48 protein-coding genes and 1 pseudogene (1 of these 49 cut by a window edge) are annotated in these 57,032 nt (G+C 73.3%); 29 read left to right on the forward strand and 20 right to left on the reverse strand.

Annotation, left to right across the window (positions count from 1 at the left end; all coding sequences use genetic code 11):
- The 9 genes from ACGFQ9_RS32160 to ACGFQ9_RS32200 form a co-directional block, all read left to right on the forward strand.
- The coding region (locus tag ACGFQ9_RS32160) for a HAMP domain-containing protein (protein ID WP_393578752.1) at positions 1-3,712 on the forward strand (3,712 nt) is incomplete at its 5' end.
- A gap of 182 nt (positions 3,713-3,894) precedes the next feature.
- Entirely contained in the window at positions 3,895-4,572 is a 678-nt protein-coding gene (locus ACGFQ9_RS32165) for a response regulator (RefSeq protein WP_393578754.1), read from the forward strand.
- 176 nt (positions 4,573-4,748) lie between these two features.
- Positions 4,749-7,589 (forward strand): DNA translocase FtsK, encoded by a 2,841-nt coding sequence (locus ACGFQ9_RS32170; RefSeq protein ID WP_393578755.1) that lies wholly within the window; start codon positions 4,749-4,751, stop codon positions 7,587-7,589.
- A gap of 77 nt (positions 7,590-7,666) precedes the next feature.
- Positions 7,667-9,850, forward strand: coding sequence for a SpoIIE family protein phosphatase (locus ACGFQ9_RS32175; RefSeq protein WP_393578757.1), 2,184 nt, complete (start codon positions 7,667-7,669; stop codon positions 9,848-9,850).
- Positions 9,851-10,154: 304 nt separating this feature from the next.
- Positions 10,155-11,060, forward strand: coding sequence for a helix-turn-helix domain-containing protein (locus tag ACGFQ9_RS32180; protein WP_393578759.1), 906 nt, complete (start codon positions 10,155-10,157; stop codon positions 11,058-11,060).
- 115 nt (positions 11,061-11,175) lie between these two features.
- The gene (rimO, locus tag ACGFQ9_RS32185) at positions 11,176-12,672 is read left to right on the forward strand and encodes a 30S ribosomal protein S12 methylthiotransferase RimO (protein WP_393578761.1); all 1,497 of its coding nucleotides are present in this window, start codon (positions 11,176-11,178) and stop codon (positions 12,670-12,672) included.
- The gene (pgsA, locus tag ACGFQ9_RS32190) at positions 12,669-13,331 is read left to right on the forward strand and encodes a CDP-diacylglycerol--glycerol-3-phosphate 3-phosphatidyltransferase (RefSeq protein WP_393578763.1); all 663 of its coding nucleotides are present in this window, start codon (positions 12,669-12,671) and stop codon (positions 13,329-13,331) included. The genes rimO and pgsA overlap by 4 nt, the downstream gene beginning before the upstream one ends.
- A 68-nt stretch (positions 13,332-13,399) precedes the next feature.
- A complete protein-coding gene (locus tag ACGFQ9_RS32195) occupies positions 13,400-13,915 on the forward strand; it encodes a CinA family protein (RefSeq protein WP_393578954.1) in 516 nt (171 codons plus the stop codon).
- Between the two features lie 109 nt (positions 13,916-14,024).
- Positions 14,025-14,405, forward strand: a complete 381-nt coding sequence (locus ACGFQ9_RS32200) for a helix-turn-helix transcriptional regulator (protein WP_365101686.1) — start codon at positions 14,025-14,027, stop codon at positions 14,403-14,405.
- Positions 14,406-14,866: 461 nt separating this feature from the next.
- Here ACGFQ9_RS32200 and ACGFQ9_RS32205 read toward each other — a convergent pair whose 3' ends face one another.
- The 4 genes and pseudogenes from ACGFQ9_RS32205 to ACGFQ9_RS32220 form a co-directional block, all read right to left on the reverse strand.
- Complete coding sequence (locus ACGFQ9_RS32205; protein ID WP_393578764.1) at positions 14,867-15,631, reverse strand: SDR family NAD(P)-dependent oxidoreductase; 765 nt, start codon at positions 15,629-15,631, stop codon at positions 14,867-14,869.
- Positions 15,632-15,664: 33 nt separating this feature from the next.
- Positions 15,665-16,075, reverse strand: a complete 411-nt coding sequence (locus ACGFQ9_RS32210; protein WP_393578956.1) for a nuclear transport factor 2 family protein — start codon at positions 16,073-16,075, stop codon at positions 15,665-15,667.
- Positions 16,076-16,093: 18 nt separating this feature from the next.
- Positions 16,094-16,885: pseudogene (locus ACGFQ9_RS32215) on the reverse strand (Fpg/Nei family DNA glycosylase); the annotation flags it as partial.
- A 16-nt stretch (positions 16,886-16,901) separates the two neighbouring features.
- A complete protein-coding gene (locus tag ACGFQ9_RS32220) occupies positions 16,902-17,507 on the reverse strand; it encodes a TetR/AcrR family transcriptional regulator (RefSeq protein WP_393578766.1) in 606 nt (201 codons plus the stop codon).
- Positions 17,508-17,602: 95 nt separating this feature from the next.
- Here ACGFQ9_RS32220 and ACGFQ9_RS32225 point away from each other — a divergent pair, with 95 nt between their 5' ends.
- Positions 17,603-18,310 (forward strand): NADPH-dependent F420 reductase, encoded by a 708-nt coding sequence (locus tag ACGFQ9_RS32225; protein ID WP_393578768.1) that lies wholly within the window; start codon positions 17,603-17,605, stop codon positions 18,308-18,310.
- An 84-nt stretch (positions 18,311-18,394) separates the two neighbouring features.
- Here the strand turns inward: ACGFQ9_RS32225 and ACGFQ9_RS32230 are convergent, their stop codons facing one another.
- Positions 18,395-22,996, reverse strand: a complete 4,602-nt coding sequence (locus ACGFQ9_RS32230; RefSeq protein WP_393578770.1) for an ATP-dependent helicase — start codon at positions 22,994-22,996, stop codon at positions 18,395-18,397.
- Between the two features lie 81 nt (positions 22,997-23,077).
- Between ACGFQ9_RS32230 and ACGFQ9_RS32235 the strand changes: the two genes are divergently transcribed.
- Positions 23,078-23,932 carry an AraC family transcriptional regulator gene (locus ACGFQ9_RS32235; protein ID WP_393578772.1) on the forward strand — a complete coding sequence of 285 codons (855 nt, stop codon included), beginning with the start codon at positions 23,078-23,080 and terminating at the stop codon, positions 23,930-23,932.
- On the opposite strand, the gene ACGFQ9_RS32240 is transcribed toward ACGFQ9_RS32235, so the two are convergent.
- Complete coding sequence (locus ACGFQ9_RS32240) at positions 23,933-27,034, reverse strand: hypothetical protein (protein ID WP_393578774.1); 3,102 nt, start codon at positions 27,032-27,034, stop codon at positions 23,933-23,935.
- A 93-nt stretch (positions 27,035-27,127) separates the two neighbouring features.
- Here ACGFQ9_RS32240 and ACGFQ9_RS32245 point away from each other — a divergent pair, with 93 nt between their 5' ends.
- A complete protein-coding gene (locus ACGFQ9_RS32245) occupies positions 27,128-27,898 on the forward strand; it encodes an AzlC family ABC transporter permease (RefSeq protein WP_393578776.1) in 771 nt (256 codons plus the stop codon).
- Positions 27,895-28,203: an AzlD domain-containing protein gene (locus tag ACGFQ9_RS32250; protein WP_393578778.1), complete on the forward strand. Its 309-nt coding sequence runs from the start codon at positions 27,895-27,897 to the stop codon at positions 28,201-28,203. Before ACGFQ9_RS32245 ends, ACGFQ9_RS32250 begins: the two co-directional genes overlap by 4 nt.
- An 82-nt stretch (positions 28,204-28,285) precedes the next feature.
- Here ACGFQ9_RS32250 and ACGFQ9_RS32255 read toward each other — a convergent pair whose 3' ends face one another.
- Positions 28,286-29,218, reverse strand: coding sequence for a hypothetical protein (locus tag ACGFQ9_RS32255; RefSeq protein ID WP_393578780.1), 933 nt, complete (start codon positions 29,216-29,218; stop codon positions 28,286-28,288).
- Positions 29,219-29,298: 80 nt separating this feature from the next.
- On the opposite strand from ACGFQ9_RS32255, the gene ACGFQ9_RS32260 reads away from it, so the two are divergent.
- Together ACGFQ9_RS32260 and ACGFQ9_RS32265 are read left to right on the forward strand one after the other, a co-directional pair.
- A complete protein-coding gene (locus tag ACGFQ9_RS32260) occupies positions 29,299-29,493 on the forward strand; it encodes a DUF3046 domain-containing protein (RefSeq protein ID WP_393578782.1) in 195 nt (64 codons plus the stop codon).
- Positions 29,494-29,947: 454 nt separating this feature from the next.
- Positions 29,948-31,060, forward strand: coding sequence for an AI-2E family transporter (locus ACGFQ9_RS32265; RefSeq protein ID WP_393578958.1), 1,113 nt, complete (start codon positions 29,948-29,950; stop codon positions 31,058-31,060).
- Here the strand turns inward: ACGFQ9_RS32265 and ACGFQ9_RS32270 are convergent.
- Positions 31,005-31,757: a Clp protease N-terminal domain-containing protein gene (locus ACGFQ9_RS32270; protein ID WP_393578784.1), complete on the reverse strand. Its 753-nt coding sequence runs from the start codon at positions 31,755-31,757 to the stop codon at positions 31,005-31,007. The two genes, ACGFQ9_RS32265 and ACGFQ9_RS32270, sit on opposite strands and share 56 nt — an antisense overlap.
- 176 nt (positions 31,758-31,933) lie before the next feature.
- Here ACGFQ9_RS32270 and ACGFQ9_RS32275 point away from each other — a divergent pair, with 176 nt between their 5' ends.
- From ACGFQ9_RS32275 to recX, 3 genes are all read left to right on the forward strand, one after another.
- Positions 31,934-32,365: a GNAT family N-acetyltransferase gene (locus tag ACGFQ9_RS32275; RefSeq protein ID WP_393578785.1), complete on the forward strand. Its 432-nt coding sequence runs from the start codon at positions 31,934-31,936 to the stop codon at positions 32,363-32,365.
- Between the two features lie 183 nt (positions 32,366-32,548).
- A complete protein-coding gene (recA, locus tag ACGFQ9_RS32280; RefSeq protein ID WP_393578787.1) occupies positions 32,549-33,667 on the forward strand; it encodes a recombinase RecA in 1,119 nt (372 codons plus the stop codon).
- A gap of 3 nt (positions 33,668-33,670) precedes the next feature.
- Positions 33,671-34,231, forward strand: coding sequence for a recombination regulator RecX (gene recX, locus ACGFQ9_RS32285; RefSeq protein WP_393578789.1), 561 nt, complete (start codon positions 33,671-33,673; stop codon positions 34,229-34,231).
- A gap of 60 nt (positions 34,232-34,291) precedes the next feature.
- On the opposite strand, the gene ACGFQ9_RS32290 is transcribed toward recX, so the two are convergent.
- A complete protein-coding gene (locus ACGFQ9_RS32290; protein WP_393578791.1) occupies positions 34,292-35,260 on the reverse strand; it encodes an ArsR/SmtB family transcription factor in 969 nt (322 codons plus the stop codon).
- 99 nt (positions 35,261-35,359) lie between these two features.
- Between ACGFQ9_RS32290 and ACGFQ9_RS32295 the strand changes: the two genes are divergently transcribed.
- Together ACGFQ9_RS32295 and ACGFQ9_RS32300 are read left to right on the forward strand one after the other, a co-directional pair.
- Entirely contained in the window at positions 35,360-36,598 is a 1,239-nt protein-coding gene (locus ACGFQ9_RS32295; RefSeq protein ID WP_393578792.1) for an alpha/beta hydrolase, read from the forward strand.
- A gap of 153 nt (positions 36,599-36,751) precedes the next feature.
- Positions 36,752-39,313, forward strand: coding sequence for an FtsX-like permease family protein (locus tag ACGFQ9_RS32300; RefSeq protein ID WP_393578793.1), 2,562 nt, complete (start codon positions 36,752-36,754; stop codon positions 39,311-39,313).
- Between the two features lie 180 nt (positions 39,314-39,493).
- Here the strand turns inward: ACGFQ9_RS32300 and ACGFQ9_RS32305 are convergent, their stop codons facing one another.
- The 8 genes from ACGFQ9_RS32305 to ACGFQ9_RS32340 all read right to left on the reverse strand — a co-directional run bounded on the left by ACGFQ9_RS32305 (position 39,494) and on the right by ACGFQ9_RS32340 (position 46,008).
- Entirely contained in the window at positions 39,494-39,904 is a 411-nt protein-coding gene (locus ACGFQ9_RS32305; protein ID WP_393578795.1) for a rhodanese-like domain-containing protein, read from the reverse strand.
- On the reverse strand, positions 39,901-40,431 hold the full coding sequence (locus ACGFQ9_RS32310) for a cysteine dioxygenase (protein ID WP_393578797.1): 531 nt from the start codon (positions 40,429-40,431) through the stop codon (positions 39,901-39,903). The genes ACGFQ9_RS32305 and ACGFQ9_RS32310 overlap by 4 nt, the downstream gene beginning before the upstream one ends.
- An 81-nt stretch (positions 40,432-40,512) precedes the next feature.
- Entirely contained in the window at positions 40,513-40,599 is an 87-nt protein-coding gene (locus ACGFQ9_RS32315; RefSeq protein WP_393578959.1) for a putative leader peptide, read from the reverse strand.
- Between the two features lie 136 nt (positions 40,600-40,735).
- The gene (locus ACGFQ9_RS32320; protein WP_393578799.1) at positions 40,736-42,418 is read right to left on the reverse strand and encodes an FAD-dependent oxidoreductase; all 1,683 of its coding nucleotides are present in this window, start codon (positions 42,416-42,418) and stop codon (positions 40,736-40,738) included.
- A gap of 197 nt (positions 42,419-42,615) precedes the next feature.
- Positions 42,616-43,536 (reverse strand): amino acid ABC transporter permease, encoded by a 921-nt coding sequence (locus ACGFQ9_RS32325; RefSeq protein WP_393578801.1) that lies wholly within the window; start codon positions 43,534-43,536, stop codon positions 42,616-42,618.
- Positions 43,533-44,207, reverse strand: a complete 675-nt coding sequence (locus ACGFQ9_RS32330; protein WP_393578803.1) for an amino acid ABC transporter permease — start codon at positions 44,205-44,207, stop codon at positions 43,533-43,535. The genes ACGFQ9_RS32325 and ACGFQ9_RS32330 overlap by 4 nt, the downstream gene beginning before the upstream one ends.
- A gap of 84 nt (positions 44,208-44,291) precedes the next feature.
- Positions 44,292-45,137 carry a glutamate ABC transporter substrate-binding protein gene (locus ACGFQ9_RS32335; RefSeq protein WP_393578805.1) on the reverse strand — a complete coding sequence of 282 codons (846 nt, stop codon included), beginning with the start codon at positions 45,135-45,137 and terminating at the stop codon, positions 44,292-44,294.
- A 79-nt stretch (positions 45,138-45,216) separates the two neighbouring features.
- Positions 45,217-46,008 carry an amino acid ABC transporter ATP-binding protein gene (locus ACGFQ9_RS32340; protein ID WP_393578807.1) on the reverse strand — a complete coding sequence of 264 codons (792 nt, stop codon included), beginning with the start codon at positions 46,006-46,008 and terminating at the stop codon, positions 45,217-45,219.
- A gap of 282 nt (positions 46,009-46,290) precedes the next feature.
- On the opposite strand from ACGFQ9_RS32340, the gene ACGFQ9_RS32345 reads away from it, so the two are divergent.
- From ACGFQ9_RS32345 to ACGFQ9_RS32355, 3 genes are all read left to right on the forward strand, one after another.
- The gene (locus ACGFQ9_RS32345) at positions 46,291-47,073 is read left to right on the forward strand and encodes a response regulator transcription factor (RefSeq protein ID WP_393578808.1); all 783 of its coding nucleotides are present in this window, start codon (positions 46,291-46,293) and stop codon (positions 47,071-47,073) included.
- Positions 47,074-47,086: 13 nt separating this feature from the next.
- Positions 47,087-48,499 carry an ATP-binding protein gene (locus ACGFQ9_RS32350; protein ID WP_393578810.1) on the forward strand — a complete coding sequence of 471 codons (1,413 nt, stop codon included), beginning with the start codon at positions 47,087-47,089 and terminating at the stop codon, positions 48,497-48,499.
- 88 nt (positions 48,500-48,587) lie between these two features.
- Positions 48,588-49,577 (forward strand): ROK family protein, encoded by a 990-nt coding sequence (locus tag ACGFQ9_RS32355; protein ID WP_393578812.1) that lies wholly within the window; start codon positions 48,588-48,590, stop codon positions 49,575-49,577.
- Positions 49,578-49,637: 60 nt separating this feature from the next.
- On the opposite strand, the gene ACGFQ9_RS32360 is transcribed toward ACGFQ9_RS32355, so the two are convergent.
- Positions 49,638-50,639, reverse strand: coding sequence for a TAXI family TRAP transporter solute-binding subunit (locus ACGFQ9_RS32360; protein WP_393578814.1), 1,002 nt, complete (start codon positions 50,637-50,639; stop codon positions 49,638-49,640).
- A 157-nt stretch (positions 50,640-50,796) separates the two neighbouring features.
- Here ACGFQ9_RS32360 and miaB point away from each other — a divergent pair, with 157 nt between their 5' ends.
- Together miaB and ACGFQ9_RS32370 are read left to right on the forward strand one after the other, a co-directional pair.
- Positions 50,797-52,323, forward strand: a complete 1,527-nt coding sequence (gene miaB / locus ACGFQ9_RS32365; protein ID WP_393578815.1) for a tRNA (N6-isopentenyl adenosine(37)-C2)-methylthiotransferase MiaB — start codon at positions 50,797-50,799, stop codon at positions 52,321-52,323.
- Positions 52,324-52,412: 89 nt separating this feature from the next.
- Positions 52,413-53,138 carry a class III extradiol dioxygenase subunit B-like domain-containing protein gene (locus tag ACGFQ9_RS32370; protein ID WP_393578816.1) on the forward strand — a complete coding sequence of 242 codons (726 nt, stop codon included), beginning with the start codon at positions 52,413-52,415 and terminating at the stop codon, positions 53,136-53,138.
- 97 nt (positions 53,139-53,235) lie between these two features.
- Here ACGFQ9_RS32370 and ACGFQ9_RS32375 read toward each other — a convergent pair whose 3' ends face one another.
- Positions 53,236-53,502, reverse strand: a complete 267-nt coding sequence (locus ACGFQ9_RS32375) for an antitoxin (protein WP_393578817.1) — start codon at positions 53,500-53,502, stop codon at positions 53,236-53,238.
- Positions 53,503-53,525: 23 nt separating this feature from the next.
- Complete coding sequence (locus tag ACGFQ9_RS32380; RefSeq protein WP_393578818.1) at positions 53,526-53,759, reverse strand: hypothetical protein; 234 nt, start codon at positions 53,757-53,759, stop codon at positions 53,526-53,528.
- A 185-nt stretch (positions 53,760-53,944) separates the two neighbouring features.
- Here ACGFQ9_RS32380 and miaA point away from each other — a divergent pair, with 185 nt between their 5' ends.
- From miaA to ACGFQ9_RS32400, 4 genes are all read left to right on the forward strand, one after another.
- Complete coding sequence (miaA, locus tag ACGFQ9_RS32385) at positions 53,945-54,883, forward strand: tRNA (adenosine(37)-N6)-dimethylallyltransferase MiaA (RefSeq protein ID WP_393578819.1); 939 nt, start codon at positions 53,945-53,947, stop codon at positions 54,881-54,883.
- Between the two features lie 125 nt (positions 54,884-55,008).
- Positions 55,009-55,512: a hypothetical protein gene (locus tag ACGFQ9_RS32390; protein WP_393578821.1), complete on the forward strand. Its 504-nt coding sequence runs from the start codon at positions 55,009-55,011 to the stop codon at positions 55,510-55,512.
- A 95-nt stretch (positions 55,513-55,607) separates the two neighbouring features.
- The gene (gene dapF, locus ACGFQ9_RS32395; RefSeq protein ID WP_393578823.1) at positions 55,608-56,489 is read left to right on the forward strand and encodes a diaminopimelate epimerase; all 882 of its coding nucleotides are present in this window, start codon (positions 55,608-55,610) and stop codon (positions 56,487-56,489) included.
- Between the two features lie 140 nt (positions 56,490-56,629).
- Positions 56,630-57,032, forward strand: the start of a protein-coding gene (locus tag ACGFQ9_RS32400) for a RelA/SpoT family protein (RefSeq protein ID WP_393578824.1). 1,670 nt of this gene lie beyond the right edge of the window; only the first 403 of its 2,073 coding nucleotides appear in the window; the start codon lies at positions 56,630-56,632; its stop codon lies off the right edge, out of view.

Below are 57,032 nucleotides of genomic sequence, written 5' to 3' on the forward strand. Positions count from 1 at the left end.
GCGCGGTGATCTGTCGCAGAAGATCGACGTGGACGCGCGCGGGGAGATCCTTGAGCTGAAGAACACCATCAACACGATGGTGGACCAGCTGTCCTCGTTCGCCGAGCAGGTGACCCGGGTGGCCCGGGACGTGGGTACGGAGGGCCGGCTGGGCGGTCAGGCGCAGGTGCCGGGCGTGGCCGGCGTATGGCGCGACCTGACCGACTCGGTGAACGGCATGGCGGGGAACCTGACCTCGCAGGTCCGCAACATCGCCCAGGTGGCGACGGCGGTGGCGCGCGGTGATCTGTCGCAGAAGATCGACGTGGACGCGCGCGGGGAGATCCTTGAGCTGAAGAACACCATCAACACGATGGTGGACCAGCTGTCCTCCTTCGCGGACCAGGTGACCCGGGTGGCCCGCGAGGTGGGTACCGAGGGCATCCTCGGCGGTCAGGCGGAGGTGAAGGGGGTCTCCGGCACCTGGAAGGACCTCACCCAGTCGGTGAACTTCATGGCCGGCAACCTGACCTCCCAGGTGCGGCAGATCGCCCAGGTGACCACGGCGGTGGCCATGGGCGACCTGTCGAAGAAGATCACGGTGGACGCGAAGGGCGAGATCCTGGAGCTGGTCACCACCGTGAACACGATGGTGGACCAGCTGTCCTCGTTCGCCGAGCAGGTGACCCGGGTGGCCCGCGAGGTGGGTTCGGAGGGCATCCTCGGCGGTCAGGCGCGGGTGCGCGGGGTCACCGGCATCTGGAAGGACCTCACCGACAACGTCAACACGATGGCCGGGAACCTGACCGCGCAGGTGCGCGGGATCTCGCAGGTGTCCGCGGCGGTGGCCAACGGCGATCTGACGAAGAAGGTCACCGTCGAGGCGCGCGGTGAGGTCGCACAGCTCGCGGAGACGGTCAACACGATGGTCAACACCCTGTCCTCGTTCGCGGACGAGGTGACCCGGGTGGCCCGCGAGGTGGGTACCGAGGGCCGGCTGGGCGGTCAGGCGCACGTCCCCGGCGTCTCCGGGACCTGGAAGGACCTCACCGACTCGGTGAACTTCATGGCCTCCAACCTCACCGGTCAGGTGCGGCAGATCGCCATGGTCACGACCGCCATCGCCAAGGGCGACATGACCAAGAAGATCGACATCGACGCGCGCGGGGAGATCCTGGAGCTCAAGACCACCATCAACACGATGGTGGACCAGCTGTCCTCGTTCGCCGACCAGGTGACCCGGGTGGCCCGCGAGGTGGGTACCGAGGGCATCCTGGGCGGCCAGGCCAGGGTCCGGGACGTCGACGGCACCTGGCGGGACCTCACCGAGTCGGTGAACGAGATGGCCGGGAACCTGACCCGGCAGGTGCGCGCGATCGCGGCGGTGGCCACCGCGGTGACCCGCGGCGACCTGAACCTGAAGATCGACGTCGACGCGGCGGGCGAGATCCAGGTCCTGCAGGACAACATCAACACGATGATCGCCAACCTGCGGGACACCACCCTGGCCAACAAGGAGCAGGACTGGCTCAAGGGCAACCTGGCCCGTATTTCCGGTCTGATGCAGGGCCGTCGGGACCTGGACGACGTGGCTTCGCTGATCATGAGCGAGCTGACGCCGGTGGTGTCCGCGCAGGCCGGCGCGTTCTTCCTGGCCGTGCCGTCCGGCGGCACCGACGGGATCGGCACCGAGGGCACCGAGGACGGCTCGTACGAGCTGCGGATGCGCGGCAGTTACGCGTACGCCCCGGGCCTGATGCCGACCTCGTTCCGGCCGGGAGAGGGACTGATCGGGATGGTTGCCGAGGAGAAGCGGACCATCCTGGTCGAGAACACCCCGCCCGGCTACCTGAAGATCTCCTCGGGTCTGGGTGAGGCGCCGCCGGCCCATGTGATCGTGCTGCCGGTGCTGTTCGAGGCGAAGGTGCTCGGTGTGATCGAGCTGGCCTCCTTCCAGCCCTTCACGCAGATCCAGAAGGACTTCCTCAGCCAGATCGCCGAGATGATCGGTACGAGCGTCAACACCATCAGCGTCAACTCCCGTACGGAGGTGCTGCTGAAGCAGTCGCAGGAGATGACCGAGCAGCTGCGGGAGCGCTCCGACGAGCTGGAGAACCGTCAGAAGGCCCTCCAGGCCGCCAACGCGGAGCTGGAGGAGAAGGCCGAGCTGCTGGCCCAGCAGAACCGCGACATCGAGGTGAAGAACACCGAGATCGAGGAGGCGCGGCAGGTCCTGGAGGAGCGCGCCGAGCAACTGGCGGTCTCCATGCGCTACAAGTCCGAGTTCCTCGCCAACATGTCGCACGAACTGCGGACCCCGCTGAACTCGCTGCTGATCCTGGCCAAGCTGCTCGCCGACAACGCGGACGGCAACCTCTCCCCGAAGCAGGTGGAGTTCGCCGAGACCATCCACGGTGCCGGTTCGGACCTGCTGCAGCTGATCAACGACATCCTGGACCTGTCGAAGGTCGAGGCGGGCAAGATGGACGTCTCGCCGACCCGGATCGCGCTGGTCCAGCTCGTGGACTACGTGGAGGCCACCTTCCGGCCGCTGACCGCGGAGAAGGGCCTGGACTTCTCGGTGCGGGTGTCCCCGGAGCTGCCGGCCACCCTGCACACCGACGAGCAGCGGCTGCTCCAGGTGCTGCGGAACCTGCTGTCGAACGCGGTGAAGTTCACCGACAACGGCGCGGTGGAGCTGGTCATCCGGCCCGCCGGGTCGGACGTGCCGCAGGCCATCCGGGAACAGCTGCTGGAGGCCGGGTCGCTGCGGGACGCGGACGCCGACCTGATCGCGTTCTCGGTGACCGACACCGGGATCGGCATCGCGGCCGGCAAGATGCTGGTGATCTTCGAGGCGTTCAAGCAGGCCGACGGCACGACGAGCCGGAAGTACGGCGGCACCGGTCTGGGGCTGTCGATCAGCCGGGAGATCGCCCGGCTGCTGGGCGGTGAGATCCACGCGGCGAGCGAGCCGGGCCGGGGCTCCACCTTCACGCTGTACCTGCCGCTGCACCCGAGCGAGCTGCCGCCTCAGGGCTACGCGCCGCCGGCCCCGGGCGGCCGGGCCGACCTGTACGGGCGGTCGCCGCTGGCACCGGCGCCGGTCTACGGCCCGGCCGGGGTGGCTCCGGCCGTCGCGTCCGTACCGGTGCCGCAGGCGCTGCCGCCGGCCGGCGGGCACGGTGACCGTGCCGGGATGTCCGCCGCGCCCGCACAGGGCAGCCCGTCGCTGTTCCGGCGGCGCCGGAAGGCGCCCATCGAGCAGGTGCAGCGGCCGGAGCTGCCGGGCCAGCCCGGCGCCGAGGCGTGGCTGCCGGAGGAGGAGCCGCCGGCGGCGCCGCGGACGTACGACTTCCGGGGCGAGAAGGTGCTGATCGTCGACGACGACGTCCGCAACGTCTTCGCGCTGACCAGCGTGCTGGAGCAGCACGGGCTCAACGTGCTGTACGCGGAGAACGGGCGGGAGGGGATCGAGGTGCTGGAGCAGCACGACGACCTGACCGTGGTGCTGATGGACATCATGATGCCCGAGATGGACGGGTACGCCACGACCGCGGCGATCCGGCGGATGCCCCAGTTCGAGGGCCTCCCGATCATCGCGCTGACGGCGAAGGCGATGAAGGGGGACCGGGAGAAGGCGATCGACTCCGGGGCCTCGGACTATGTCACCAAGCCGGTGGACCCCGACTTCCTGCTGTCCGTCATGGAGCAGCACATGCGGGCGGAATAGGCCGTCCGACCAGGCACGTTGGCGGGCGGGCGGATGGGGAACCATCGGTCCGCCCGCCGCGTTTCCGCTACGTGCACAGTGACATCTCGGTGACAGGGTGTGGCGATCTCGGGACTGGGGCTACGATGACCGGCACAAGGACGGGCCGGGGAGGCCCCATGCCGGGGCGAGGAGGACAGGGCATGGTGCAGAAGGCCAAGATCCTCCTGGTCGACGACCGGCCGGAGAATCTGCTGGCGCTGGAGGCCATTCTCTCTGCGCTCGATCAGACCCTGGTCCGGGCGTCGTCGGGGGAGGAAGCGCTCAAGGCTCTGCTGACGGACGACTTCGCGGTCATCCTGCTGGATGTGCAGATGCCCGGGATGGACGGGTTCGAGACCGCCGCGCACATCAAGCGCCGGGAGCGGACCAGGGACATCCCGATCATCTTCCTGACCGCGATCAACCACGGTCCGCACCACACGTTCCGCGGGTACGCGGCCGGGGCGGTGGACTACATCTCCAAGCCCTTCGACCCGTGGGTGCTGCGGGCGAAGGTCTCGGTCTTCGTCGACCTGTACACGAAGAACTGCCAGCTCCGCGAGCAGGCGGCGCTGCTGAGGCTGCAGCTGGACGGCAGCACGAACGGCTCGGAGAGCAAGGACGCGGCGGGGCTGCTGGCCGAGCTGTCGGCCCGGCTCGCGGCCGTCGAGGAGCAGGCCGAGGCACTCACCAAGCAGCTGGGTGAGGAGGCGGCGGACGCTTCGGTGGTCGCCACCGCGGCGCACCTGGAGCGCAAGCTGACCGGACTGCGGCGGGCGCTGGACGCCCTGGAGCCGGGGGCCGGCGGCACCGCGCCGGTGCTGCCCGCCCAGACCTGAGGCGGGGCCGCCGTGCCGGTTCCGGTGCGGAGCCGGCCGACGGCCGGGCCGGGCCGGTCTCCTGAGGCCCGGTCAGGTCCGGCTGTGCGTCACATCGCGTACCCCGGGCCCGACACGAACGGGTGAAGGGGTGGGCACGCGTGTCCACCGGCGTGCACACCGGTAACCTCGCCCCCATGGCCTCACGTACGTCCGGCAAGGGTTCCCAGAGCAGCGCGGGCACCGCGAAGGCCCGCACCGGCCGTACCCCTGCGCCGGCGAAGAAAGCGGCGCCCGCGCGCAGACCTCCCGCGAAGAAGGCCGCGCCCGCGAAGCGCGCCCCGGTGAAGAAGACCGCGCCGAAGCCGGCGCCGTCCCCCTCGGGCGGGGTGCTCAGGGTGGTGCGGTGGCTCTGGCTGGGTCTCGCCCACCTGGTGGGCGGAGTGTTCCGGAGCATCGGCAAGGGCGCCAGGAACCTGGACCCCGCGCACCGCAAGGACGGCATCGCCCTGCTCCTGCTGGGCCTCGCGCTGATCGTCGCCGCCGGCACCTGGTCGAACCTGCAGGGCCCCGTCGGCGACCTGGTCACCATGCTGGTCACCGGCACCTTCGGACGGCTCGACCTGCTGGTGCCCCTCCTGCTCGGGGTCATGGCGGTACGTTTCATCCGGCACCCGGAGGAGACCGATGCCAACGGCCGGATCGGCATCGGCCTGTCCGCCCTGGTGATCGGGGTGCTCGGCCAGGTGCACATCGCCTGCGGGTCCCCCGGCCGGGGCGAGGGCGAGGCCGCCATACAGGACGCGGGCGGCCTGATCGGCTGGGCCGCGTCCAAGCCGCTGATCTTCACCATGGGTGCGCCGCTCGCCGTGCCGATGCTGGTGCTGCTGACGCTCTTCGGCCTGCTGGTGGTCACCGCGACCCCGGTCAACGCCATCCCGCAGCGACTGCGCCGGCTCGGCATCCGGCTGGGGATCATCCAGCCGAACCAGTACGACGACCTGCCCGCGGAGGACGGCGCGGAGCGGCCGGACCGGCACGACCCGGACCGCTGGCGCGCCCGTACCGGCCGCGGGGCGGAGGGCCCGGCCGGGGGACCGGAGGAAGGTCCGGACGCGGCCGAGGAGGAAGCGCTCGCCAAGCGGCGGGCCGCCGGCCGGCGGCCCCGGCGCGGCTCGGTACAGCCGCCGCTGGACCGGGAGATGGACGCGGTGGACGTGGCCGCGGCCGCGGCGGCGGCCCTCGACGGTGCCGTGCTGGGCGGGATGCCGCCGTCGCCGCTGGTCGCCGACCTCACCCAGGGCGTCGCCACGGGCGGCCGGAGCGGAACCGAGCCCACGGCCCCGGTGCCCCCGGCCCGTGAGGAGGTCCCGGGCCCCGCGACGCCGGCGGCCCCGGCGGAGAACCCGGCGGAGTCCCCGGCCGCGGACCACCCGGTGCCCGGGCCCGGTGTGCCCGCCGCCGACGGCGCGGGCGTGTTCAGCGTCCCGGACCTGACCAAGGCGCCGCCGGAGCCCACCGGAGGGCTGCCGCCCCGGGCCGAGCAGCTCCAGCTGCGCGGGGACATCACCTACGCGCTGCCCTCGCTGGACCTGCTGGAGCGCGGCGGCCCGGGCAAGACCCGCAGCGCCGCCAACGACGCCATCGTCGACGCGCTGCGGAACGTGTTCACCGAGTTCAAGGTGGACGCCGACGTCACCGGCTTCACCCGGGGTCCGACGGTCACCCGCTACGAGGTCACCCTGGGCGCGGCGGTCAAGGTCGAGCGGATCACCGCGCTGACGAAGAACATCGCGTACGCGGTGGCCAGTCCGGACGTGCGGATCATCAGCCCCATCCCGGGCAAGTCGGCGGTCGGCATCGAGATCCCGAACACCGACCGCGAGATGGTCAACCTCGGCGACGTGCTGCGGCTCGCGGACGCCGCGGAGGACGACCACCCGATGCTGGTGGCGCTCGGCAAGGACGTCGAGGGCGGCTACGTGATGGCCAACCTGGCGAAGATGCCGCACGTGCTGGTGGCCGGCGCCACCGGATCCGGCAAGTCCTCCTGCATCAACTGCCTGATCACCTCGGTCATGGTGCGCGCCACCCCGGAGGACGTGCGGATGGTGCTGGTCGACCCCAAGCGGGTCGAGCTCACGGCGTACGAGGGCATTCCGCACCTGATCACCCCGATCATCACCAACCCCAAGCGGGCCGCCGAGGCGCTCCAGTGGGTGGTGCGGGAGATGGACCTCCGCTACGACGACCTGGCGGCCTTCGGCTACCGGCACATCGACGACTTCAACAAGGCCATCCGGGAAGGCAAGATCAAACTGCCGCCGGGCAGCGAGCGCGAGCTCAGCCCCTACCCGTACCTGCTGGTGATCGTCGACGAGCTGGCCGACCTGATGATGGTCGCCCCGCGCGACGTCGAGGACTCGATCGTCCGGATCACCCAGCTGGCCCGGGCGGCCGGCATCCACCTGGTGCTCGCCACCCAGCGGCCCTCGGTGGACGTGGTCACCGGTCTGATCAAGGCGAACGTGCCTTCCCGGCTGGCCTTCGCGACCTCCTCGCTGGCCGACAGCCGGGTCATCCTCGACCAGCCGGGCGCCGAGAAGCTGATCGGCAAGGGCGACGGACTGTTCCTGCCGATGGGGGCGAACAAGCCGGTCCGGCTGCAGGGCGCCTTCGTCACCGAGGACGAGGTCGCGGCGGTGGTCCAGCACTGCAAGGACCAGATGGCCCCGGTGTTCCGGGACGACGTCACGGTCGGACAGAAGCAGAAGAAGGAGATCGACGAGGAGATCGGGGACGACCTCGACCTGCTGTGCCAGGCGGCCGAGCTGGTGGTCTCCACCCAGTTCGGGTCGACCTCGATGCTCCAGCGCAAGCTCCGGGTGGGCTTCGCCAAGGCCGGCCGGCTGATGGACCTCATGGAGTCGCGGGGCGTGGTGGGCCCGAGCGAGGGGTCGAAGGCACGGGACGTGCTGGTGAAGCCCGACGAGCTCGACGGCGTGCTCGCCGTGATCCGCGGGGAGTCCCAGCCGTAGCGGAGTCCGCGGACCGGGGCGCGGCCGCCGTCGGCGGCGCCCCCGCCCGGACCTGCACCGGATGACCTCCGGGTCGTATGGTCCTGATATGGGTGACGGATCGGGGTCCTCCGGTGGCCGGCGGCGGTGAGTCCGCGGGTGCCACGCTCGCCGTGCCGCGGCCGGACGAGGCGCTGGCCGACACCGTGCGCCGTACCGGGGCCGCCGCGGGCGGGATCTACCTGCTGGACGAGGCGGCACGGGCCCTGGTCCTCGCGCTGATGTGCGGGCTTCCGGTGGAGGCGGCCCGCCCGTGGCGACGGGTGTCGATGGCCTCCCCGGTACCCCCCAGCGAGGCGGTCCGGGAGAACCGGCTGGTGTGGGTGGCCTCGCAGGAGGAGATGGTGCGGGCCTTCCCGCGCGCCGCCGCCGGCCTGCCCTACCGGTTCGCGCTCGCCGCCCTCCCCCTGAACGGCCGCTCCCGGTGCTGGGGCAGCCTGATCCTGCTCTGGCCCGCCGAACACCCCGGCGGCGCCACGGCGCGCGGGCGCAGCCACCTCGCCGCCGCGGCCCGGCGGATCGCCCGCGCACTGGACGAGTACGCCGTCCCGGGCGCGGTGCCCGACAGTCCTCTCCTGATTCCGGCGGCCGGGGCCGGTCCGCAGGACACGGGCCGGGCCGGGCAGGCCGCCGCGGACTACGTCGAGCGGCTTCCGGAAGGGGCTCTGGCCCTGGACCTGGAGAGCCGGATCACGTACCTGAACCCCGCCGCGGAGGCCCTGCTGGGCCGCAAGGCCGACCAGGTTCTGGGCACCCGGCCCATGTACTCCCTGCCCTGGCTCGACACCCCGGAGGTCGAGGACCACTACCGGACCGCGGTCCTCAGCCGCGACCCGGTCGCCTTCACCGTCGAGCGGTCGCGGGGCACCTGGCTCCGCTTCGAGCTCTACCCGGACGCCAGCGGCATCAGCGTCCGCATCACCCGGACCCGGGCCCCCGGCGGCGCCAGGCAGCCCCCGGCCGCCCGTACCCCCCGGCCGGCCGGCGCCGGGCCCCCGAACGGCGCCCAGGCGGGCCGGCTCTACCAGCTGGCGCACCTGGCGGCCGCTCTCACCGAGACGGTGGCCGTCCGCGACGTCATCGAGCTGGTCGCCGACCAGATCCTCCCGGCCTTCGGCGCCGACGGGCTGCTCCTGTCCACGGCCGACGCGGGCCGCCTGAAGATCACCGGACATCACGGCTACGACCCGGAGACCGTCGACAGCCTCGACGGCCTGCCCCTGGACACCGATCTGACCCCCGCCGGAATGGTCCTCGCCACCGGCGTCCCGGCCTTCTACGCCAGCCCCCGGGAGATGGCCCGCGAGTTCCCCCAGGCCCTGCGGATCAGCGGGAAGCAGGCGTGGGCCTTCCTGCCGCTGGCCATCTCCGGCCGGCCGGTCGGCTGCTGCATCCTGTCCTACGACCACCCCCGGGTCTTCAGCGCCGACGAGCGCGCCGTCCTCACCTCACTGGCCGGTCTGATCGCCCAGGCCCTGGACCGGGCCCGGCTCTACGACGCCACGCACGACATCGCCCACGGACTCCAGCAGGCCCTCCTCCCGCGCGGCCTGCCGCGGCTGCCCGGGCTGCGGGCTGCCGCCCGCTACCTGCCGGCCGGGCACGGCATGGACATCGGCGGCGACTTCTACGACCTCATCCGCCTCGACGCCACCACGGCCGCGGCCGTCATCGGTGACGTCCAGGGCCACAACGTCGCCGCGGCCGCGCTCATGGGCCAGGTCCGCACCGCCATCCACGCCACCGCCGGAGCCCCGCCCGACCAGGTCCTCGCCCGGACCAACCGGGTGCTCGCCGACCTGGGCACCGACCTGCTGGTCTCCTGCCTGTACGTCCACCTCGACCTGGCGCGGCACCGGGCGCGGATGGCCACGGCAGGCCACCCGCCCCCGCTGCTGCACCGGCCCGGGCTCCCGCCCGGAGTCGTGGAGCTCGACCCCGCCCCCATGCTCGGCGCCGGCGCCGGCCGTTCCTTCCCCGTCACCGGGCTGGAGCTCGGACCGGGCACCACCCTCGCCCTCTACACCGACGGGCTGGTCGAGGCACCGGGCCGGGACCTCGACCGGACCACCGCCGACCTCGCCGGGCAGCTCGCCGAACACTGCGGCCGGGACCTCGACGGCCTCATCGACACGCTGCTGAGGTGCAGTTGGCCGACCGGCCGGTACACCGACGACATCGCCATGCTGCTGCTGCGCACCGACCCGGTGCCGCCCGCCTGACGCCGGTCCGCCGGGCCCGTCACCCGCTTGCCCGGACCGGCTTGCTTGTACCGGAGGAAGCGGTCGCCTACCTTCCGGATTGACGCCCCGTAGGCCCGCCGCCGGCCGGTGGCAGGGGGCTCACCCATAAGGGATGCGCGGGCAACCGTATCCCTTCGCACGGCGTCCGAGTTGAGGTAAGGGGGAAGGACATCCGGCCGCCATGCGGATGGCGTACGAAGTCCCCCCTCCGGTTGCTCCTCCTTTTCGTCACCCCCCTAGACTGGACAGGCAGCAGGTGGCTACACGCTCGAAAGGCACCCCCGTGTCCATCGGCAAATCCAACTCCCCAGAAGACGACAGCCCTTCGACCGCCGACGCCGAAGACAGCGTCGAGCAGCGGCCGGAAGCCGAATCGTCCATCGGCCGGACCCTCCAGCAGGCCCGCATCGCAGCCGGGCTCACCGTCGACGAGGTCAGCTCGGTCACCCGGGTGCGCACCGCGATCGTGCACGCGATCGAGCAGGACGACTTCACCCGCTGCGGCGGCGACGTGTACGCCCGCGGCCACATCCGTACGATCGCCCGCGCGGTCGGGACCGATCCGGACCCGCTGGTGGAGAGCTACGACGCCGCCCACGGGGGCCGGCCGGCCCCGACCCCGGCGGCGCCCCTCTTCGAGGCGGAGCGGATCCGTCCCGAGCGTCAGCGCCCGAACTGGACCGCCGCCATGGTCGCGGCGATCGTCGCGGTGATCGGCTTCGTCGGCTTCACCGCCTTCAGCGGCGGCGAGGAGGGCCGGCGCCCGGTGGCGGAAGGTTCCGCCTCGCCCAAACCGGCTCCGGCGCAGACCGGCAAGGTGATCACGCAGACGCCCCAGACGCCGAAGGCGCCAAAGCCGCCCGCCTCGCCCAAGCCGGAACCCTCGGACAGCGCCATCGCGGCCGCCCCCAAGGACCTGGTGACGGTGGTGCTCACCGCCAACGACGGCGAGAGCTGGATCTCCGCGAAGGACTCCACGGGCCGGCTGCTCTTCGACGGCATGGTCCAGATGGGCGACTCGAAGACCTTCACCGACAAGGAGTCCATCGACCTGGTGCTCGGCGACGCCGGAGCCGTCCAGCTGTTCGTGAACGGCAAGGAGATCAAGGACGACTTCCAGCCCGGCCAGGTGGAGCGGCTGAAGTACACCAAGGACGATCAGCGCCAGGGCCAGGCCCAAGCGGGCTGAGCAGGCAATTCCGTTTCCCCGGGACGCGGCGCGGCATCCGCCGCCCGCCCCGGGGATCTTCGTTTACCCGGCCTTGGGGCGGGGGTCGCCGCCGCGACGAAGTAGTCTTGAGTCCATGCCCGAACGCCGTACCGTCGCCCTTGTCACTCTTGGCTGCGCCCGTAACGAGGTGGACTCGGAGGAGCTCGCAGGCCGCTTGGCAGCGGATGGCTGGGAGCTCGTCGAGGACGCCGCCGAAGCGGACGTCGCCGTCGTCAACACCTGTGGCTTCGTCGAAGCCGCGAAGAAGGACTCCGTAGACGCCCTGCTGGAGGCCAACGATCTCAAGGATCACGGCCGCACCCAGGCCGTCGTCGCCGTCGGCTGCATGGCCGAGCGCTACGGCAAGGAGCTCGCCGAGGCCCTCCCCGAGGCCGACGGCGTGCTCGGCTTCGACGACTACGCCGACATCTCCAACCGCCTCCAGGTGATCCTCAGCGGCGGCAGCGTGGAGGCCCACACCCCCCGCGACCGCCGCAAGCTGCTGCCGATCAGCCCCGCCGACCGGCAGGGCGCCTCCGACGTCGCCCTCCCGGGCCACGCCCAGGAGGAGCCGGCACCCGCCCCCGCGGACCTGCCCGAAGGCCTCGCGCCCGCCTCCGGCCCGCGCGCCCCGCTGCGCCGCCGCCTGGACACCAGCCCGGTCGCCTCCGTGAAGCTGGCCTCCGGCTGCGACCGCCGCTGCTCCTTCTGCGCCATCCCGTCCTTCCGCGGCTCCTTCATCTCGCGCCGTCCCTCCGACGTGCTCGGCGAGACCCGCTGGCTGGCCGAGCAGGGCGTGAAGGAGGTCATGCTGGTCTCCGAGAACAACACCTCCTACGGCAAGGACCTGGGCGACATCCGCCTGCTGGAGACCCTGCTGCCGGAGCTGGCCGAGGTCGACGGCATCGAGCGGGTCCGGGTCAGCTACCTGCAGCCGGCCGAGATGCGGCCCGGCCTGATCGACGTACTGACCTCCACCCCGAAGGTGGTGCCGTACTTCGACCTGTCCTTCCAGCACTCGGCGCCGGACGTGCTGCGCGCCATGCGCCGCTTCGGCGACACCGACCGCTTCCTGGAGCTGCTGGACACCATCCGGTCCAAGGCCCCGCAGGCCGGCGTCCGGTCCAACTTCATCGTGGGCTTCCCCGGTGAGACCGAGGCCGACTTCGCCGAGCTGGAGCGTTTCCTCACGAACGCGCGGCTCGACGCGATCGGCGTCTTCGGCTACTCCGACGAGGAGGGCACCGAGGCGGTCACCTACGACAACAAGCTCGACGAGGACGTGATCGCGGAGCGGCTCGCCCATATGCAGCGACTCGCCGAGGAACTCACGTCGCAGCGCGCCGAGGAGCGGATCGGTGAGACCGTGGAGGTACTCGTCGAGTCCGTGGAGGCGGTCGACGAGGACGGCGACGGCGCGTACGGGCGTGCCGCGCACCAGGCCCCCGAGACCGACGGCCAGGTGGTCTTCACCGACAGCACGGGTCTGACCCCCGGCCGGCTGGTGACCGCCAAGGTGGTCGGCACCCTGGGCGTGGACCTGGTGGCCGAGCCGCTGGGCACGGAGGACTTCGAGGAGGCGGCCGGATGACCGGAGTCCCGGCATCGGCGGCGGGCGGGACCGGCCGCCGGCCCGGTTCGGCGGCCGGCGCGAAGCTGGGCGCCGCGGCCGTGAACCAGGCCAGCCTGTGGAACATCGCCAACATTCTGACGATGGTCCGGCTGGTGCTCGTGCCGGGATTCGTGCTGCTCCTGCTCGCCGACGGCGGGTACGACCCGGTCTGGCGGGCCTGGGCCTGGGCGGCGTTCGCCGTCGCCATGATCACCGATGTGTTCGACGGGCACCTGGCCCGTACCTACAACCTCGTCACGGACTTCGGGAAGATCGCGGACCCGATCGCCGACAAGGCGATCATGGGTGCCGCCCTGATCTGCCTGTCCTGGCTGGGCGACCTGCCCTGGTGGGTCACCGGGGTGATCCTGGGCCGGGAGCTGGGCATCACCCTGATGAGGTTCTGGGTGATCCGCTACGGGGTGATCCCGGCCAGCCGGGGCGGCAAGCTGAAGACGCTGGCCCAGGGCACCGCGGTGGGCATGTACGTGCTCGCGCTGACCGGCCCGCTGGCCACCTTCCGCTTCTGGGTGATGGCCGTGGCCGTGGTGCTGACGGTGGTCACCGGTCTGGACTACGTACGGCAGGCCGTGGTGCTGCGGCGCAAGGGGATCGCCGAGGAGCAGGCCGCAAGGTGACATACGGGGCGGGGGGCCGGGGAGCGGCCGGCGCGGCGGGAGCGGCGCCGGAATCCGGCCCGGCCGGGGTGGACTCCCGTTCGATCGCGGCCGAGGCGCTGAGGCTGCTCGCGGAGAGTGACGGGACGGTGGCGGTCGCCGAATCGCTGACCGGCGGTCTGGTGGCGGCCGAGATCACCGCGGTGCCCGGCGCCTCGAAGTCCTTCCGCGGATCCGTGACGGCGTACGCCACGGAGCTCAAGCACCGGCTGCTGGGCGTGGACGCGGAGCTGCTCGCCCGGGACGGCGCGGTGAACGCGCAGGTCGCGGCGGAGATGGCGGCCGGAGTGCGGGAAGCGCTGGGGGCGACGTGGGGGATCGCGACGACCGGGGTGGCCGGTCCGGAGCCGCAGGACGGGCAGCCGGTGGGCACGGTCTTCATCGCCGTGGCGGGGCCCGGGGGCGGGAAAACGGCCGGTCTGCGGTTGAACGGCTCCCGTGGGGAAATCCGTAGGGAGAGTGTACGCACAGTGCTCGAACTTCTCTCGAGCGAACTCCGCGAGAATGCGCGGGGGCAGGATACGGAACAGAACGGGGGGATTTGATGTTTGCAGCCCTGAGTGAACACGACATCGCTCCCCGCACGGCCGCGGCGCGAGGCGGTACGGTGGGGCGTGAAGGATGCGGCTACACGGTCAGAGGAGGGAGCCACCGATGATTCTGCTCCGTCGCCTGCTGGGTGACGTGCTGCGTCGGCAGCGCCAGCGCCAGGGCCGTACTCTGCGCGAAGTCTCCTCGTCCGCCCGAGTTTCGCTCGGCTATCTCTCCGAGGTGGAGCGGGGGCAGAAGGAGGCGTCCTCCGAACTGCTCTCCGCGATCTGCGACGCGCTGGACGTACGGATGTCCGAGCTGATGCGCGAAGTCAGCGACGAACTGTCGCTCGCCGAGCTTGCACAGTCGGCCGCGGCAAGCGAACCGGTACCGGCGCCGGTACGCCCGATGCTCAATTCGGTCTCCGTGACCTCGGTCGCCGGCGGACCGGAGCGGGTGACCATCAAGGCGCCTGCGGAAGCGGTGAACGTCGTAGCCGCCTGAGTGCCCGAACGTACGGCCGGAGCCCCGGCCGGGTGCGAGGCAGTCCCCCAGTAGAGGCTGGGAGGCGCCCCCGCCCCCGGACGGGGCTTCTGCGCTGTCCGGGGTGACGCCGGGGCGATTCCGGGGCGCTCCGGGAGCCTCCGGGCAGTCCGGGCGTTCCGGGGCGTTCTGGGTGCGCGGCCGGGAGGCGTACGGGACGATGGGCGGGACCGGTTCAGCCACCCTGGGAGGCGCCGTGCTCCGCTTGCTCCTCATATCCCTGGCCCTGGTGGCGGGAGCGCTGTGGTGGGGGGCGTTACTGCGCCTGACCCTGGCGCCCGCGGAGGCGGGACCGGTGGAGGGGGCCGTCGTGATGAGCGGCTGGACCCTGAGCCTGCTGCCCGTGCACTGCGCCCGCCGGACGGCCGTCCCGGCATCCCGGGCACGGGCCGTCCCGGGATCCCCGGCGGCGGGGGAGCCGGTCACCAGGGCATCGCGACTCCCCCGTTCGGGCGCAGAATCTGGCCCGTCATGAACGACGAGGCATCCGAGGCGAGGTAGAGCACGGCACGTGCGATGTCCTCGGCCTCGCCGACCCGGCGCAGCGGCGCCATCCTGATCATCGCGGCCTCGGTCTGCTCCTGGACCTCCGGGCCGTGCCGGCCGGTCATCGGGGTGCGGATCCATCCCGGGGCGACCGCGTTGACCCGGATGCCGTGCGGACCGGTTTCGGCGGCCAGGGTCCTGGTCAGCTGGACCACGGCGGCCTTGGCGGCGCTGTAGCAGAGCAGTCCGGGGGTGGCGGCGTCCACGGCGCCGGAGGCCATGGTGACGATGGAGCCCGGGGTGCCGGCGGCCAGCATGGCGCGGGCGGCCTCCTGGCAGGTGTACAGCACCCCCTTGAAGTTCACGGAGAACACCCGGTCGAGGTCCTCGTCGAGGGTGTCCACCACGCTGCTGGTGTGCATGATCCCGGCGATCGCGGCGACGATGTCGACCCGCCCGGCGGCGGCCACCGCCGCCCGCAGCCGATCGCGGTCGGTGACGTCCAGGACGTGGACCACGGCCGTGCCGCCCGCCTCCGTGACCAGGCCCGCGGTCTCGTGCAGGCCCTTCTCGTCGCGGTCGGCGCAGTGGACGGCGGCGCCCGCCTCGGCGAGCAGCAGGGCGGAGGCCCGTCCGATGCCGCTGGCGGCGCCGGTGATCAGCGCGGTGCGGCCGGTGAGGTCGTACGGGGCTATGGGCATGCCCGGGACGGTACGACCGCATCTGACGGGCCGTCAACTGTTCGGCGGGGTGTCCTTGCCGGACGTGCCTGACGTGCCGGATGTGCCTGGCGTGCCTGACTTGCCTGACATGCCGGACGGGGTCGCGGGGTCCCCGTACACGTGCCAGCGGGTCACCTTGCCCTCGTGCACGGTGGCGGCCCAGCGGGCCGGGCCGGCCAGGCGGGGGTCGGAGCACTCCGAATGCCCGGCGGCGGAGACCACCTCGTGGTCGGCGGTGACGGACTCGAATACGTTGCGGTAGCCGGGGAACGCGGCGAAGAAGCCGCGCCAGGCCTCCAGGCAGGCCCGGCGCCCCGAGACGACCGTTCCGGCCGGGTCGACGAAGGTGTGGTCCTCCGACATCAGGGCGCCGAGGCCGGTGAGGTCGCGGGCGGTGATCAGGGCGTTGAAGCGGCGGACCACGGTGCGCGGGTCCTCGCCGGCCGGGCCGGCCTGGCAGCGGGGGCACCAGTACGTGGGGCGGTCGTCCTGCGGGGCCTCCCGGATCGGGGTGCGGCAGCGCAGGCACGGGCGGCCGGCCCGTCCGTAGACGAAGAGGTCGGGGCGACCGCTGCCGCGCGGGCCGGTGGTGGTGCGGGGGTGGCTGCCGGGGCCGATGTTGGCCTTCAGCACGCGGTGGGCGGCGCCCGGGAGCCGGTCGAGCACGGAATCGGGGAGGTCTCCGACGGGGGTCCAGGGGGTCACCCCGGCCATGAAGCAGAGCTCGGCCTTGTAGACGTTGCCGATGCCGGCCAGGTTCCGCTGGTCGAGCAGGGCCTCGCCGAGCGGGCGGTCGGGCGCGGCCCGGAGGTTGGCGGAGGCCCGCTCCGGGTCCCAGTCCGCGCCGAGGAGATCGGGGCCGAGGTGGCCGGTGACCCGGTCCTCCTCTGCGGTGCGGAGCAGTTCCAGGACGGGCAGCCGGTAGCCGACGGCGGTGTGCGAGGCGGTGCCGAGCACGGCCCGGATCTCGTGCGCGGGCCCTCCGTGCCAGCGCTCGCCCGCGGCGAAGACGTGCCAGGCGCCGTCCATCCGGAGGTGGCTGTGCAGGGTGAGCCCGCCTTCGATGCGGGCGAGCAGGTGCTTGCCCCGCGGGGTCACGTCCAGCACGGTCCGGCCGGTGAGGTCGGTGGTGGCGAGGCGGGGGACCCGCAGGTCGCTGACGGTCAGGACCTGGCCGGCCAGGGCTGCGTGCAGGCGGTGCGCGGCGCGCCAGACGCTGTCTCCTTCGGGCATGGTCTCCTCCTGGTGCTCAGCTGCCCGTCCCGGCGAGCGCCTGGCGCAGCACGGTGAGGATCTCCTCCCGGGCCGGCGTGGCCGGGGAGGTCATGGCGTGCAGGCACAGGCCGGTCATCAGGGGTGGGACGGTGGCGGCGACGGCGGGGCCGAAGTGCGGGGTGAGGGCTTCCACGGTGGCCCGGGCCGAGCGGCCGGCCGCCTCGCGCAGCTCGGGGCGGCGCAGGGCCGCGACGTGGAGTTCGTACTCGACCACCGCGGCGGAGCGGGTCCCGTCGTCCCCGATGTACGCCAGCACCCCGTCCGTCAGGCGTTCGGCCAGCTGCTCGCGGTCGAGGCCCTCGAACTCCTCGGCCCAGCGGCGCACCTGTGCCGCGAACCGGTCGGCCGCGAGGTCCAGCGCGGCGTGGATCAGCGCCTCGCGGTCGGCGAAGTGGTAGGTGGTGGAGCTGAGCGAGACATCGGCCCGCTCGGCGATGGCCCGGTGGGTCAGCCCCTCCAGGCCCCGGTCGGCGATCACCTCCAGGGCGACCTCGGCGATCCGCTCCCGGCGGTTCGGGTCGTGCCGGCGGGTCCGGCGCCGCGGCGCCGGCTCGTCGTTCGTGGTCGTTGCTCCGCGCATGTGGCCAGCCTCGCACAGATTTATTGGTACGGACGTCCGTACCAATGTTACGGTGGAAGTGTCGTCAGGGGGGTTCGAGGATCAAGGAGCCTCAGATGAAGATCGCTGTTCTCGGTACCGGCGCCGGTGCCCGCTCGCACATCGCCCGGCTGACCCAGCTGGGCCACCAGGTGGTCGTCGGCACCCGGGACTCGCAGGTCACCCTCGGGCGGACCGAGCCCGACTTCATGGGCACGGAGCCCTTCGCGCAGTGGCTGGCCGACTATCCGGCCGTCGACCTGATGAACTTCGGTGACGCCGCGGCCGAGGGCGAGTTCGTCATCAACGGGATCGACGGAGCCAACGCCGTGCGCGTGCTCGGCGAGATCAGCGGTCACCTGGCCGGCAAGGTCCTCATGGACTACGCCGTGCCGTTCGTCTACAACCCCGAGCGGGCCCATCCGTGGCCCACCCCCTGGGGCGTGATGCCGGCCCTGGACCCGGTGGACTCCGACAGCCTCGGCGAGCGGATCCAGCGTGCCCTGCCGGACACCAAGGTGGTGAAGGCGTGCGTCACGCAGGAACAGGAGACCGTGGTGGACCCGCGGAAGGTCGGCGGCGGGGACCACACCATCTTCATCGCCGGCGAGGACGCCGGAGCCAAGCAGCAGGTCACCGAACTGCTCCGGTCCTACGGCTGGCAGGACGTGCTGGACCTCGGGCCGATCGTGTCCTCGCGCGGTATGGAGATGTACTCCCACATGCACAGCGCGATCCAGTTCGCCCTCGGCGGGGCCCGGTTCGGCATCAAGGTGATCCGCTGACCCGTGCGGGTCGGGTGCGGGTTCGGGTTCGGGTTTGGGTGCCGGTACCGGGAGCGGCCGCTCCCGGTGCGGCCGGTCCCCGGGTCAGTTCCGCAGCCGCAGCCCGCGCGGGGTGGCGTGGAAGCCCGCCGCCTCCAGGCCCGGGCCCAGCGGCGAGGTCAGCGCGGGCGTGTTGTTGATCCGCTCCACCGTCAGGTCGGGCAGGGTGCCCGCCCGGGAGGCGGTGGCCAGCGCGGCCGTCGCCGCCTCCAGCCGCGGGTCCCCGGCGGGCGGCCACGCCAGCAGGGTCCGGCCGCCGCGCTCCAGGTACAGCGTCAGCTCCCCGTCCACCAGCACCACCAGCGAGCCCGCCTTCCGGCCCGCCTTGTGCGAGGCGCCGGCCGGCGGCTCCGGCCACGGCAGGGCCGCGCCGTAGGCGTTGGCCGGGTCGGCCGCCGCCAGGACCACCGCCGCCAGGGGCGGCGGGGTCCGCTCGGCCGCCCGCAGCCGGTCCACCGCACCGTCCATCGCGAACTGGGCCGCGCCCAGCCCCTCCACCACATAGCCGCGCCGGGCCTGCCCGCTGTCCTCGAACGCCGACAGCACCCGGTAGACCGCGCTGAAACCGCCCTCCACACCCTCGGCCTGGACGGCACCCCGGGTCACCACCCCGTGCCGGTCCAGCAGGGTGCGGGCCAGCGCATGGGCCCGGTGCGTGGGATCCGCGCCCGCCTCCGGCAGCAGCGACCAGCGGCCGGAGACCGTCGGCGGTCCCGGCCGGGACGCCGACGACACCGACGCGCTCAGCGTGCCGTACCGGCCGCGCGGCACCGTCCGCTTCGCCCGGTGCGCCGTGGCCCCCGCCGTCCGGCCCGAGCCGAGCAGGGACCGCAGCGGGGCGAGGGTGTCATTGGTCAGCCGGCCCGACCAGGCCAGGTCCCAGATCGCCTCCGACAGCTCCGGGTCCGTGACCTCGGGCAGGCCGGCCCGGACGGTCTGCGCGATCTGTCGGAAGAACAGGCCGTACCCGCCGGACAGGCTGTCCAGGACGGCCCGGTGCACCGGGCCGGTCTCCAGCGGGTGCGGCGGCGGCAACAGCAGCGGCGCCGCGTCCGCCAGGTACAGCGACACCCAGCCGTCCTTGCCGGGCAGTGCGCCGGCGCCCGCCCACACCACCTCGCCGGTGGTGGTCAGTTCGTCCAGCAGGGCGGGGGAGTACCCGGCCACCCGGGACGGCAGCACGAGCCGCTCCAGCGCCGAGGCCGGCACCGGCGCGCCCTGGAGCTGCTCGATCGCCCGCGCCAGCCCGTCGATGCCGCGCAGCCCCCCGCCCAGGTGCTGCCACTGCGGGAGGAAGGTGGCCAGCGCCGTCGGCGGAACGGGCTCCAGCTCCTGCCGCAGCGCCGCGAGCGAGCGGCGGCGCAGCCGGCGCAGCACCGCCGCGTCGCACCACTCCTGGCCGATGCCGGACGGGTGGAACTCGCCCTGGACCACCCGGCCGGCCGCCGCGAGCCGGTGCAGGGCGCCGTCGGTCACCGCCGCGCCCAGCCCGAACCGGGCGGCGGCCGTCGCCGTGGTGAACGGGCCGTGCGTACGGGCGTACCGGGCCAGCAGATCGCCCAGCGGGTCCTTCACCGGCTCGGTGAAGGCCTCCGGCACGCCCACCGGGAGGGCCGTGCCCAGGGCGTCCCGCAGCCGGCCCGCGTCCTCGATGGCCGCCCAGTGGTCCGTGCCCGCGATCCGGACCCGGATGGCACGGCGGGCCGCGCCGAGCTCCCGCACCCAGGACGCCTCCGCGCCCCGCCCGGCCAGCTCCTCCTCCGTCAGCGGGCCCAGCAGCCGCAGCAGGTCCGCCACCGACTCGGGGTCCTTGGCCCGCCGGTCCTCCGTCAGCCACTGGAGCTCCCGCTCCAGCTCCTCCAGCACCTCGGGGTCCAGCAGCTCCCGCAGCTCGGCCTGCCCCAGCAGCTCCGCCAGCAGCCGGGAGTCCAGCGAGAGCGCCGCCGCGCGCCGCTCGGCCAGCGGCGAATCCCCCTCGTAGAGGAACTGGGCCACGTACCCGAACAGCAGTGACCGGGCGAACGGCGAGGGCTCCGGCGTGGTGACCTCCACCAGCCGGACCCGGCGCGCCTCGATGTCCCCCATCAGCTCCGTCAGCCCCGGTACGTCGAAGACGTCCTGCAGGCACTCCCGTACGGCTTCCAGCACGATCGGGAACGAGCCGAACTCGGAGGCCACCTGGAGCAGCTGCGCCGCCCGCTGGCGCTGCTGCCACAGCGGGGTCCGCTTGCCCGGACTGCGGCGCGGCAGCAGCAGCGCGCGGGCCGCGCACTCCCGGAAACGGGAGGCGAACAGGGCGGAACCGCCGACCTGTTCGGTGACGATCCGGTCGACCTCGCCCTTGTCGAAGGCCATGTCGGCCGCGCCCAGCGGGGCCTGCTCGCTGTCGAACTCGAAGGCGGGCGCCGCCGCGGGGTCGAGGTCGAGGAGGTCCATGCCCAGCAGATCGGCGTCCGGGAGCCGCAGCACGATCCCGTCGTCGGCGTGCATCACCTGCGCGTCCATGCCGAACCGCTCGGCGAGCCGGGCGCCCAGCGCCAGCGCCCACGGAGCGTGCACCTGCGCGCCGAACGGGGAGTGGACCACCACCCGCCAGTCGCCCAGCTCGTCCCGGAACCGCTCCACGACGATCGTCCGGTCGTCCGGCACGTGCCCGCACGCCTCGCGCTGCTCCGCCAGATAGGCCAGCACATTGTCCGCGGCCCACGCGTCCAGTCCGGCCGCCAGCAGCCGCAGCCGGGCGTCCTCCTCGGACAGCGCACCGACCTCGCGGAGGAACGCGCCCACCGCACGGCCCAGTTCCAGCGGCCGGCCCAGCTGGTCGCCCTTCCAGAACGGGAGCCGGCCCGGCACCCCGGGCGCGGGGGAGACAAGCACCCGGTCGCGGGTGATGTCCTCGATCCGCCACGAGGTGGTGCCCAGGGTGAACACGTCGCCGATCCGGGACTCGTAGACCATCTCCTCGTCGAGCTCCCCGACCCGGCCGCCGCCCTTCTTCGGATCGGCGCCGGCCAGGAACACGCCGAACAGGCCGCGGTCCGGGATCGTGCCGCCCGAGGTGACCGCGAGGCGCTGCGCCCCCGGCCGCCCGGTGACCGTCCCCGCCACCCGGTCCCACACCACCCGCGGCCGCAACTCGGCGAACGCGTCCGAGGGATAACGGCCCGCCAGCATGTCCAGCACGGCGGTGAACGCCGACTCGGGCAGCGCGGCGAACGGCGCCGCCCGCCGCACCAGCGCCACCAGGTCGTCCAGCTGCCAGGTGTCCATCGCGGTCATCGCGACCAGCTGCTGCGCCAGTACGTCCAGCGGGTTCGACGGGATGCGCAGCGACTCGATGGCCCCGCCGCGCATCCGCTCGGTGACCACCGCCGACTGCACCAGGTCACCGCGGTACTTGGGGAACACCACGCCCCGGGAGACGGCGCCGACCTGGTGTCCGGCCCGGCCGACCCGCTGCAGTCCGGAGGCCACCGAGGGCGGGGACTCCACCTGCACCACCAGGTCGACCGCGCCCATGTCGATGCCGAGCTCCAGGCTGGACGTCGCCACCACCGCCGGCAGCCGGCCCGCCTTCAGGTCCTCCTCGACCAGCGCCCGCTGCTCCTTGGACACCGACCCGTGGTGGGCCCGCGCCAGCAGCGGCGGGGCGCCCTGGGCCGACCCCGACTGGGCCATGATCTCGGCCGGCGGGGCATGCCCGTCCGCGGCGGGCTCGCCGGTGGCCCGCTCGTACGCGATCTCGTTCAGCCGGTTGCACAGCCGCTCCGCGAGCCGCCGCGAGTTGGCGAACACGATCGTCGACCGGTGCGCCTGCACCAGATCCGCGATCCGCTCCTCCACGTGCGGCCAGATCGACGGCTTGTCCCCACCCTCCCGCTCCTCCGACGCCGGTGAGCCGGCGAGCTCGCCCATGTCCTGCACCGGGACGACCACGGACAGGTCGAACTCCTTCGCCGACGGCGGCTGCACGATCTCCACCGTGCCGCGCGGCGACAGGTACCGGGCCACCTCCTCCACCGGCCGCACCGTCGCCGACAGGCCGATCCGGCGGGCCGGGCGCGGCAGCAGCTCGTCCAGCCGCTCCAGCGACAGCGCCAGGTGCGCGCCCCGCTTGGTGCCCGCGACCGCGTGCACCTCGTCCAGGATCACCGTCTCGATCCCGGCCAGGGCGTCCCGGGCCGCCGAGGTGAGCATCAGGAACAGCGACTCGGGCGTGGTGATCAGGATGTCCGGCGGGCGGGTGGACAGTGCCCGCCGCTCGGCCGCCGGGGTGTCCCCGGACCGGATGCCCACCCGGATCTCCGGCTCCGGCAGGCCCAGCCGGACCGCCTCCTGCCGGATGCCGGTCAGCGGGCTGCGCAGATTCCGCTCCACGTCCACCGCGAGGGCCTTCAGCGGGGACACGTACAGCACCCGGCACCGCTTCTTCGGCTCGGCGGGCGGTGGTACGGACGCCAGCCGGTCGAGCGCGGCCAGGAACGCGGCGAGCGTCTTGCCGGACCCGGTGGGCGCCACCACCAGCACGTCGGACCCCGCACCGATGGCCCGCCACGCGCCCTCCTGGGCGGCGGTGGGCCCGGCGAACGCCCCGGTGAACCAGGAGCGGGTCGCGGGGGAGAACGCATCGAGCGCGGTGCCGGCCATGCGACCATCCTGCACCCCGCCACTGACACCGCCTCCGACCTGCGCGTTCGCCCTGCCGTGCGGCCGGGGGACAATGGGGGGATGGCGAACGGAGACGGCACCGCCCCGGACGGGAGGGGCGGCCGGGAATGGGCCCGGCACTGGCGGAACCCGGACCTGCCCGGCCTGGACCTGCTGCGCGCCCACTACGTCCGCCACACCTTCCCCCGGCACGCCCATGACGGCTACGTCATCGCCGCCGTGACCTGCGGCATCGAGGAGATCGGCCTGCCCGGCGCGACCGAGCGGGCCGGACCCGGCAGCGTGGTCCTGATCAATCCCGAGGTCCCGCACACCGCCCGGGCCGGCGCCCCCGAGGGCTGGGCGTACTCCACCCTCTACCCGGCCCGTGACCTGGTCGCCGAGGTAGCCGCCGAACTCACCACCCTGCGCGGCACCCCCGGCTTCACCCGGCCGATGGTGATGGACCCCGAGGGCGCCCGCCTGATCACCGAGATCCACCGGGCCGCGGAGCAGGGCAACGCACTGGCCGCAGACGGCCTGCTGCGGGTCGCGGTGGCCCGCATGCTCCGGCAGCACGGCGGCCCGCTGCCCTCCCGCCCGGTGCCAGGCGCGGGCGCCGGCGCCGCCGAACGGGCCCGCGCCCTCCTGGAGGACCGGCTGGCCGACCCGCCCACCCTGGAGCAGCTCGCCACCGGGCTGGGCACCAGCCCGTTCGCGCTGCTGCGCGCCTTCCGCGACCGGTACGGCATGCCCCCGCACACCTGGCTGACCGACGCCCGGGTGCGCCGGGCCCGGCTGCTGCTGGCCGCGGGCACCCCGCCGGCCGAGGCGGCCGTGGCGGTCGGCTTCACCGACCAGCCGCACCTGAACCGGCACTTCACCCGGATCGTCGGCGTCCCGCCCGGCGCCTACCGCCGCGAACGCACGGCCTGATCAGGCAGTGTCCCGCGGATCGCGGCCGACCTCCGCCGCACGGGTCCCGAGGTGGTGGCCGAGCGCCCGGTAGGCGTCGAACTGGGCGTGGTCGAAGGACTGGTCGAAGGTGCTCACCCGGGGGAAGGACCGCTCGCGCAGCGAGTAGCTGAGCAACTCGTAGGCCATGTCCGGGGTCAGGCTCGCCTTCGCCACGATGATCCGCCCGGTTCTCCCGGGCGGCGTGCCCGGCTCGAACTCGATGTCCTCCGGGTACTCGATCGTGCCGGTGACCACGCAGTCCGCCGAGAGCCGGGCGTTGAGCGCGGCCAGCGCGTCCGTCGGTGCGAGCGGTTCGGCGCCGCCCGGGACCAGCTTGAGCGCCTCGCCCTCCGGGAAGGTGATCCGTACGCCCAGGTCCTCGTACGCCAGGGTGACCGCCTGCGCCAGCGTGGTGGCCAGCGGCGGGGAGTCCCCGGAGGCGTCGACCACGTACACGGTGCGGCAGCGCAGCCTCAGCAGTTCGACCAGGCCGAGGTTGTCGACGTGCCCGCCGTCGGTGCACAGCAGCATCGGGCTGGTGTCCGCGTAGCGGCCGACCAGCTCCTGGAGCTGGTAGCGGAGCCGGCGGACCCGGGGGAGGCGGGGCATGGTCCAGCGGGACCCGTCCTTCCTGGCCACGGCGGCCAGGTAGGAGGGGTTCGGCAGCCAGGTGCCCAGCCGCAGGTTGGACAGGGCCAGCAGCCGCTCCACCGCCGTGGACTGACTGCCCATCGCGGAGGCGAACGCCGCCCCGGAGACCGCCATCGCGGACTGCACGGTCACATCGGCCCGGATCAGCGGGTGCGCGGTGTGCTCCAGGGTGGTCGTCCGCACCCAGCCGATGTCCGGCCCGCCCACGTAGTCGGAGGCGAAGGTGATGGGCACGGCGGGCCGCCCCGGCGGGGTCCGGTTCCGGCCCGACAGGGCGGCGGAGGCGGCGAAGATCACCTTGGGGAACGGCCGGACCCGCTCGGCGTGCGTGCTCAGGCTGGTCATCTCGCCGTTGTAGTCGTACGGGAGGCTGCCGATCGAGCCGTCCTCCAGCACGGTCCGGCGCACCGCGAAGGCCCCGGCCAGCCGCTGCCGGTAGAAGGGGTGCAGGCTGAAGGTGGTCTGGTCGAGGACCAGGGCCAGCACCACCAGCGCGGCGGGCAGGCCCACCCGCCAGCCCCAGGGCCAGTCCCCGGCCCAGACGGCGGCCCAGGACAGGAAGTAGAGCAGGACGAAACCGAGGACCAGCAGCACCAGCCAGGTGACCAGCCGCAGGATCCAGCCGTTGCCGATCCGGGTCGTGATGGTCTTCACCCGGCCTGCGGAGAACGGTCCCGGCCGGTCGCCGTCGTTGCGGACCTGCCGGGTCCGGGTGAAGCGTGCCGCGAACAGCCCGCCCAGCCAGGTGAGTCCGGCCGTGAGCGCGCCGAGTGCCGAGACCCCGCCGATGTCGTCGGGGACCACGTTCCGGCCGACCGACAGCCAGGTGTAGAACCACACGACCCAGGGGACGGCCACCGCCAGGGCCAGGACCGCCACCGCCGTCCAGAGCATCGCCTTGAGCGTGCTCCGCAGCCAGGCCGGGCGGGCCACCCCGCTGAACGTCCGGTACAGCGTGCCGCCGAGGGAGACCAGGGCCGCCGCACCGGCCAGGGCCAGCACCGGCGGCCAGACGTGCCGGTACAGCGGGAAGTCGCCGAGCCCGGCGCCCTCCTCGAAAGCGACGCGGAACCCGGGGAGGTCGGCCACCGGCACGGCCGCGTAGAACGCCGCGACGATTTCGCCGGCCACCACGAAGGTCAGGATCAGCAGGCCCAGTGAGACCAGCACCCCGCGCAGTACGGCGCCCAGCGCGAGCACGGTCTCGCGCGGGGTGTCCATCAGGTACCTCGCGTGGCGCCGGACGTGGTCCTCCTCGGGACTGCCCGGCGCGAAGGCATCCGCCGGGCCGGCCAGGCCCAGTGGGGAGCGCTTGGTGTCCCGGACCCGGGCCGGCCGCCGGGTCACGGCGAGCTGGAACGCGCCGGCGGTGTAGCCGCCGCCGGACACCGAGACCAGGTACTCCGCCCGGTCGAGGACCCCGTGCTCGCGCAGCGCCTGCAGCGCGCCCAGGGTGACGGAGGCGGAGCGGATGCCGCCGCCGGAGACGCAGATGCCGGTGCCGGCCGGCTTGCGGTCCGGCAGGACCAGGGCCCGGGTCCGCCAGCGGGCGATGGCGCTGCTGCCGGGCGGGGGCGCCTTGGAGGGGAGTCCGGCCCAGTCGGCGAGCGGGGTGGAGGCGTGCGGGGCCGCGGGCGGTTCGATGAGGTCCGGCAGCGGGGCGGGGGCCGCGGCCGGCCCGGCGCCCCCGTCGTCCCCATGGCCCCCGCCCCCCGGTACGTGTCCGGCCGCCCCGGTGGCCAGGTCGTACGCGGCGGCGAGTTCGTACGCGGTGGTGACCAGCGGCGTCCGCAGCAGGTCGCCCTCGGCGGGCGGGCGGCGGAACAGCCGGCGCGCGGCGGTGCCCAGCCGCCGCCGGAAGGCCGGCCGGGGATCCACGTACACCCGGGCCCGTCCCAGCACGCCTCGCGCCGCCAGGGTTGCCGCCATCCACACGGCGGTCGCCGCCAGCGGGCCGATCAGCGCCCACTTCACCAGCGAGCAGTACGCCGCGAGCCGCAGGCAGGTGTCCGGTGCGGTGGCCGGCCGGTCCAGGGCGACGTACAGGAAGGCGTTCTCGGCGACGTCGGCCGCGACCGCAGCCAGGGTCAGCCACAGTGCCCGCAGGGCGGACCGCTGCGCGACCGGACGGTGCAGAAACAGCCGCCCGAAGCCGAAGACGGCCAGCAGCACCAGCCCGTACGCCGGGATGAAGAGGAACCAGTCGAGCTCCAGCGCCTCCCGGAACAGGTCGGTCCGCGCCCGTGCGCAGTCCTCCCCGACGGCCGCGCAGGCCCGCGCCCGGTCCCCGGCGAGCTGCAGCCGCTGCTCGGCCCCGGTGCCGAGCACGGCGGTCCGCCGCCGGGCGTACTCGGCGGCCAACAGGATCCCGGCGATGAGCCCGCTCCAGCAGAGAGCGGGGGCCCAGCGGCGCGGCAGGGAGGTGCTCATTCACTCACGGTAGCCATTCGTGCGCGCTGCGTGGAGGGTGCGCGCGCAAGAACGTACAAGACCGCTCCCGGGAGACCCGCATAGCTTCGGGGTGTGACCGAGCAGCAGACCACCAGCGCGACCGCGGCCCCCGGGCCGGGCGCGAACAGTGCAGTGGACCGGGCGGCGGGCCGGACGGCGGCCGGACCGGAGGGCCGTCCGGTGGACCGGCGGGCCGTCGTACGGGACTCCCTCGGGGTCGGCGTGGCCGTCGGACTCTCCGGCTTCGCCTTCGGCGTGACCGCCGCCGGGTCCGGCCTCAGCGTGGCGCAGGCGTGCGTCCTGAGCCTGCTGGTCTTCACCGGCGCCTCCCAGTTCGCCCTCGTCGGTGCGCTCGCGGCGGGCGGGAACCCGTTCACGGCCGCCGCCGGGGCCTTCTTCCTGGGCACCCGGAACGCCTTCTACGGACTGCGCCTGTCCCAGCTGCTGGCCCTGCCCCGCGCGGTCAGGCCGCTCGCCGCGCACTGGGTGATCGACGAGACCGCCGCCGTGTCCCTGGCCCAGAAGGACCGGGCCTCGGCCCGCCTGGGCTTCACCGTCACCGGGCTGACCCTCTACCTGCTGTGGAACCTCACCACCCTGCTCGGGGCGCTCGGTGCCGAGGCGGTCGGCGACACCGCCGCGTGGGGGCTGGACGCCGCCGGTCCCGCCGTGTTCCTGGCGCTGCTCGCGCCGATGCTGCGGACCGCGACCGAGCGGGCCGTGGCCGCCCTGGCGCTGGTCCTGGGCCTCGGCTTCCTGCCGGTGCTGCCGGCCGGCGTCCCGGTCCTGGTCGCGGCGCTCGCCGCGCCCGTCATCCTCTTCCTGAAGGGACGCCGTCCGTGAACGTCTGGATCGCCATCGGCGCCACCGTCGCCGGCTGCTACCTGCTGAAGCTGGCCGGACTGCTGGTCCCGGCCGGTGTCCTGGAACGCCCGCTGGTCCAGCGGCTGGCGGCCCTGCTGCCGGTCGCCCTGCTCGCCGCGCTCACCGCCCAGCAGACCTTCAGCACCGGGTCCGCCCTGGTCCTGGACGCCCGCGCGGCCGGACTGGCCGCGGCCGGGCTCGCGCTGGTGCTGCGCGCCCCGTTCCTGGTGGTCGTCGGGGCAGCCGTGGTGGTCACCGCGGGGGTCCGGGCGCTGGGAGGGTGACGCGTACGCATGCGCTCACGCGCCCGGCCGGCCGGGACGCCGTCCGCCGGGGACGCCGTTCCGCTCAGTGAGGCCGGCCCGCTCAGTGAGGCCGGCCCGGCGCGGGCAGCCGGCCGTACGCGCGCAAGGTCAGCAGGGCCTCCAGGGTGGCGATCGGCCGCCGCTCCAGCGTGCTGCCCGGCGCCCAGGTCCGGCGGAGCACGGGCCAGCCCCCGTCCCCCTGCTGGCGCTCCGCCAGGAAGTCCAGCGACCGCGACAGCTCCTCGTCGGTGAACCAGCCGCGGGCCAGCGACTCCGGGCGGCGGGCGTAGTCGTACGGGAACAGCTGCTCGCCGGGGGCGTAGCCGGGGGCCACCGGGAACTCCGAGCTCCGTCGCGGGTCGAGCACCACGAGCCCGTCGGAGCGGACGAGCCGGCCCAGCCGGTCGGCGGCCGCGGCGGCCCGGGGCCGGTCCGGGGCGCCGTCCAGGAAGGCCACCGCGGCCTGGACCTCGTACGGATGGGTGCGGCGCATGGCCTCCACCCGCTCCCAGCAGAACTCGGTGGCACGGAACAGCCAGGCGTGCCAGATCCGGTTGCGGTGCAGGACCCCCACCACCGGCCCGGTCGCCAGCAGATCGGCCGGCGGGTCGTCCAGAACCGGGTGGTAGGGGGCGGCGGGGTAGTCGCGCGGGCCCGGGAACACCACCGGGAGGGCACCCTCCGGGGTGGACACCCGGGTCAGGTGGCTGCACAGCCGCTCGATCCGCTGCCCGGCACAGCGGCCCAGGCCGTCCAGCACCCGCAGCGCGTGCGCGGCGTGCAGGGGCTGGCTGAGCGGCCCGCGCAGGTCGGGGTCGAGGGCGTGCCCGTACCCGCCGTCGGGGTTCAGGTACGGGCCGAGGGCGGCGTCGACCGCGTCCGGGTCGCCACCGAGGAAGTGGAACGCGAACCGCCGCTGTTCCAGCACCCGGGCCGTGAGCCAGATGAACCGTTCGGCGCGGGCAAGGGGCGAACCACCGTCGTCTGCGGACATGGCCGAACGGTAGGGCGGCCGGCGGGGCGGGGCGGAGGGAACGGCCCCGGTGCACCCCGAACGGGCGGGATACTGGACGCATGAGGTTGACAATCTTCTGGGAGCGGATGGCGGAGCACTTCGGTGCCTCCTACGCCGACTCCTTCGCGCGCGACCACGTCATGACGGAACTGGGCGGCCGTACGGTGCACCAGGCGCTGGACGCCGGCTGGGAGACCAAGGACGTGTGGCGCGCGGTGTGCTCGGCCGTGGACATCCCCTCCCACCTGCGCTGAGACATCCCTCCCGGCTGCGCCGGACTTCCCCGGGCAGCCCCTGCCGGGGCCCCGCCCCTCCCTTCCCCCGGGGCCGTGACGCCGGGCGACGCGGCCGTACCGTTCTCCGGTAGGCGAGACTGGCCGGGTGGCAGCCACCGACGACACCGCCCAGGACCAGCCCGACCCTGCGCCCGCAGCGGAGCCCGTGCCGCCGGGACCGGCGCCCGCCCGCCCGCGCGACGTGCCCGTGGCGTCCGCGCCCGCAGCTCCCGCGCCGGCGGTCTCCGTGCCCGCGGCCCGCGGGCCGGAGCCCGAACCGGTGATGACCGGCCGGCCGGACCGGCCCGCCCCCTCCGCGACCGGGGGCCCGCCCGGTGCGGCGGGGGAGACGCCCGCCGTACCGGAGCCCGGGCACGGCGGTCCCGCCGGACCGGGCAGGCGGCCCTCCGCCGGTGTGGACCCCGGCGCGCGGATGCCGCGCTGGCTGCCGCGGGCGGTGATGACGGCCCTGGCCCTCTTCGCCTGCTTCCAGCTCGCCAGCTGGGCCTTCCACCAGCTCATCGGGCTGCTCATGAACATCCTGATCGCGTTCTTCCTCGCCCTCGCGATCGAGCCGGCCGTGTCCCGGATGGCCGCCCGGGGCGTGCGCCGCGGCCTGGCGACCTTCCTGGTGTTCCTCGGGGTGTTCGTGGCCGGCGTCGGGTTCGTCGTCCTCCTCGGGTCGATGCTCGCCGGGCAGATCATCGACATGATCGAGTCCTTCCCGGCATACCTGGACGACGTCATCGGATCGATCAACCGCACCTTCGGCACGGAGCTGTCCCGGCTGGCGATCCAGGAGAGCCTGCTGCACTCCGACTGGCTGCAGAAGTACGTGCAGAACAGCGCGGCCGGGGTGCTCGACGTGTCCGCCACCGTCCTCGGCGGCCTCTTCAAACTGCTGACGATCACGCTGTTCGCGTTCTACTTCGCCGCCGACGGGCCCCGGCTGCGGCGCGCGCTGTGCTCCGTACTGCCGCCCGCCCGGCAGGCCGAGGTGCTGCGCGCGTGGGAGATCGCCGTGGCCAAGACCGGCGGGTACCTGTACTCGCGGGCCCTGATGGCGCTGATCTCGGGCATCGCGCACTATGTCCTCTTCCAGCTGCTGGGGCTGTCGTACGCGCCCGCGCTCGCGATCTGGGTGGGCCTGGTCTCGCAGTTCATCCCCACCATCGGCACCTATCTGGCGGGTGCGCTGCCGATGCTGATCGCCTTCACCGAGAACCCCTGGTACGCGCTGTACGTCTTCGGGTTCGTCGTGGTCTACCAGCAGTTCGAGAACTACATGCTGCAGCCCAAGCTGACCTCCCGGACGGTCGACATCCACCCGGCGGTGGCCTTCGGCTCGGTCATCGCGGGCACCGCGCTGCTCGGCGCGGTGGGCGCGCTGATCGCGATTCCGGCGGTGGCCACCCTGCAGGCGTTCCTCGGCGCGTACGTGAGGCGGTACGAGGTCGCCCACGAGGGTGGCACCGGACCGGACGCGGCGGCTAGCGGTCGGTCTCCGCAGCGGCCCCGCCGACGATGGCTGCCAGGGCCGCGGTGATGGCCGCCTTCACGGCGGACTTCTCGAGGCCGAGGCTGCTGAGCACGCCGTCGCCGTTCTCCAGCTCCAGCAGCGCGAGCAGGATGTGCTCGGTGCCCACGTAGCTGTGGCCCAGCTGGAGCGCTTCCCGGAAGGTGAGTTCCAGGGCCTTCTTGGCGTTCGCGTCGAACGGGATCAGCTCGGGGACCTGCTCCTCGGCGGGCGGCAGGACCGCGGCCACGGCGCGCCGTACGGCGTCGGCGTCGGCGTGCTGGCCCCGCAGGGCGTAGCCGGCCAGGCCGTCGGGCTCGGCGAGCAGGCCGAGGACGAGGTGCTCCGGCCGGATCTCGGTGTTGCCGGCGGCGCGCGCCTCGTTCTGGGCGGCCACGACCACGTTGCGGGCGCGGGGCGTGAAGCGGCCGAAGTCCTGGCTCGGCCCGGTGTCGCCGTCGGACTTGGGGACGAAGCGCTTCTGGGCCGCCTGGCGGGTGACGCCCATGCTGCGGCCGATGTCGGTCCAGGAGGCGCCGGAGCGGCGGGCCTGGTCGACGAAGTGCCCGATGAGGTGGTCGGCGACGTCCCCGAGGTGCTCGGCGGCGACGACGGCACCGCTGAGCTGCTCCAGAGCGTCGGTGTGGGACTTCTTGATGGCCTCGATCAGATCGTCGAGGCGGACCGGATTGGTCATGCGGACGGGTTCCACGGAAGGATTCGTCATAGTGACAACCGTAGGTTGACACCTGTGGGGTGTCAACCGCGGGTTGTCACTTCTCTGGCGGGTCTTCGGGTGGGGCCCCGGCGGGCCTGCCGGAATCCCGGTTGACTCGGCCGTCGGGCCGGGGTCCCATGCGGTGTCGTTCACAGAGGACCATCACCGAGACATGGAGGTACGGCGTGTTCATCGCCGAGGAAGACGTCTTCGATCCCGAGGAAGTGCGGAGGCTCTACGGGTCGGTCGGCTGGGAGGGGTACGCCCACGACGCCGACAGGCTCGTCCGCGGCCTGCGGAACTCCCACCTCGTCGTCACGGCACGGGACGGATCGGGCGCCCTCCTCGGGCTGGCCCGGACGATCTCCGACGGTGAGCACATCGCCTACGTCCAGGACCTCCTGGTCGACCCTGCGCACCACCGGAAGGGCATAGGCCGGGCCCTGGTCGAGCACCTCGCGCGGCGCTACGCGCACTGCCGGTTCTTCCTGCTGTCCACGGACCACGAGTCCACCCCGGACGGGGAGCGCAACCATGCCTTCTACCGGAGCCTGGGCTTCCTGTCCTACGAGGAGAAGGGGATGTCGGGCTTCGGGCTGCCCCTGAACCGCTCGTGACCCCGGCGGGGCCCGCGACGTGAGGTGCCTGCCGGAGGGTCCGGCGTGGCGCGCTTGACAGGAAAATCGAACACGTATTCTGATGCTTGTCCACAGCCAACCGGGCGTGGAGGCGCATTGTCAGTGGCAGGCGTTAGCGTCTTTGGCGTGAAGCGATCGACTCAAGCAAACCGGGTGGAACCCATGGCAGGCACCGACCGCGAGAAGGCGCTCGACGCCGCGCTCGCACAGATTGAACGACAATTCGGCAAGGGCGCCGTGATGCGCCTCGGCGACCGCCCCAACGACCCCATCGAGGTCATCCCCACCGGGTCGACCGCTCTGGACATCGCCCTCGGCGTCGGCGGACTGCCCCGCGGCCGTGTGGTCGAGATCTACGGACCGGAGTCCTCCGGTAAGACGACCCTGACCCTGCACGCCGTGGCCAACGCCCAGCGCGCCGGCGGCACCGTCGCCTTCGTGGACGCCGAGCACGCGCTCGACCCCGAGTACGCCAAGGCGCTCGGCGTGGACACCGACAACCTGATCCTGTCCCAGCCGGACACCGGTGAGCAGGCCCTGGAGATCGTGGACATGCTGGTCCGCTCCGGCGCCCTCGACCTCATCGTCATCGACTCCGTCGCCGCCCTCGTGCCGCGCGCGGAGATCGAGGGCGAGATGGGTGACTCGCACGTGGGTCTGCAGGCCCGCCTGATGAGCCAGGCCCTCCGGAAGATCACCAGCGCGCTCAACCAGTCCAAGACCACGGCGATCTTCATCAACCAGCTCCGCGAGAAGATCGGTGTGATGTTCGGCTCCCCGGAGACCACCACCGGTGGCCGGGCGCTGAAGTTCTACGCCTCGGTGCGCATCGACATCCGCCGCATCGAGACCCTCAAGGACGGCACCGAGGCGGTCGGCAACCGCACCCGCTGCAAGGTCGTCAAGAACAAGGTCGCGCCGCCCTTCAAGCAGGCCGAGTTCGACATCCTCTACGGCCAGGGCATCAGCCGTGAGGGCGGCCTGATCGACATGGGCGTGGAGCACGGCTTCGTGCGCAAGGCCGGCGCCTGGTACACGTACGAGGGCGACCAGCTCGGCCAGGGCAAGGAGAACGCCCGCAACTTCCTGAAGGACAACCCCGACCTCGCCAACGAGATCGAGCGGAAGATCAAGGAGAAGCTCGGCGTGGGCGTCCGCAAGGGCGCGACCCCCGCCGCCGAGGGCGCGGACGCCGAGGCGTCCGCCGAGGACGCGGCCAAGGCCGTGCCCGCTCCGGCGTCCAAGGCCAAGGCGGTCAAGGCCACGACCGCCAAGAGCTAGCCGGTGCGGGAGTACGACGGGGGAGACGGCCCCGGTCCGTCGAGGGCCGGACCGGAGCTGCCGCCCCAGAGCCCCGAGGAGCAGGCGCGGGCGATCTGCCTGCGCCTGCTCACCGGGAGCCCGCGCACCCGGCGCCAGCTCGCGGACGCCCTGCACAAGCGGGGCATCCCCGAGGAGGTGTCGGAGGAGGTCCTCTCCCGGTTCGAGGAGGTGGGCCTCATCGACGACGCCGCGTTCGCCGGCGCCTGGGTCGAGTCCCGCCACCGGGGTCGCGGCCTGGCCCGCCGCGCACTGGCGCGCGAGCTGCGCACCAAGGGCGTGGACGGCGGCCTGGTGGCCGAGGCCCTGGAACAGCTCGACTCCGAGCAGGAAGAGGAGACCGCCCGCGACCTGGTGGCGCGCAAGCTCCGCAGCACCCGGGGCCTGGACCGGGACAAGCGGATCCGGCGGCTCGCCGGAATGCTCGCCCGCAAGGGCTACCCCGAGGGCATGGCCCTCCGCGTGGTCCGCCGCGCCCTGGAGGAAGAGGGCGAGGACACCGAGGACCTCGGGTACGGGTTCTAGGGCCTGTCGTCGAACTCGCGTCGCCGCCCGCGGGGCAGCGGCCACCCGGCCGGGCAGGCCCTAGGTGTCTTGGCCCACCCGGGCCAGCAGCAGGCCGCCGAGGGCGGTGCGCCGGTGCAGGACGGCCTTGCCGGCGCGGCTCGTGGAGATCAGCCGGGCACCGCGGAGGGCCGCCGTGTGGGCGGAGACCGTCGCGGCGCTGACTCCCAGCCGCCGGGCGAGCTCGCTCGTGGTGCGCTCGTCGTCCAGCAGGTGGAGCAGCTCGGTGCGGGTGTTCCCGATCACCTTCGCCAGGGCCTCCGGGCCGGAGGTGCCGTCGGCCCGCGGAGGCAAACCGGAACCGGCCGGATAGGTCACCACGGCGGCGCGGCCGGGGAGGTCGGACAACACCGGCCCGCCGGACCAGTGGAAGCTCGGCAGCAGGAGCAGCCCGCGTCCTCCCAGGTGGACCTCGCGCGGCCCGCCCGGGAGTTCCCAGACGCCGTCGTGCAGCCGGGCACCGGGCAGCAGCCCGGCCAGCACCGAGCCGATGCCGCCTCCGGCGATCTGTACGGCCCGGTGTACGAATTCGGCGTGGTGCAGGTCCTGCACCCGGTCCCAGACCGGGGCGAGCAGGGCCTCGAAGGCCGCGTGCTGCGCGCGCCGGACCAGCCGCCGGGCCTCGGCGTCACCCCGGCGCAGATCGTGGACCCATGCCGGTGCGGGCCTCCGCGAGGGCGCGTAGACACGTTCCAGTTCGGCGCCCAGTACCGAAACCGGCACCGACCGGACCTCCTTCAGCGCCTCCGGCAGGGAATCCTCGAACACGTCCAGGAAGCCCGGCGCCCGTCCGGCCGGGACGAGGTCGGCGAGCGGAACGACCGACTTCGGCAAGGCACGCAGAGCCCTGCGCCGCCAAGGACCGTGGAGCAGGTCCCCGTCCCGGCGGCACATCATGGCCAACGCCGCGTTGAGCTCCTGGAGCGGCGCCGGCCGGGGCGCCAGGCGGACGCGGGCGAAGTCGTCCGGTGTGAAATGGATCCGGAGCACGGCACCCCCGCGTCGGCACTGGCAGCGTCCACGGCGCCATCCTTGAGCCCCCAACCTAAACGATCGCCGGACCGGGACCGGCGGGCCAGCCTGAGCCGCATGAACAACGACGTCCCACTCAGCCGACGCACCGTCACCAGGTCCGCCCTGCTGGGCACCGCCGCACTGTTCCTCGGAACGCGAACCCGCGCCCACGCCGCCTCCGGGACCACCGTCCCGGACCGGCTCCCGGCCCCGCGCGATGCCGTCCTCACCCTGCCCGCGCCCACCGGCCGCCACGCCGTGGGCTGTCTGCCGGTGCACCTCGTCGACCGCTCCCGCTCCGACCCGTGGGAGCCCGGGATCCCCGTGCGGGAGCTGATGCTGACGGTGTTCTACCCGGCGCGGCACCCCACCGGTGCCGCCCCCGCCCCGCAGCTGCCGCCGCAGGCCGCGACCAGGTTTGGACAGATCGCCCCGCTCACCCCGCTGGGGCTCCCCGCCACCGGCGTGGACTGGGGCGCCACCCTCTCCCACTCGGTCCCCGGCGCCGTGCCGCTGCCGGGCCGGTGGCCGGTGCTGGTGTACAGCCCCGGCGGTGGCGACCCTCGGGGCCTGGGCACGTCCCTGGCCGAGGACCTGGCCGGCCACGGCGCCGTCGTCGTCGCGGTCGACCACCCCGGGGACGCCGTCGCGGTCGAGTTCCCGGACGTCACGCCGTACCGGGACGATCCGGTGCGGACGACGGTCCTGCGCGGCGACGCCCGGGACCGGCCGTCCCTCTTCCGCACGATGACCGACACCCGGATCGCCGACCTGCACTTCGTCCTGGACCGGCTCCGGCAGCCGGCCCGGATGCCGCTGCCGCGCGGACTCGCCGAGGCGCTCGACCTCCGCCGCCTCGGCGTGTACGGACACTCGGCGGGAGGGACCGCCGCCACCGAGGTGATGCACGAGGACCGGCGGGTCCGCGCCGGGATCAACCTGGAGGGCTACCTCGACCGGCCGCCCGCCGTACCCGGTGGCGCAGCCGAGCTGTTCCCGGTCGCCGCCGAAGGGGTGGACCGGCCGCTGCTCCTGCTGGGCACCGAGCGGTTCGAGCGCCGGCGGGAACTGGACCGCTCCTGGTCGGCGGTGGCTGCCCGCTCCGGCCGGTGGGTCCGCACCGCGCGCATCGCCGGCGCCGGCCACTGGATCTTCACCGACTACGCCGCGATGCTCCCGCAGCTCCAGGCGGCCGGGTTGATGACGGCAGCCACGCGGAACCGGCTGATCGGCGCCCTCGCCCCGACCGTCTCCGTCGCGCAGGTCCGCCGCACCGTCCGCGGCTTCTTCGCACGGCACCTGTCCGCCCGCTGACAGGGAAGGAGTGACCGCCCGATCCGGAGGGAGCGGACCGGGCCGGGCCCGCCCGGGCGGGCCGGCCGCAGTACGGAGGTGGGGCTGGCCCCAGGGTGGGGACGCCGGGCCGCTCCAATGATCCGCGGGCCGCCCGCCAGCAGAGTTGTCCCCATGATGCTGCGTTACGCCCTTCAGACCGTCCGGGACCGGAAAGCCGGCTTCCTCGGCGCCTTCGTCGCCCTCATGTGCGCGGCCGCCCTCATCACCGCGTGCGGCACCCTCCTGGAGACCGGACTGCGCGGAAGGATCGCCACCGAGCGGTACGCCGCCACTCCCGTGATCGTCTCCGCCGACCAGAACGTGCACCAGACCAGGGTCAAGGAGAAGAAGGGCAAGACCAAGGTCAAGCACAAGGCCAAGCCCGTGGCCGAGCGCGCCTGGCTGCCCGCCGACACGGCCGCGAAGGTCCGGGCGGTCCCGGGGGTGGAACGGGCCGTGCCCGAGCTGACCTTCCAGGCCGTACCGGTGGTCCCCGCCGGCGGCACCGGCACCGGCACCGGAACGGGCAAGCGCAGCTACGGACATGCCTGGGAGTCCGCCGCGCTCACCCCGTTCACCCTCACCGAGGGGCACGAGCCGAAGGCCGCAGGTGAGGTCGTCGTCGACCGGGAGCTCGCCGCGCGGGCCGGGCTGAAGCCAGGCTCCCCGCTCACCGTGCAGGCCACCGGAGAGCCCAGGACCTACACCGTCAGCGGTATCGCCCGCGCCGGGCACGGTGACCTCGGCCACCAGACCTCGCTCTTCTTCAGTGGCCCCGAAGCCCGCCGGCTCGCCGCCCGCGACGGCAGCGTCACCGCACTCGGCGTGCTGCCGAAGCCCGGGGTGAACCCCGCTGCGCTCGCCGCCGACCTGAAGAAGGCCCTCGCCGGAACCACCGCCCAGGTGTCCACCGGCGACGCCCGGGGGCCCGTCGAGTTCCTCGACGCGGCCGGCGCCCGCACCAAGCTGGTGTCCATGGGCGGAGCCATGGGCGGCACCTCCCTGCTCGTCGCCGTCCTCGTCGTGGTCGGCACCTTCGCCCTCTCCATCCAGCAGCGCCACCGCGAACTCGCCCTGCTCCGCGCCATCGCCGCCACCCCCCGCCAGATCCGCCGGCTGCTGGGCCGCGAAGCCATGATCGTCGGATTCGCCGCCGGTGTGCTCGGAGCGCTCGCCGGCATCCCGCTCGCCGCCTGGCTGCACGGCCGGTTCATCGACCTCGGCGCTGTCCCCGCCACCCTGGAACGCACCGCGGGCATCTTCCCGATGGCCGCCGCGGTCGCCGCCACCGTGTTCGGCGCCTGGGCCGCCGCCCGCATCAGCGCCCGCCGCATCGCCCGGATCCGCCCCGCCGAAGCCCTCGCCGAAGCCGCCGTCGAGCGCACCCGGCCCGCCTGGAGCCGGATCGCCGCCGGAGTCCTGCTCCTCGCCGGCGGGGCCGTCCTAGTCGCCGTACTCAGCACCCTGCGCACCGAGCCCGCCTCCACCCCCGTCACCTTCCTCGCCGTCGTCGTGCTGGCCGGCGCGGTCTCCCTGCTCGGGCCGCTGCTGGTGCGCGCCGCCACCGCCCTGCTGGCCGGCCCGCTGCGCCTCACCGGAACCAACGGCCGCCTGGCCACCGCGAACCTCCGCGGCAACGCGACCCGGATGGCCTCCGCCGTCACCCCGCTCGCCCTGCTCGTCGGCATGACCTGCACCGTCCTGTTCGTCCAGCCCACCCTCGGCGACGCGGCCCGGGCCCAGGCCCGCGACGGCGTCCACGCCCAGTGGGTGCTCGCCGCCCAGGGCCCCGGAGTCACCGCCGGAGCCGCCCGCACGGTCCGCGAGACCCCCGGCGTGCTCGCCGCCACCGAGATCGTGCAGACCACCGCCCGGGTCGGCCTCACCAAGTACGCCGTCCAGGGCGTCACCCCCGAGGGCCTCACCCGCACCTGGAACCCCGGCGTCACCAACGGCAGCCTGGCCGGGTTCGGCGCCCGGAACGCCGCGGTCAGCGAACTGGCCGCCGACCAGCTCCACCTGAAGCCGGGCAGCCCCCTCACCGTGCACCTCGGCGACGGCACCCCCGTCACCGTCACCGTCTCCGCCGTCTACGCCCGCGGCCTCGGCTTCGGCGACCTCACCCTCCCGCACGACCTGGTCGCCTCCCACATGGACAACCCCCTCGCGAGCAACGTGCTGGTGGCCACCGAGCCGGGCACCGGACGCGAGCACCTGGCCGCCGCACTGAAGGCCTTCCCCGGCACCGCGGTCCTCTCCGCCGCCGACGCCGACGAGGTGCGCGCCGAGCACGGCAAGGCCGGCGCCGAGATCAACCTGCTCGCCATGGGCCTGGTCCTGGCCTTCACCGCCATCGCTGTGGTCAACACCCTGGCCATGTCCACCGCCGAGCGGTTCCGCGAGTTCGGGATGCTGCGGCTGGCCGGTGCGACCCGCCGCCAGGTGCTCCGGATGGTCCGGACCGAGGCGCTGTCGGTCCTGCTGATCGGAGCGGTGCTCGGCACCGGGATCTCCCTCGCCGTGCTGACCGCCTTCAGCGTCGGGATGACCGGGAGCGCGGCCCCCGCGGTACTGCCCCTGGCGTACGCGACGGTGATCGGCGGGGCCGCCCTGCTGGCCCTGGCCGCCACCGCCCTGCCCGGCCGGAACGCGCTCCGGGTCCGCCCGGTGGACGTGGCCACGGCCAGGCAGTGACCGCCCTGCCGTGTGGGCAGTCGTGCCGCAGGGCGGCACGGGTGGGCACACGGCACCGCAGCGCGCCACTCGCGCAGCCGTTGCCCCCCAGCGTCGGCCTCGGCCACTCAGGGCCGCTGCCCAGCGGGAATCCCGCTGGGCAGCGGCCCCTACGCACTCGCGGGTCGCGACCCACGGATCTCAGGCGGCCGCAGCCGCCACCGGCAGGCCCGCCGCCTTCCACGCCTGGAAGCCGCCGACCAGGTCGGTGGCCCGGTGCAGACCCAGCCGGCGCAGCGAGTCGACCGCGAGACTGGACGCGTACCCCTCGTTGCAGAGCACGATCCAGCGCACGTCATGGCCGGTGGCGGCGGGGGTGCGGTGACTGCCCAGCGGGTCGAGCCGCCACTCCAGTTCGTTGCGTTCGACCACCAGCGCGCCCGGGATCAGCCCGTCCCGTTCCCGCAGCGCCTGGTACCGGGTGTCGACCAGGAGGGCCGCGCCGGCCTCGACCGCCGCGTACGCCTCCCGCGGCCCGACCCGCTCGTACGTGGCGCGGACCCGTTCCAGCTGTTCGTCGATGCCGGTCGGAGCCGGCTCCGGGGTGCTCATTCCCAGTCCGCCGGGCGCTCGACCTGCTCCAGGGTGAGGACCGGTCCGGACCGGCTGTAACGGCGGATCAGCGGCAGCGGCGGGTAGTAGGCGTGCACCGAGATCGCGTGCCCGTCCGTCGACTCGTTGAGCACCTCGTGCACGTGGAACTCGCCGAACGCCCGCCCGGTGCCCGCACCGAGGCCGCGCCGCCGGTCGAGGCCCTCCGCCAGCTGCAGGCTCTGCCAGCCCTCGGAGGGCAGCCGCACCGCGAGGGAGTTCTCGGTGAGCCGGCCGCGTGCGGTGGCGAACGCGCCGCGCGACTCGGCGTGGTCGTGCCAGCCGGTGCCGGTGCCCGGCGGCCAGCCGATCAGCCAGGCCTCACTGCCGCCCGGGCCGTCCAGCCGCACCCAGGTGCGGCCCTGCGGATCCAGCGGGAGCGAGGCGATCACCTCGGGGTCGGCGGCGGTCCGGAGGGCGAAGTCGAGGAGCTCGGCGGAGGTGGGACCGGTGTGCGGGCGCGCGGGGGCGTACGAGGGTGCTGACATGGGGTGTGACCGTCCTGTGGGTTCGCGTGGGCGCGCGCACCGGAAACCGGGCACGCGGGAAGGGATCGGTGGATCGGCGAATCAACAGGAGGGGCGACAGACGCAGCCCACGTAGCGGAGCAGGTCCATGTGGACCCTCCGCCAGAGCAGTACGTCGGTGCCGGTCATGCCCGCGAGTGAACCACGACCCCGCACAAGGGGTCAATCGATCACGGATCCGGGCGCGGCCCCGCCGTTCGGGGCCCGCCCGGCATCCAGGGTGCCCGCGCGCCGGGTCACGGCGCCCCGGTGCGTCCCCTTCGGCTCACTCGCCCGCGCGGGCGGCGGCGGCCGGCGCCGGGTCCGCGGAGCCGTCCGCGACCGTCTCGGCCGCGACCGTCTCCGCCGCGAGCGCCCCGGCCTCGGCCGGCTCGGCCGGGGAGGGAACCGCGGGCAGCACGGGTGCGACGGGCGCGGCCACCCGGACCGCGTCCGCCGCCGCGTACAGCTCGGCCGGCCGGACCCCCGCGAAGGTGGCCGCCAGGTGACCGTCCGGCCGTACCAGCAGCACCGTGTGCGCCGGCGCGCCCGGATACGCGTCGGCCACCAGCAGCTCGGCCCGCATCGGCAGCGCGCTCACCGCCGCCGCCAGCCGTGGCATCAGCCCGGCCTTCAGCCAGTGCTTCCGGTCCCACACCCCGGTACCCGGAGCCACCAGCACCACCAGCAGCCGCCCCAGACCGATCCGGTCCCGCAGCGGCACGGTCGTCCCGTCCGGCGCGGTCACCGGTACGTCGGCCACCGCGCCGCCAGGCTCGGTGCCGGTCGGGACCTCGCGGACCGCGACCGGAGGGGCGTACGCCGGGGGCGCGCCGAGCGGGCCGCGCCCCAAGTGGCCTTCGGTGAGCAGGAGTTCCTGGGTGCGGCCGGCGCCGGGCAGGTAGCCGCGCAGGCCGCCCCCGCCGCGCAGGGCCGGGAGGGCCTGGTCGGCGGCGCGCAGCCGGGCGGCCACCGCGGTGCGGCGTTCCGCCTGGTAGCTGTCGAGGAGTTCCTCGGTGGCCCCGTGGTGCCAGGCCAGGGCCAGTTTCCAGGACAGGTTCTCCACGTCCCGGAGCCCCTCCTCCACGCCCTGGGTGCCCAGCGCGCCGAGCAGGTGGGCGGCGTCCCCGGCCAGGAAGGCCCGGCGGTCCCGCCAGCTGCGGGCCAGCCGGTGGTGCAGGGTGTGCACGCCGGTGTCGATCAGGTCGTACGGCGGTGTGGTCCCGCCGCACCAGCCCGCCAGGGTGTCCCGGATCAGCTCGATCAGCGCTTCCGGGGTGACCAGCTCCCCGCGCGCCGGCAGCAGCCAGTCCAGCCGCCACACCCCGTCGGGCAGCGGACGGGCCGTCACCTCGGGGACGGACGCCGACTGGGACCGGTGCAGTATGGCCTCGCCGGGCCAGGGGAGTTCGGTGCGCAGCGCGGCCACCGCGTGCCGCTCGACGGCGGTACGGCCGGGGAAGCGGATCCCGAGGAGCTTGCGGACGGTCGACCGGGCGCCGTCGCAGCCGACCACGTAACTGCCGCGCCACCAGGTGGTCTCGACGCCCCGGGTGTGGACCGTGACCCCGTGAGCCTCCTGCTCCAGGGAGTCGAGCCGGCTGTCCGGGACCAGCTGGACGAGGGGGTGCGCCGCGGCGGCGTCGCGCAGGCCGCGGGCGAGCGCGTGCTGGGGGACGTGCAGCGGGGCCGGGACCGGGTCCTCTTCGAAGGTGACCCGCCGGGTCTCCTGCCGGCGCCGCAGCGTGCGCCAGGCGGCGAACGGCGCACCCTCGTCGCGCAGCGTCGCGGCACCGAGCCGCTGGGCCATGGCGGCGGTGTCGGCGTGCAGCACGACTGTCCGGGCGGGTCTGGGCTCGTCCTTCCCGGGCCCCTCGTCGAGCAGCACGGAGGGCACGCCTTGGCCGGCCAGGGCCAAGGACAGGGAGAGTCCGACGGGCCCCGCGCCGACGACGATCACCGGGTCCATGGCGCGGCTCCCGATGTCCGGTATGTGATCACAGACCGTATGCAACCCACTGGAGGTGCGTGCGTCAAGTGACACCGGCCCGGCGGCCGTGGCATGCGCCCGCACACGCGTACGCGGTACGCCGGATCGTATCCGGCGCACCGCGTACAGGAGGTGATGCTGGGTCAGGAGTGACCAGAGCGGCGGGGGACTGGGAGTCAGTCCTTCGCGCGCACGTCCGAGCCGTCGCCCTGGGCCGGGAGTGCGATCACGGTGCCGTTGTCGACGAGGGGGGCAGTCGGTGCCGTGAGGGCTCCAACTGACCGCTTCGACTTCCGCAGCCGTCCCTCCAGCCAGGAGGCGAAGCCCGTCAGAGCGAAGTTGATCACGATGAACAGCAGCGCGATCACCGCGAGCGTGGGGATGGTGTTGCTGTAGTTGGCCGAGATCTGACGGCTCGTGGAGAGCAGCTCGGCGAAGCCCAGCACGGCACCCGCGATGGCGGTGTCCTTGAGGATGACGACGAGCTGGCTGACCAGGGCGGGCAGCATGGCCGTGACGGCCTGCGGCACCAGCACGTTGGCCATGGTCTGGCTCTTGGTCAGGCCCAGCGCCTTGGCGGCCTCGCCCTGTCCCTTGGGCAGCGAGTTGATGCCCGCCCGGACAATCTCCGCGATCACCGAGGCGTTGTAGAGGACCAGGCCGGTGACGCAGGCGTACAGCGGCCGGACCTCGGAGTCGATGTCCGTGAACTTCACGAACAGTGCGGAGCCGAACACCATCAGGATCAGGACGGGGATGGCGCGGAAGAACTCCACGACGGCGCCCACGGGGACCCGCACCCAGGCGTGGTCGGAGAGCCGGCCGATGCCGAGCAGGGCGCCCAGCGGCAGCGCGATCACCATGGCGATGGCGCCGGCCTTGACGGTCTCCCACAGGCCGGGCAGCAGGAAGGTCGTCCAGATCTCGCCGTCCTCGACGAACGGCGTCCACTTGTCGGCGTCCAGCTGGCCCTTCTCCGCCATCACGTCCAGCACCCACCACGCGGCGGCGCCCAGGACCAGCAGGAAGAGCACGGTGTAGATGATGTTGCGTGCCTTGGCCTTGGGCCCCGGCGTGTCGTAGAGCAGGGAGCTCATCGCTTCACCGCCACTCGCTTGGCCACCCAGCCCAGCAGCAGGCCGGTGGGCAGGGTCAGCAAGACGAAGCCGAGGGCGATGACCCCGAAGACGGCGAACAGCGCGTCTGCTTCGTTCTCGATCATTTCCTTCATCAGCAGGGCCGCTTCGGCCACACCGATGGCCGCCGCCACCGTGGTGTTCTTGGTGAGGGCGATCAGTACGTTGGCCAGCGGGGTGACCGCGGCCCGGAACGCCTGCGGCAGCACGATCAGGGTGAGCACCTGGACGAAGCTCAGCCCCAGGGCGCGGGCCGCCTCGGCCTGCCCGACCGGCACCGTGTTGATGCCCGAGCGCAGCGCTTCGCAGACGAAGGTGCCGGTGTAGGCGGTCAGACCCAGGACGGCGAGCCGGAAGCCGATGTCCTCGAAGTTCTCGGTGCCCATGTTGAAGCTCAGGGTCTGGTTCAGGCCCAGCAGGCAGCCGACGACCAGCACGGTGAGCGGAGTGTTCCGCACCACGTTCACGTAAGCGGTGCCGAAGGCCCGCATCAGCGGGACCGGACTGACCCGCATCCCGACCAGCAAGGTTCCCCAGATCAGGGAGCCTATGGCCGAGTAGAGGGTGAGCTGAACCGTCACCCAGAAGGCGCCGAGCAGGTCGTACTGCCCGGAATCAAGAAAATCGAACACGTTGTCCTGCGCTCTCCCCAGGATGGCCGGTGGGGCACGCCGCCGCCCGCGGCAGGCGGGCGGCGACGCACCTCACCCGATGACTCAGCTGCCTTCGGTGATCTGCGGGGCGGGCTCGTTCTTGTAGTTCGCCGGGCCGAAGTTGGCCTTCACGAACTTCTCCCAGGAGCCGTCCTGGACCATCTTCTTCAGCGCGGTGTTGATCTTGGTCTGGAGGTCCTTGTTGCCCTTCTTCAGGCCGATGCCGTAGTTCTCGTTGCTCAGGCTCAGGCCGACCAGCTTGAACTTGCCCTGGTTCTTCTCCTGCGCGGCGTAGCCGGCCAGGATCGAGTTGTCCGTGGTCAGGGCGTCGAGGTTCTTGTTCTCCAGGCCGGTGAGGCACTCGGAGTAGCCGCCGACCTGGAGCAGGTTCGCCTTGGGCGCCAGCTTGTCCTTGACGTTCTGCGCGGAGGTCGAGCCGGTGACCGAGCAGAGCTTCTTGTCGTTCAGGTCCTCGGCCTTGGTGATGCCGGACTCGTCGGCGCGGACCAGCAGGTCCTGGTGGGCCAGGAAGTACGGGCCGGCGAAGTCGACCTTCGCCTTGCGCTTGTCGTTGATCGAGTAGCTGGCGACGATGAACTCGACGTCGCCGTTCTGGATCAGGTTCTCGCGCTCGGCGGAGACGGCCTGCTTGAACTCGATCTGGCCCGCCTCGTAGCCGAGCTCCTTGGCCACGTAGGTCGCCACGTCGACGTCGAAGCCGGTGAACTTGCCGTCCGGCGTCTTCAGGCCCAGACCGGGCTGGTCGAACTTGATGCCGACGACGATCTTGTCCTTCTTGCCGCCCGAACCGGCCTTGGAGTCCTTGTCCTTGTCGCCACCGCACGCGGTCGCCGTCAGGGCCAGGGTCAGGGCGAGCGTCGCGGCCGCACCGGTCTTGATGAGCTTCATTGTGAACTTCCCTCGGATGAGACGTTGTTGAACTACCACCGGAGTTGAGCTACCCCCGGATCAGTACCAGACCGGACGTTCAGTGGTGCAGGATCTTCGACAGGAAGTCCTTGGCGCGGTCGCTGCGCGGGTTGCTGAAGAACTGCTCGGGCTCCGCCTCTTCGACGATCTTCCCGTCGGCCATGAAGACGACCCGGTTGGCCGCGGAGCGGGCGAAGCCCATCTCGTGCGTGACCACGACCATCGTCATGCCCTCGGCGGCGAGCTGCTGCATGACCTCCAGCACCTCGTTGATCATCTCCGGGTCGAGGGCCGAGGTGGGCTCGTCGAAGAGCATCACCTTCGGCTCCATCGCCAGCGCCCGGGCGATCGCCACGCGCTGCTGCTGGCCGCCGGAGAGCTGCGCCGGGTACTTGTCGGCCTGCGTGCCGACGCCCACCCGGTCGAGCAGGGTGCGGGCGGTGGCCTCGGCCTCCGCCTTGGCCTTCTTGCGGACCTTCAGCTGACCCAGCATCACGTTCTCGAGCACCGTCTTGTGCGCGAAGAGGTTGAACGACTGGAACACCATGCCCACATCGGCGCGCAGCTTGGCCAGGGCACGGCCCTCGGCGGGAAGTTCCTTCCCGTCCAGGGTGATGCTGCCCGAATCGATGGTCTCCAGGCGGTTGATGGTCCGGCACAGCGTCGACTTGCCCGACCCCGAAGGGCCGATCACGACGACGACCTCGCCGCGGGCAATGCTCAGATTGACGTCCTGAAGCACGTGCAACGCGCCGAAATGCTTGTTGACGTTGCTCAGTACGACCAGGCCGTCCGCCGTGGGCGCCGAGTCCCCGGCCCCTGCGCCCTTGGTCACTGATACTCCGCTCATCGGCTTGTAGCTCCGTCCTCCTCGGTTGGGAGGACAGTAGTGAGCGGCTCTGCACAGCGTCACCACATCTGAGGGAGAATTGAGCATAACGATCCGGCCTCTGCCGGACACGCTCCGTATGTACGGGAGGCGAGGGGAGCGGCACCTTGCGTGAGGCCCCTGGTGTGCTGTTTTACTGAGCGCAACCGGGCGGTCCGGCGGCTCGCCGGACGACGGCCGGAAGCGGCCGGAAGACGACCGGAAATCAGCCGTCAGGAACCCAGGAAAGGGGGCCCGAGGAAGATGAGACTGCTTCTCGTCGAGGACGACGACCACGTCGCCGCGGCCCTGTCCGCGATCCTGGCCCGGCACGGCTTCCAGGTGACCCACGCCCGCAGCGGCGAGGAGGCGCTGCAGGCCCTGCTGCCCGCCGGCGCCCCGCCCACGGTCAGCCCCTACGGGGTGATCCTGCTCGACCTCGGCCTGCCCGACCAGGACGGCTACGAGGTCTGCGGCAAGATCCGCAAGCGCACCTCCACCCCCGTGATCATGGTGACGGCGCGCGGCGACGTCCGCTCCCGCATCCACGGACTCAACATGGGTGCGGACGACTACGTGGTGAAGCCGTACGACACCGGCGAGCTGCTCGCCCGCATCCACGCCGTCGCCCGGCGCACCAGCAGTCCCGGCGGCAACGGCGGCAACAGCACCGGATCCGAGGATTCCACCGGGCCCGGCGTGACCGGGCACCCCGGCGGCCCCTCCGGCACGGTCCGGCTCGGCCCCGTCAGCATCGAGCTGCCGACCCGGCGGGTCTCCGTCAACGGCACCGACGTACCGCTCACCCGCAAGGAATTCGACCTCCTCGCGCTGCTCGCGCAGCGCCCCGGCGTGGTCTTCCGGCGGGAACAGATCATCAGCGAGGTCTGGCGCACCAGCTGGGAGGGCACCGGCCGGACCCTCGAAGTCCACGTCGCCTCCCTCCGCTCCAAGCTGCGGATGCCCGCCCTGATCGAAACGGTCCGCGGGGTGGGCTACCGGCTCGTCGCCCCCGGCCCGAGCGCCCCCGGTCCGGGCGCCCGGTAGGAGGCTCCTCGCCGTGCGCGCCCGGCTGCTCCCCCTGCTCGTCGTCCTCATGGCCGGCGTGCTGATCGCCCTCGGTTTCCCGCTCGCCGTCAGCCTGGCGGCCGGGCAGCAGCAGGGCGTGGTCGTCGACCGCATCGACGACAGCGCCCGCTTCGCCGCCCTCGCCCAGTTCGTCGTCGAGGCCGAGGGCGCGGGAGACAAGAGCGCCGACGAGCGCATCCAGACCCTGCGCTCCGAACTCGCCCGCTACCAGGGGCTGTACGGCATCCGGGCCGGCATCTTCTACCGCGACGGCAACGCCATGGCCGCCGCGCCGGGCTGGTGGCGGCTGCCCGACACCAAGGACGCCGACCAGGCCTTCAACGAGGCCCTTGCCGGCCGCCGCAGCCACGATCCCGCGCAGGTGTGGCCCTGGCAGCCGCACGGCAAGCTGCTCGTCGCCTCCCCGGTCGTCCTCGACGGCGACGTCGTCGCCGTGGTCGTCACCGAATCGCCCACCGACCAGATGCGCTCCCGCACCCTGCAGGGCTGGCTGCTCATCGCCGCCGGTCTGACCGCCGCCATGCTGGTCGCCTTCGGCGCGGCCCTGCGGCTCACCAGCTGGGTGCTCAAGCCCGTCCGCACCCTGGACGCCGCCGCCCACGGTATCGCCACCGGCCGGATGAACTCCCGGGTCGCGGCCGCCGGCGGGCCGCCCGAACTCCGCCGCCTGGCCCGGTCCTTCAACGAGATGGCCGACAACGTCGAAGAGGTGCTGGAGCAGCAGCGCGCCTTCGTCGCCGACGCCTCCCACCAGCTGCGCAACCCGCTGGCCGCACTGCTCCTGCGGATCGAACTGCTCGCCCTCGAACTTCCCCCGGACAACGAGGAGATCGCCTCGGTGCGCACCGAGGGCAAGCGGCTCGCCCAGGTCCTCGACGACCTCCTTGACCTGGCCCTGGCCGAGCACGCCACCGCCGAGCTCTCCCTCACCGACATCGGTTCCCTGACCTCGGAACGGGTCGCCGCCTGGCGTCCGCTGGCCGAGGAGAAGGGCGTACGGCTGGTCGAGCGCGGCCGGACCGCGGTCACCGGCTGGGCCGACCCGATCGCCCTGTCCAGCGCGCTGGACGCGGTCATCGACAACGCGGTGAAGTTCACCCCGTCCGGCGAGGAGGTGGAAGTCCTGGTCGCGGCGGAGGAGGGCACCGCGGTGATCGTGGTCACCGACCGCGGCCCCGGCCTCACCCAGGAGGAACTCGCCCGCATCGGCGACCGCTTCTGGCGCAGCAACCGCCACCAGAACATCAAGGGCTCCGGCCTGGGCCTGTCGATCTCCCGCACCCTCCTCGCCGCGGGCGGCGGCTCCCTCTCCTACGCCGCGAACCCCCCGCACGGCCTCCGCGTGACGGTCTCCGTCCCCCGCACCGGCCCGGACACGGCCTGAGGGGGTATCCGGCGGATCGGGGCCGAAGGGGCCGGTGCGGCCCGCACACTGCCGCATACTGAAGGCGACCTGCCTCAGGAGCGCTCCCGTGACCACGCCCAGCCCGACCTCCGCCGTTCCCGCGCCGCGCACGGCGGCAGCATCCGGACTCACCGCGGCCATCGACATCGGCGGAACGAAGATCGCCGGTGCGCTGGTCCACCCCGACGGCACGATGAGCGCGACCACCCGCCGGCCCACCCCGCGCGGGGGCGACGCTGACGCGGTGATGGCCGCGGTCGCCGAGGTGGTCGCCGACCTCGCCGCCGACCGCAACTGGGACTCCGTACGGCGCTGCGGGATCGGCAGCGCCGGCCCGGTGGACTCCGCCCGCGGCACCGTCAGCCCGGTGAACATCACGGCCTGGCGCGACTACCCGCTGCTGGCCCGCACCCGCGAGGTGCTCACCGGCCACGGCCGCCCGGTCCCGGCCGTGCTGGTCGGGGACGGCGTGGCCATGACGGCGGCGGAGCACTGGCTGGGCGCCGCCCGGGGCCACGCGAACGCCCTGTGCATGGTGGTCTCCACCGGCGTCGGCGGAGGCCTGGTCCTGGACGATCGCCTGCACCCCGGCCCCACCGGCAACGCCGGTCACATCGGCCACATCAGCGTGGACTTCGGCGGCGAGCAGTGCGCCTGCGGCGGTCGCGGCTGCGTGGAGTCCATCGCCTCCGGCACCGCCATCGCCCGCTGGGCCCGCGAACAGGGCTGGACCGGACCCGACCCCACGGCCGCCGGGGTCGCCGCGGCGGCACGGGCAGGCGACCCGGTGGCGCTGGCCGCCTTCGACCGGGCCGGCCGGGCCCTGGCGGCGGCCATCGCCGCCACCGCCACCCTGGTGGAGACGGACATCGCGGTCATCGGCGGCGGCGTGGCCGCGTCCGGCGACACCCTCCTCGGCCCGGTCCGCGCCCACCTGGCGACGTACGCGACCCTGGGCTTCGTCCATGGCCTGCGCGTCGTCCCGGCGGCCCTCGGCAACGACGCCGGCCTCATCGGCGCGGCCTCGGCGGCCCTGACCCTGCTCCCGGCCTCCTGACCGGCCCCGCTCCCGTCTCCGCCGGTGTCGCGGCCGCTGTCCCGGCCGGTCCCGGCAGGGCTACGGCTTGACCGAGCGGTAGTAGCGCCGCGCGCCCTCGTGCAGGTCGAGGGGGTCCGTGTAGATCGCCGTACGCAGGTCCACGCGCTGGGCCGCGTGCACCTCCTGCCCGATGTCGTCGCGGCTGTGGATCACCGCACGGGTGAAGCGCTCGGTCAGCTCCGGGCTGGTCCGCTCGGTGGTGACCAGCAGGTTCGGCACGGCCACCGTGGTCACCGCAGAGGTGTTCCGGGCCCGCGCGTACGCGTCCTGCGGCATCACCGCGGCCCGGTAGTAGTGCGCGTTTCCGTCGCTCTGCAGCTCCGGCACCAGGTCGCCGAGCGGCACCAGCCGGATGTCGAACCGCTCCGACAGCTCCCGCACCGCGTTCGTCGGCAGCCCGCCGGACCAGAAGAACGCGTCGATGCGCCCCGCCATCAGCTCGGCCGGCATGGTGTCGATGCCTATCGACACCGGCGTGACGTCCTCCCGCGGATCCAGCTTCGCCGCCTTCAGGAGCCGGTCCGAGATCAGCCGGACACCCGATCCCGGCTGTCCCACGGCCACCTTCAGACCCTTCAGATCCCGCGCCGACTGCACCCGCGACCCGGCCGGCACCACCAGCTGCACGTAGTCGTCGTACAGCCGTGCCACCCCGCGCAGCTGGTCCGCCCCGGCCCGTTCGTCCCGCCGGAACTTCGCCACCGCGTCCGCCGTCGCCACCGTGAAGTCGGCCTGGCCGGACGCCACCCGCGCCAGGTTCTCCTGCGAGCCCTCACTGGGCAGCAGCCGCACGTCCACCTCGGGCATGTCGCGTCCCAGGGCGTCCTCCAGCAGCTCGCCGTAGCGGTGGTAGACGCCCGTACGGACACCCGTGCTGAACGTCAGCCGGCCAGTCGGCTCCGGGCTCCCCAGCGGCCACAGCCACCACATCAGCAGCCCGAGCGCGACCAGCCCGGCCACCAGGACCCGCAGTGCGCGGCGCCTGGTGAGCCGCGGGAACCGGGGCAGGGCAGAGGGCATGCGCGCGATCCTGCCAGCCGCCCGGGCTCCTGTCACCGTCTGAAAAGTCACGCCCGGCCCGGCGGGCGCCATCCGGCCCGCGCAGGTCAGGCGCTCGTCCGGCGCCCGGTCAAGCGCTCGGTCCGAAGGCCGCCGGGGACCCCCTTACCCTTGTTGCATGAGCAGCGTGGAGCCGGGTGGAGCAGTGGACGTCAAGGGAACATACGAGGTGCGCACCTACGGGTGCCAGATGAACGTGCACGACTCCGAGCGGCTCTCCGGTCTGCTGGAGGACGCCGGCTACGTCCGCGCCCCCGAGGGCTCCGACGGTGACGCCGACGTCGTGGTCTTCAACACGTGCGCGGTCCGCGAGAACGCAGACAACAAGCTCTACGGCAACCTCGGCCGGCTCGCCCCGATGAAGACCAAGCGCCCCGGCATGCAGATCGCCGTCGGTGGCTGCCTGGCACAGAAGGACCGGGACACCATCGTCAAGAAGGCCCCCTGGGTCGACGTGGTCTTCGGCACCCACAACATCGGCAAGCTGCCGGTGCTGCTGGAGCGCGCCCGCGTCCAGGAGGAGGCGCAGGTCGAGATCGCCGAATCGCTGGAGGCGTTCCCCTCCACCCTGCCGACCCGCCGCGAGTCCGCCTACGCCGCGTGGGTCTCCATCTCCGTCGGCTGCAACAACACCTGCACCTTCTGTATCGTCCCGGCGCTGCGCGGCAAGGAGGAGGACCGCCGTCCCGGCGACATCCTCGCCGAGGTCGAGGCGCTGGTCGCCGAGGGCGTCTCCGAGATCACCCTGCTCGGCCAGAACGTCAACGCCTACGGTTCCGACCTGGGCGACCGCGAGGCCTTCAGCAAGCTGCTGCGCGCCTGCGGGGAGATCGAGGGCCTGGAGCGGGTCCGCTTCACCTCGCCGCACCCGCGCGACTTCACCGACGACGTGATCGCGGCGATGGCCGAGACCCCGAACGTGATGCCGCAGCTGCACATGCCGCTGCAGTCCGGCTCCGACCCGATCCTCAAGGCGATGCGCCGCTCCTACCGGCAGGAGCGCTTCCTCGGGATCATCGAGAAGGTACGCGCCGCCATCCCGCACGCTGCGATCTCCACCGACATCATCGTGGGCTTCCCCGGCGAGACCGAGGAGGACTTCCAGCAGACCATGCACGCCGTGCGCGAGGCCCGGTTCGCCAACGCCTTCACCTTCCAGTACTCCAAGCGCCCCGGCACCCCCGCGGCCGAGATGGAGGGGCAGATCCCGAAGGAGGTCGTCCAGGACCGCTACATGCGCCTGGTCGCGCTCCAGGAGGAGATCTCCTGGGAGGAGAACAAGAAGCAGGTCGGCCGCACGCTGGAGGTCATGGTCGCGGAGGGCGAGGGCCGCAAGGACGGCGCCACCCACCGCCTGTCCGGACGCGCCCCCGACAACCGCCTCGTGCACTTCACCAAGCCGGACGTGGAGGTCCGTCCGGGTGACGTGGTGACCGTCGAGATCACCTACGCCGCCCCGCACCACCTGCTCGCCGAGGGCGCCGTCTCCGCCGGGGCGGTCCGCCGTACCCGGGCGGGCGACGCCTGGGAGAAGCGCAACGCCGCCCCGGCGCAGCCGCAGGGCGTCATGCTCGGCATCCCCGGCCTGGGCGTCCCGGCTCCCCTCCCGGCAGCCACGGGCGGCTGCGGCGTCCCCTCTTCCTGACGCGTCCCCCGCACGGCTCGGCCCCCGGGCGGCGGAGTGCCGCGACCCGGGCAGGGCCGTGGCGGCCCGCGGACGCTACGCTGCGGATCATGCTCGTAGCCGCCGCCGTCTGCCCCAGCCCGCCGCTCCTCGTGCCGCAGCTCGCGGCCGGGGCCGCCGAGGAGCTGGCGGACGCCCGTACCGCATGTTCCGACGCGCTCGCCGTGCTCGCCGCCTCCCGGCCCGACCTGCTGGTCGTGGTCGGGTCCGTGGCGCACGGCCAGGGCGGCGGATACGACGAGGGAACCCACGGCTCCTTCGCCTCCTTCGGGGTCGACCTGACCGTCACCCTCGGCAGTGCCGGCGCCCGCCCGACCGGGGAAGGGGCCCCCGGCCCGCTGCCGGCCTCCCTCGCCGTCGGCGCCTGGCTGCTGGAGCGGGCGCGCTGGTCCGCCGCGCCCGTGGCCGGCGTCGCCGTGGCCGAGGGGCTCGCACCGGACGCCTGCGCCGTCCTGGGCGCCGACCTCGGTGGTTCCGCCGACCGGGTGGCCATGCTGGTCCTCGGCGACGGCAGCGCCTGCCGCACCCTCAAGGCGCCCGGCTACCTCGACGACCGTGCGGAGCCCTTCGACGCGGCCGCAGCCCGCGCGCTCGGCGCGGCGGACACGGCCGCGCTCGCCGCGCTCGACCCCGTCCTGGCCCACGAGCTCAAGGCCGCCGGGCGCGCCCCCTGGCAGGTGCTGGCGGGCGCGGCGCAGGGCGCCGGGCTGGACGGCCGTCTGCTGTACGAGGACGCTCCGTACGGCGTCGGCTACTTCGTCGCCGCCTGGTCGTAGCACCCCGGGCGCCGCCGGTCCCGGCCCGCGTCGGCCGGATACGCGGAGAGGGGGCGCGGGCGCTGCCCGGGCCCCCTCCTTCCGCGGTCGCGTGCCGTCAGGCGGCCGGCGGTGGCGGGGTCGGTCCGCCGCCAGGGGTGTCGTCGTGGTGCGCGATCTTGCCGATGGTGCCCTTCGCCTTGTCCGTGCCGCTGGCGATGCGGTCGCTGTACTTGCCCTTGGTCTTCGAGTCCACGGTCTTGGCGACCTTGTCCAGCCCGTGGCCGATCCGGTGCTCGTGCTGCTGCGCGAGGCCGCTGACCTTGTGCCCGACCTTGTCCTTGGTCGGCCCGATCTTGGCCTTGAGATTGTCGAGCAGGCCCATGGGTCACCTTCCCCTGGCGGTGGCTACGTACGGGCGCCCTCGCCGGCTCCGCTGTCCGCAGCCTCCGCCGCGGACTGCTGCTTCGGGATCTCCACGGCCTCCGCGGCCGCTTCGGCCGCTTCCGCCGTTTCGCCGACGGGTTCCGCCGTCGTGGCGGGCTCGGCCTCGGACCCGTCCGTCACCGCGGCCTCCGCGGTTTGTCCGGCCGGATTCCCGTCCTCACCCTTGCGGCGACGGAACCGACTGAAAACGCCCATGTCTACTCCTCCAACGGTACTCGTGCGGGTGAAGTTCCGCCGCGGTCACAGCGCGTCGCCGGCCTCCGTCCCACCTGCCGTCCACCCGCCCCACCGGCCGGAGCCACGCCAGGGCAACGACCTCGTCTCCGGTCCGTCACCTCACTCGTTCGGGTAGACGCCGACGGGTTTGCGAGACTGGTGCGGTGAGAAGTGCAGCCCCCGCCCCGCGCGTCATCGCCGTCGTCGGTCCCACCGCGGCCGGAAAGTCCGATCTGGGCGTCGCCCTTGCCCGCCATCTCGGCGGCGAGGTCGTCAACGCCGACTCCATGCAGCTGTACCGGGGGATGGACATCGGCACCGCCAAACTGACGACCGAGGAGCGCGGCGGCATCCCGCACCACCTCCTCGACATCTGGGACGTCACCGAGACGGCCAGCGTCGCCGAGTACCAGCGGCTCGCCCGAGCCGAGATCGACCGCCTGCTGGCCGAGGGCCGCACCCCGATCCTGGTCGGCGGTTCCGGCCTGTACGTGCGCGGAGCCCTGGACGTCATGGAGTTCCCCGGCACCGACCCGGAGGTCCGGGCCCGGCTGGAGGAGGAAGCCACCCTGCGCGGCCCCGGCGCCCTGCACGCCCGTCTCGCCGCCCTGGACCCGGCCGCCGCCACCGCGATCCTGCCGAGCAACAGCCGCCGGATCGTCCGCGCGCTGGAGGTCATCGAGATCACCGGAAAGCCGTTCACCGCCAACCTGCCCGGTCACGAATCGGTGTACGACTGCGTGCAGATCGGCGTGGACGTGGCCCGGCCGGAGCTCGACGAACGGATCGCGCTGCGCGTGGACCGGATGTGGGAGGCCGGCCTCGTCGACGAGGTCCGGACCCTGGAGGCGGCCGGACTGCGGGAGGGCGTCACGGCATCCCGCGCCCTCGGCTACCAGCAGGTGCTGGCGGCGCTGGCGGGGGAGTGCACCGAGGAGGAGGCGCGCGCGGAGACCGTACGCGCCACCAAGCGCTTCGCGCGCCGTCAGGACTCCTGGTTCCGCCGCGATCCCCGGGTCCACTGGCTGAGCGGCGCCGCCGCCGACCGGCAGGAACTCTTCGGACTCGCGCAGTCGTTGGTCGAACGAGCGGTTACAGCCTGATCACGTGATGGCATCGGGACGCCCCGGGCGCCCGTCGAGGGGCCCGTGGCGTGCCATCATCAAATTCCGACGGTGCGGTCACCGGCGGTGAACGACGGCGAACGAAGTCCGAGTGGGGAGGGCACGTGGCGATGGAGGCCGGCCCTCGCGACACTGGGCGGGACGATGCCGGGCAGGAAACGGACCCCATGGTTCCCGACGGCCTGGGGCTTCCCGCGGATCCCGCGCGCCTGACCTCGGACGGCCCTGACGGACCCGACGGACCGGACCCGGCCGAAGACGCCACCGGCCCCGCCGTCGAGGTCGAGCTGCGCCCGCAGCGGCGCCTGCGGATCTGGCAGCTCGCCCCGATCGTGATGCTCGGCGCGGCCGGCTCGCTGATGTTCGCCTTCCCGCTCGCCTTCGAGTTCGGCGACGGCGGTGCCCTCGTCGCCATGCTCGGCCTGCTGATCAGTTCCTGCGCCGGCGGCTGGGGCATGATGGCCGCCCGGCGCGTGGGCTACACCTGGCCGGGGCTGCCCGCCCGCGGCTCCGGCATCCGCTCCGACTGGCGGATGATCGCCCTCTACACCCTGATCGCCCTCACGGTCGTGGCCCTCGCCGTGTGGCGGGTCGCCCGGCTGCGGTAGGGACCGCGGCCCGCTCCCACCCCGCTCCGCCCCGCGTCGGCGCCGGGCGGGGAGGCCCCGCGCGGCGGGCGCGGGCCCCCGATTACCATGGGCCCGTGACCAGTCAGCGCAGCAGCCTCGCCTTCCTCAAGGGCCACGGGACCGAGAACGACTTCGTGATCATCCCGGACCCGGACAACGCGATCGACCTGCCCGCCGCCGCGGTGGCCCGGCTCTGCGACCGCCGGGCCGGCCTCGGCGCCGACGGCGTGCTGCACGTGGTGCGCTCCGCCGCCCACCCCGAGGCCGCGCACATGGCCGACGAGGCCGAGTGGTTCATGGACTACCGCAACAGCGACGGCTCCATCGCCGAGATGTGCGGCAACGGCGTCCGCGTCTTCGCCCGCTACCTCCACCACGCCGGCCACGTCGAGCCCGGCGACCTGGCCGTCGCCACCCGCGGCGGGATCAAGAAGGTCCACCTCCACAAGGAGGAGTTCGTCAGCGTGACCATGGGCCGCGCCGTCCTCCCCGAGGGCGGGGTCACGGTCTCCGTCGGCGACCGCAGCTGGCCGGCCACCAACGTCAACATGGGCAACCCGCACGCCGTCGCCTTCGTCGACAGCCTCGACGACGCCGGCGACCTGCTCAGCCCGCCCCCCTTCAGCCCCCCCTCCGCGTACCCCGAAGGGGTCAACGTCGAGTTCGTCGTCGACCGCGGCCCCCGCCACGTGGCCATGCGCGTCCACGAGCGCGGCTCCGGGGAGACCCGCTCCTGCGGCACCGGCGCCTGCGCGGTCGCCGTCGCCACCGCCCGGCGCGACGGCGCCGACCCCGCCGTCACCGGCGAATCCGTCACCTACACGGTGGACGTCCTGGGCGGTACTCTGATGATCACCGAGGACCCGGACGGAACGATCCACAAGACCGGACCCGCCGTCATCGTCGCCGCCGGGGAATTCGATCCGGACTGGCTCACCGAAACGGCTTTCGCCTGAAGATTCCCTCACATGGGTGATCCGTTTCACGCTCAGCGAGAGCCGGACTCCGCCACGTGGTGGGGTCGGTAACATCAGACACCGGCCCTGAGGGCTCACCCCATGCCCACCGTCGCCGGTCGAAGCCGCCGGAGGTGCCCATGAGTGCAGAGGCCACGAACCCCGACGCCCGTCCCGAGCTCCGCAGACGCGGCCGCAGCAGGCTCGATCTGCGCAGGCTCGGACGTGCCGCACTGCTCGGTCCCGCGCCCCGGGACCGCCTCCCGGACGCCATCAGCCATGTTGCCGAGGCGCACCGGGCCCACTATCCCGACGCCGACCTCGGCGTGCTCCGCCGGGCCTACGTGCTCGCCGAGTCCTCCCACCGCGGCCAGATGCGCAAGAGCGGCGAACCGTACATCACGCACCCGCTCGCCGTCACCCTGATCCTCGCCGAACTCGGCGCCGAGACCACCACCTTGACGGCCTCCCTGCTGCACGACACCGTCGAGGACACCGATGTGACCCTCGATCAGGTCCGCGAGGAGTTCGGCGACGAGGTGC

The sequence above is a fragment of the Streptomyces sp. NPDC048603 genome (assembly GCF_043199475.1).
GTDB lineage: Bacteria > Actinomycetota > Actinomycetes > Streptomycetales > Streptomycetaceae > Streptomyces.

Excerpts from the sequence above, each read along its gene's own strand:
- ACGFQ9_RS32165 (WP_393578754.1), top strand. The coding sequence starts at position 3,895 with ATGGTGCAGAAGGCCAAGATCCTCCTGGTCGACGACCGGCCGGAGAAT.
- ACGFQ9_RS32170 (WP_393578755.1), top strand. The coding sequence starts at position 4,749 with ATGGCCTCACGTACGTCCGGCAAGGGTTCCCAGAGCAGCGCGGGCACC.
- ACGFQ9_RS32175 (WP_393578757.1), top strand. The coding sequence starts at position 7,667 with ATGGTCCTGATATGGGTGACGGATCGGGGTCCTCCGGTGGCCGGCGGC.
- rimO (WP_393578761.1), top strand. The coding sequence starts at position 11,176 with ATGCCCGAACGCCGTACCGTCGCCCTTGTCACTCTTGGCTGCGCCCGT.
- pgsA (WP_393578763.1), top strand. The coding sequence starts at position 12,669 with ATGACCGGAGTCCCGGCATCGGCGGCGGGCGGGACCGGCCGCCGGCCC.
- ACGFQ9_RS32200 (WP_365101686.1), top strand. The coding sequence starts at position 14,025 with ATGATTCTGCTCCGTCGCCTGCTGGGTGACGTGCTGCGTCGGCAGCGC.
- ACGFQ9_RS32205 (WP_393578764.1), bottom strand. The coding sequence starts at position 15,631 with ATGCCCATAGCCCCGTACGACCTCACCGGCCGCACCGCGCTGATCACC.
- ACGFQ9_RS32220 (WP_393578766.1), bottom strand. The coding sequence starts at position 17,507 with ATGCGCGGAGCAACGACCACGAACGACGAGCCGGCGCCGCGGCGCCGG.
- ACGFQ9_RS32225 (WP_393578768.1), top strand. The coding sequence starts at position 17,603 with ATGAAGATCGCTGTTCTCGGTACCGGCGCCGGTGCCCGCTCGCACATC.
- ACGFQ9_RS32230 (WP_393578770.1), bottom strand. The coding sequence starts at position 22,996 with ATGGCCGGCACCGCGCTCGATGCGTTCTCCCCCGCGACCCGCTCCTGG.
- ACGFQ9_RS32235 (WP_393578772.1), top strand. The coding sequence starts at position 23,078 with ATGGCGAACGGAGACGGCACCGCCCCGGACGGGAGGGGCGGCCGGGAA.
- ACGFQ9_RS32240 (WP_393578774.1), bottom strand. The coding sequence starts at position 27,034 with ATGAGCACCTCCCTGCCGCGCCGCTGGGCCCCCGCTCTCTGCTGGAGC.
- ACGFQ9_RS32255 (WP_393578780.1), bottom strand. The coding sequence starts at position 29,218 with ATGTCCGCAGACGACGGTGGTTCGCCCCTTGCCCGCGCCGAACGGTTC.
- ACGFQ9_RS32260 (WP_393578782.1), top strand. The coding sequence starts at position 29,299 with ATGAGGTTGACAATCTTCTGGGAGCGGATGGCGGAGCACTTCGGTGCC.
- ACGFQ9_RS32265 (WP_393578958.1), top strand. The coding sequence starts at position 29,948 with ATGCCGCGCTGGCTGCCGCGGGCGGTGATGACGGCCCTGGCCCTCTTC.
- ACGFQ9_RS32270 (WP_393578784.1), bottom strand. The coding sequence starts at position 31,757 with ATGACGAATCCTTCCGTGGAACCCGTCCGCATGACCAATCCGGTCCGC.
- recA (WP_393578787.1), top strand. The coding sequence starts at position 32,549 with ATGGCAGGCACCGACCGCGAGAAGGCGCTCGACGCCGCGCTCGCACAG.
- ACGFQ9_RS32295 (WP_393578792.1), top strand. The coding sequence starts at position 35,360 with ATGAACAACGACGTCCCACTCAGCCGACGCACCGTCACCAGGTCCGCC.
- ACGFQ9_RS32300 (WP_393578793.1), top strand. The coding sequence starts at position 36,752 with ATGATGCTGCGTTACGCCCTTCAGACCGTCCGGGACCGGAAAGCCGGC.
- ACGFQ9_RS32305 (WP_393578795.1), bottom strand. The coding sequence starts at position 39,904 with ATGAGCACCCCGGAGCCGGCTCCGACCGGCATCGACGAACAGCTGGAA.
- ACGFQ9_RS32310 (WP_393578797.1), bottom strand. The coding sequence starts at position 40,431 with ATGTCAGCACCCTCGTACGCCCCCGCGCGCCCGCACACCGGTCCCACC.
- ACGFQ9_RS32315 (WP_393578959.1), bottom strand. The coding sequence starts at position 40,599 with ATGACCGGCACCGACGTACTGCTCTGGCGGAGGGTCCACATGGACCTG.
- ACGFQ9_RS32320 (WP_393578799.1), bottom strand. The coding sequence starts at position 42,418 with ATGGACCCGGTGATCGTCGTCGGCGCGGGGCCCGTCGGACTCTCCCTG.
- ACGFQ9_RS32325 (WP_393578801.1), bottom strand. The coding sequence starts at position 43,536 with ATGAGCTCCCTGCTCTACGACACGCCGGGGCCCAAGGCCAAGGCACGC.
- ACGFQ9_RS32335 (WP_393578805.1), bottom strand. The coding sequence starts at position 45,137 with ATGAAGCTCATCAAGACCGGTGCGGCCGCGACGCTCGCCCTGACCCTG.
- ACGFQ9_RS32340 (WP_393578807.1), bottom strand. The coding sequence starts at position 46,008 with ATGAGCGGAGTATCAGTGACCAAGGGCGCAGGGGCCGGGGACTCGGCG.
- ACGFQ9_RS32345 (WP_393578808.1), top strand. The coding sequence starts at position 46,291 with ATGAGACTGCTTCTCGTCGAGGACGACGACCACGTCGCCGCGGCCCTG.
- ACGFQ9_RS32360 (WP_393578814.1), bottom strand. The coding sequence starts at position 50,639 with ATGCCCTCTGCCCTGCCCCGGTTCCCGCGGCTCACCAGGCGCCGCGCA.
- miaB (WP_393578815.1), top strand. The coding sequence starts at position 50,797 with ATGAGCAGCGTGGAGCCGGGTGGAGCAGTGGACGTCAAGGGAACATAC.
- ACGFQ9_RS32370 (WP_393578816.1), top strand. The coding sequence starts at position 52,413 with ATGCTCGTAGCCGCCGCCGTCTGCCCCAGCCCGCCGCTCCTCGTGCCG.
- ACGFQ9_RS32375 (WP_393578817.1), bottom strand. The coding sequence starts at position 53,502 with ATGGGCCTGCTCGACAATCTCAAGGCCAAGATCGGGCCGACCAAGGAC.
- ACGFQ9_RS32380 (WP_393578818.1), bottom strand. The coding sequence starts at position 53,759 with ATGGGCGTTTTCAGTCGGTTCCGTCGCCGCAAGGGTGAGGACGGGAAT.